Consider the following 56,372-nt stretch of genomic DNA (forward strand, 5'->3'; position numbering starts at 1 on the left):
CGCCCACCCCGCCCCCGGTGGAACCGCAGGTCTTCACGCCGCCGCCCGCACCGCCGTACCGACCGCCCGTCAACGTGTTGGCGACGCTGTCGCTGGTGTTCGCGTTCGTGTTCGCGCCCGTCGGGGCGATCCTGGGACACGCCGGGCTGGCGCAGATCCGCCGCACCGGCGAGCTCGGCCGGGACCGGGCCCGGGCCGGGCTGGCGCTGTCGTATGTGTTCATCGCCGTCGCCGTCGTCGCCGTGGTCGCGTGGTCCACCCTGGGCGCCGCCCCATCCACCCAGACCGCGGAGCCCGCCACCACCTCCACCAGCGCGGCGCCCCCGGCACCGCCGGGCCCGGTCGCGCCGGACGCCCTGGCGGCGCTGCTGCCGGGGGCCGACGCCCTGAAGAACATCACCGCCGACCAGAATCTCGCGGCGGGCCAGACGTGGGACAACCCGGGCCGCTCCAGCGCGGAAGGAGCCATCGACCGGCCGGAATGCTGGGGCAGCATCGCCCCCGGGACGCCGGACGCCTACACCGGCGGCGGCGTCACCGGATACCACGCGGCGGAGTTCCGCGACTCGCACAGCTTCCTCAAGTCGACCCAGGTGATCCAGGCGGTCGTGGCCTTCCGCGACCCGGCGGCGGCCCAGGCACAGCTGGCGGCGTTGCTGTCGGGCTGGCGCCAATGCGGCGGCTCGACCGTGACCCTGACACCGCCCAACGGGGAGGCGCTCCCGTTCTCGGTGAGCGCGCCCGCCGACGCCGGCAACGGCATCACCACGCTGGACTTGACGCCCAAAGGACTCCAGATCCGCTCGGCGCGGGCGATCGCGGCCAAGGCCAACGTCATTGTCGATCTGATGGTCTCCTGCAGCGGCACGACGGACAGCGGCCCACCGCGGCTGGCCGGGGTGGGCATCGCTGCCTACGTGCTGGGCAAGATCCCTGGCTAGGGTGGGGCGCATGAAGTATCTCGACGTCGAGGGCGTGGGACGGGTCAGCCGGATCGGCTTGGGTACCTGGCAGTTCGGATCGCGTGAGTGGGGCTACGGGGAGGGCTACGCCTCGGGCGCCGCGGGTGACATCGTGCGCCGCGCCCGCGCCCTGGGCGTGACGCTGTTCGACACCGCCGAGGTGTACGGGCTGGGCAAGAGCGAGCGGATACTCGGCGAGGCGCTCGGCGACGAGCGCGCCGACGTCGCGGTGGCCAGCAAGATCATGCCGGTCGCGCCCTTCCCCGCCGTGATCAAGCAGCGCGAGCGCGCCAGTGCGCGGCGGCTGGGCCTGGACCGCATCCCGCTCTACCAGATCCACCAGTCCAATCCTCTGGTTCCCGACACGGTGATCATGCCGGGCATGCGCGACCTGCTCGACAGCGGCAAGATCGGCGCGGTCGGCGTCTCCAACTACTCGCTCGCGCGGTGGCAGAAGGCCGACGCCGCGCTCGGCCGCCCGGTCATCAGCAATCAGGTCCACTTCTCGCTGGCCCATGCCGGGGCGCTGGAAGACCTGGTGCCGTTCGCCGAACGGGAGAACCGCATCGTGATCGCCTACAGCCCGCTCGAGCAGGGCCTGTTGGGTGGCAAGTACGGCCTGGACAACCGTCCCGGTGGCGTTCGGGCGCTGAACTCGCTGTTCGGCACCGAGAACCTGCGCCGCGTCGAGCCGCTGTTGCAGACGCTGCGCGACGTCGCAACCGCCGTCGGCGCCAAGCCGGCTCAGGTGGCGCTGGCCTGGCTGATCAGCTATCCGGGTGTCGTCGCCATCCCCGGCGCGTCCAGCGTCGAGCAGCTCGAGTTCAACGTCGCCGCCGCCGACATCGAACTACCCCCGGACGCCCGTGAGGCGCTCACCGGGGCGGCCCGCGCCTTCCGACCCGTGTCGGCCGGGCGTTTCCTGACCGACCTGGTCCGCGAGAAGCTGGGCCGCGCTTAGAGCGATGGCGGCGACCCGCCTGCGCCCAGCTCCGCCGCGCTTGCGATCGCCGCTAGGACTGGGCGGAATCCGCGAACGCGGCGGGGCTGGCGGGCGCGCCCCTGGCCACCACCACCGGCATCGAGGTGGCGGCGTTCGTCCGCAGGATGGTGTGCACCACGTCGATGAGGTCCTCGACCGGCATCAGCTTGCCGGGCATGCAGCCGCGGGAGGCCCACAGCGGGACGGCCTTCATCGCGAGGTCCATGTCCCAACCGATGTTCATTCCCGTCGCCGCGTCGCCCTCGCCACCCGGGCATTCCCCGACGATGAGGGTGGTGAAGCCGATGTCCGGGTGTTCGGCCCGCCACGCGTCGACCATTCGCTCGAGGGCCGCCTTGCTGACGCCGTACGCGCCCAGCCCCGGCCATGGCGGCCCGAACGTGCCCGCGTCGGAGGACAGGTAGACGGCCTTGCCGGCCGAGACCGTCAGGTGCGGCACCGCCGCGGCCGTCACCAGCGCCGCGCCGATGACGTTCGTGTCGAAGATGCGCCGCCAAGTGGCGGCATCGGTGTCGACCATGCGGACGAGTGGCCCGACGGCGGGGGTGTAGACGATGTTGTCGATGCCGCCCAGGGCGTCGGCGGCAGCGGCGATCGCCGAGCGGCACGATGCCTCGTCGGTGACGTCGCATTCGATGGCGATCGCGCCCGGACCGGCGTCCTTGGCCGCCGCCTCGATGCGCTCGCGGCGCCGGGCCAACAACGCGACCTGGTCGCCGCGCTGGGCGAGACCGACACCGATGCAGCGACCGAGTCCGCTCGAGGCGCCCACCACCACTGTCCTTGACATATTTGCCCTCTCTTGTAACGAGCTGCCGTCGGCAAAAACCTACCGGATATCACCCGGCGCATGGCGATAGCTCGGCTGCTCAATTCCGGACGATGGTGTTCCGGTCCCCCAACTTGGCCTGGTACATGGCCGCGTCTGCCCGGGCCGTGATCGTGTCGACGGAGTCACCGGGAATTGCGAGCGTGGCGCCGATGCTCAAGGTCGCGGAGAACGTCTGGCCGGATACACCGATGGGTTCGGCCGCACGACAGCGGATCTTCTCGGCGATGTGGGTGAGCTCGTCGATGCTGCGGACGCCGGGCAACAGGACGAGAATTTCGTCGCCTCCCGTTCGGCCGACGGTGTCCCCTTGGCGAACGCCTTCTTGGATTCGTGCTGCCAGGGTTGCGAGTACGGAGTCGCCGACGCCGTGTCCCCACGTGTCGTTGATTTCCTTGAAATGGTCTACGTCGCAAAACAATACGCCGACGTACGTTCCGGCTGGTTGCGGTTGCTCCAGCGCGGAGGCGAGTCGGTCAAGGGCCTCGGCCCGGTTCACCAGCCCGGTTAGCATGTCGAACCGTGCCATCCGTTCCAGCCGCTGCTCCGCCTCCACCTGCTCGTCGATGATGCGCACCGCGGCGATCAGACCGTCGATGTTCCCCTCGGCGTCGATGTACGGTTTGCCGTGACCCTCGACCCAGTGGTAATTGCCGTCGGTGGAGCGCACCCGGAAGCGTTGCAGGACCGATTCGCCGGCGGCAACCCTCCCCAGCGCGGTGGTGACCGTCTCGAGGTCCGCCGGATGGATGTGGCGGTCGAAATCCGAGCCGGTCCAGTCTTGCGGTGGGCGGCCCAACGCGGCCTCCACGGACGGCGAAACCCACGCGACCTCGCCGCCGCGGAGGTGCACGATGATGTCGACCGCGTTGTCGGCGAGGATGCGATAGCGCGCCTCGGCATCGGCGCGTTCCTTGCTGACCAGCTCCTTCTCGATCAAAAGTTTCTGCTCACGCTGGATGAAGAAGAACGTGATCGCCCCGACGATGGCGGTGCCCAGCAGTATCGAGAAGGTCCATTCCGCGTGCTGGCCCAGGCCGAGCCGCAGGAAGAACGGCCTCGCCAGCGCAACGACGACCGGAAAGCCGGCGAGGATGCCCACCAACCGAATCAGTGACTTCCGGTCGGGTCGGGCGAGCAGCCAGGCGACCGGAGACCGGTCGGGGCGGGCCAGCGACGTCGCGGCGGCGAGCAGCAGCAGAGACACGGCCGTCATGAGCGCCTGGCCGGTCGAGGGCGAGAAGCCCACCAGTGACAAAGCGCCGAACAAGTACGCCCCGACCGTGACGAACGGGACGGCCCCGCCGGCCGCCATGCAGGCGGGCCAGACCACGCGGGCCCCACGATCCACGCGGATCAGAGCGGCGGCGGCCGCCAGCGGCACTACCGACGACGCCGTCTGCGCGCTGGGGCGGCCCGGCCACGTCTGTTGCGACGTGCGCACCGCGTCCCCGAACCACACCAGGTCCAGGCCGGACGATGGCCCACCGGCGGCGTACTCGAGGAGGGTGATGACGGCAAGGGAACCCACCACCAGGGCCGAGCCTCGCCCGGCCCACACCCGCCCCCGCGATGGGCGACCCGACTGGAACACGATCGCCGCACCCAGCGCTAGCAGCCACAACGCGGTCCACGGCATCATCTGCGGCCAGGCCGGATCGACCCGGGTCAACCGGTCGATGCCAGTCGCCCAGCCCACCCACGTCATGGCGGCAAGGGCAAACACCACCAGCAAGGCGATCCGTCTGCACCAGGCCACGTCGTTCAGGCACGCGTCGGGGTTCGGCCTCTCCATCGGCTGCCCCTTCCTCCCCCCGCGGCGGCGCAATCGACATTGTGCGCGGATAGGCAACCGATGTCTGGGGGCAAAAGGTAACCAATCTCGGGGCGAAAGGCCATTTTTGCGTTCGATCGGGCCGCCGCAAGCGAAGGTTGATCAACCGACCCGGCGTCGCCCGAGGATGATCCGGGCCGTCAGCCCCCGTCGGGGGCTTGCAACACCACGGCGGTGTGCGCGTCCACGGTGAGCGCGCCTCCCCCGGGCACCTCTTCCGCGGGCGTCTCCTCCTCGGGTCCGGTGAAGACCACGAGTTGCCAAGAGGCACCGAATTCCTTTGGTGGCAAGGTGAATTCGATCGCTTCGTAGTGGGCGTTGAAGCACAGCAGGAACGAGTCGTCGAGCACCCGCTGCCCCCGTGCATCCCGGTCGGGGATGCCGTGCCCGTTGAGGAACACCGCGACGGATTTCGCGAATCCCGCGCCCCAGTCCTCCTCGGTCATCTCGGTTCCCTCGGGAGTGAACCAGGCGATGTCGGGCAGCTGGTCCTGGCCGCGGCGGCCCAGCGGCTTACCGGAAAAGAACCGGCGCCTGCGAAAGACCGGATGGTTGGCGCGCAGCGCCGACACGACGCGGGTGAACTCCAGCAGGCCGTTGTCCGCTCTTGCCCAGTCGATCCAGGTGAGCTCGTTGTCCTGGCAGTAGCCGTTGTTGTTGCCGTTCTGCGTGCGGCCCAGCTCGTCGCCGTGACAGATCATCGGCACGCCCTGCGACAGCAGCAGCGTGGTGAGGAAGTTGCGCTGCTGGCGGGCGCGCAGCGCGTTCACGTCCGCGTCGTCGGTCGGCCCCTCCACACCGCAGTTCCACGACCGGTTGTGGCTCTCGCCGTCGTTGTTGTCCTCGCCGTTGGCCTCGTTGTGTTTCTCGTTGTAGGACACCAGGTCACGCAGCGTGAACCCGTCGTGCGCGATGACGAAGTTGATCGAGGCCACCGGCCGGCGCGCGGTGTGCTCGTAGAGGTCGGCGGACCCGGACAGGCGGTAGGCGAACTCGTCGAGCGTGGCTGGCTCACCGCGCCAGAAGTCCCGGACGGTATCGCGGTACTTGCCGTTCCATTCCGTCCATTGCGGCGGGAAGTTACCGACCTGGTAGCCGCCCGGCCCGACGTCCCACGGTTCGGCGATCAGCTTGACCTGGCTGACAGTCGGATCCTGTTGCACGAGTTCGAAAAACGCCGCCAGACGGTCGACGTCGTAGAACTCGCGGGCCAGCGTCGCTGCCAGATCGAACCGGAAGCCGTCGACGTGCATCTCGAGCACCCAGTAGCGCAGCGAGTCCATGATCAGCTGCAGCGCGTGCGGGTGCCCGACGTTGAGGCTGTTGCCCGTGCCGGTGTAGTCCATGTAGTAGCGCTTGTCGTCGTCGACCAGCCGGTAGTAGGCGGCGTTGTCGATACCCCGCATCGACAGCGTCGGGCCCATGTGGTTGCCCTCGGCGGTGTGGTTGTAGACGACGTCGAGGATCACCTCGATTCCAGCCTCGTGCAGCGTCCGCACCATCGCCTTGAACTCCTGCACCTGCCCGCCCGGGGACGTGGCGCTGGAGTACTTGAAGTCGGGCGCGAAGAACCCGATCGTGTTGTAGCCCCAGTAATTCGAGAGGCCCTTGTCCACCAGGGTGGAGTCGTTGGCGAAGTGGTGCACCGGCATCAGCTCGATGGCGGTGACGCCGAGGTTCTTGAGGTGCTCGATGATCACCGGGTGCCCAACGGCCGCGTACGTGCCGCGCAGCTGCTCGGGGATGTCCGGGTGAGTTTGCGTGAGGCCCTTGACGTGCGCCTCGTAGATGACCGTGTCGGCGTACTGGTGGTCCGGCGGCCGGTCGTTGCCCCAGTCGAAGTAGGGGTTGATCACCACCGACTTGGGCATGAAGGCGGCGGAATCGTCGTCGTTGCGGCTATCCAGGTCACCGAAGTTGTAACTGAACAGGGCCTGGTTCCACTCGAACGAGCCGTCGATGGCCTTCGAATACGGATCCACCAGCAGCTTGTTCGGATTGCACCGCAATCCGTTCTGCGGGTCGAACGGGCCGTGGACGCGGTAGCCGAAGCGTTGACCGGGTTCGATGCTCGGAATGTAGGCGTGCCAGACGAATCCGTCGACCTCGGGCAGCGTGACCCGGCTCTCGGTTCCGTCGGCGTCAAACAGGCACAGCTCCACCCGCTCGGCCACTTCGCTGTACACGGCGAAATTGGTGCCCGCACCGTCGTAGGTCGCGCCCAAGGGATAGGCCCGGCCCGGCCACACCTCTCCGGTGGGCGTGGGAGCGGAAGCTTCTGCGGATGTCATGGCGCTTTCAATACCCTACCGGGGCCGCCCTCAAACGGTGCTCCGGAAGACCTTGCGGCATAGCGGTTTTCAAGGTCTTAACATGACCTTCACCGCCCCGTCCTGCTTCTTCTGGAAAATCTCGTAGGCGTGCGGGGCCTGGTCGAGGGGCAGCACGTGGGAGGCGAAGGTGTCGACGCCCAGGGGGTCGTCGTCGGTCAACAGCGGCAAGATGTCGTCCACCCATCTCTTGACGTTCGCCTGGCCCATCCGCAGGGTCACCCGCTTGTCGCTGCCTCAGACACCCTCGTCGCCGTGCTCGGTGGCCGCCGCCGTGAACTTCGGGGCTTTGGCGGCCTTCCGCAGGGTCCGGTTGGTGGAGCGTAGGTCGGTGTTGGCCGCCGACAGCGTCGCGTTGTGGTCCTCGAGGTCGAGGATGCGGGCGACCCCGGCCAGGTTGATGCCCGCATCGACCAGCTCGCTGATCCGCTTGAGCCGGGCCAGGTCGTGGGCGCTGTAGCGCCGGGTGCCGCCATCGCTTCGCGCCGGCGTGAGCAGTCCATATCGCTCGTACAGGCGCAGCGATTGCACCGGGATGCCGGAGAGTTCGGCAGCCACCGAGATGCCGTACACGCCGTGATCGGGCGCCGGGGCGCCGGACTCGCCGCGTTGATCGGTCATCACGCGTCTCCTCGAAGCTAGCGGGCTCAGAAAATCTATTTATCACACTTGCGTGATTGTGTCGACAGTGCTATATCGAATCTATGTCATTTGACATAGATAATAGCCAGACCACAGCCTAGATTGGAGTGAGAGGTGACCACCATGCTGATGCGTACCGACCCGTTCCGCGACATCGACCGTTTCGCCCAGCAGGTGTTCGGTACAGCCGCCCGGCCGGCAGTCATGCCGATGGACGCCTGGCGCCAGGGCGAGGAATTCGTCGTCGAATTCGACCTGCCCGGCATCGACGTTGACTCGCTCGATATAGACATCGAGCGCAACGTGGTGACCGTGCGCGCCGAGCGGCCCGCCGTCGACCCCGACCGCGAAATGCTGGCCACCGAGCGGCCGCGCGGAGTGTTCAGCCGGCAGCTGGTGCTGGGCGACAACCTCGATACCGAAAAGATCGAGGCGTCCTACCGCGAAGGCGTTCTGCGCCTGCGCATTCCGGTGGCCGAACGGGCCAAGCCGCGCAAGATCACCGTCGGGCGCGGCGACGCGCACTCGGCCATCGACGAGAAAGCCTCGCAGCGCGAGGTCATCAACGCCTGATCGCCCGGGCGGGGCGGCGGCTCGGGCCGTGCCAAGCACACGGGCCGCCTCCCTACTCCGGCGCAATGGCGCCGAAGGAAACCAGGTGAGAGATGCAGTGGGAACTCGACGGTCAAACGGCTAACGTCGAACAAGCGTTAGCCGGCGGCGCCGCGCAACCGGCCGGCTGGTTTCGCTTCTACTTCACCGACGAGCGCTGGGAGTGGTCGGAACAGGTGCAGCGGATGCACGGGTACGAGCCCGGCAGCGTCACGCCCACCACCGAACTGGTGCTCGCGCACAAACATCCGGACGACCGCGGGCATGTGGCCGCCACCATCGATCAGATCGTGAATACCCGTCAGGCGTTCAGCACCCGCCATCGGATCGTCGACACCGGCGGGAACGTGCGTGAGGTCGTCGTCGTGGGTGATCGGTTCTTCGATGACGATGGTGACGTGGTCGGCACGCACGGGTTCTACATCGACGTCTCGCCGGGGCAGGCGGACGAGGACATCGTGAGCGCGAAGCTGGCCGAGATCAGCGAGAACCGGGCCGGCATCGAACAAGCCAAAGGCATGCTGATGCTGGTCTACGGCATCAGCGACAGCGCGGCCTTCGAGTTGCTCAAATGGCTTTCGCAGGAAGCGAATATCAAGCTAAGGCCGCTCGCCGAACAAGTCGCCGAGGACTTCCGCAGCGCCGGCTTGCGTCACGACGCCCAAACGAAATTCGACCATTTACTGTTGACCGCGCATCAGCGCGCCACCCAAGCCGATGCGTCATGACGACTTGCGACGCCGGGTACGGGCGGCCGCGACCAGTTGCGCGATCCCCCTTTCGATGCCGGCGGCGAGCGCGTCGATGTCGGGAGCGGTGTCGTAATCGGCGGTGATGCCGAAGACGAAACTATCGGCGTAGCTGAGCATCGCGATGCCGGTCCGCACCTGAAGGGCGATCGGCGGGACCGGCAGCAGCTCCAGCACCCGGCGGCCCATCAGCCGCTGCCGGCTCCGCGGACCCGGAACGTTGGTCGCCAACGCCACCACCGCTCGTTGGGGCAAGCGCGAAAGCAAGCGAATCGTCCACGCGGACAGAGCAAACGGCGTGCGTCTGGCCGCCACCACCACCGCGCTGGCACCCTCGCTCTGACCGCTCGCTTTGGCGTGGGTGAGCCGATCGTGCACCAACTTCAGCTGCTGCACCGGGTCCGCCTCGTCAACAGGCAGCAACGGCAGCATCGCCGAGACCCGGTTGCCGGCGACATTGAAGTGGTCCACCGCGCGCACCGAGACAGGGACGAGCGTGCGTAGCGAATCTCGGCCCGGGCGTTCCCCGCGCGCCAGCAAGACGGCGCGATAACTGTCGGTAATCGCCGCCAGTGCAACGTCATTCAGCGTGACCCCGAATGCCCGGGCGACCTTGTGCATGTCCGTCAACCGGGCGCGGGCCGCGCTGTACCGCCGCATCGTGGTAACCGGCCCGTTCAGCGATGATTCGGGGGCGGGGCGCAGCAGGCCGGCCGCGAGCTCGGCCGCACCGATCGCTGCGTGTTCGGCCGCGGTCACCGCACCGAACGCGCTTCGACCGATTGCGCTCGCCCAGCTCAAGGGGTTGAGGGTCAGACCCACCCGCGCCCGGACCGGCTTCTTGGCGGCGCCGACGTCGGCGGCAAACGTGTCACCGTCACCGTCGTCGCTGAACTTCGCCAGCAGCTGCGCCGTGGCGATGCCGTCGGCGATGCAGTGGTGAACCTTGGTCAGCACCGCCCACCGGTTTTCGCTGAGCCCCTCGACGATCCAGCACTCCCACAGCGGGCGCTCCCGATCGAGCCGACGCTCCATCAACGTGGCGATCATCTCGAACAGCTCCGCGTCGCCGCCGGGGTGCGGCAGCGCGATGCGGTGCAGGTGGCGCGCGAGGTCGAAGTGCGGGTCGTCCGCCCATTCCGGCGGCCGCAGGTCGAGCGGATGGGTCCGCAGGACCTGCCGGCAGCGCGGGATCGTCTCAACCCGTTCGGCGAACGAGGTGACGAACTCCTCGTACGTCGGGGCCGGACCCTCCACGATCGAGACCCCGCCCACCGCCAGGCTCACGTGCGGATCCGAGTCCTCGACCTCCAGGAAGCCGGCATCCAGGGCGGTCAATTGCTCCATGGTCGCCCCTCCTTTCCAGACGTGGGTGGCGGACGGTACAGCGCCGCGCCCGCGGTGACACCCGCCCCGGCGGCCACGAGCAAGACCCGCGCGCCGGCGGGAAGCCGCTGAACCTGCGGTTCGAAGGCCGCGGCCAGCGCGGCGGTGTGCATCCGCTCGTCGTCGGCGATAATGACTTGCTCCGCAGGCACTTTGAGGCGGCAGCTCAGTTCTGCCCGGAATCCGGGCCGGGCGGGAGCGGCGATGATCATGTCGACGGCCGAGAGCGCCACCCCGTGCGCGTCCAGGCAAGTCCGCGCCGCCTCCGCGGCGGCCACGGCCATTCGCTCGTCCAGGTCGGTCGACTCGGTGATGCGCAGGACATTGCGCGAGTCGGCGAAACCCACTGTCGCGGTGAGCGCTTCGAGGTCTTCTCCGTCGCTGTTCACCCACGACACGCGGCTCAGGCCGTAGTCGTCATCGGACCATCCGCACAACACGGCCGCGCCGGCCGCGGCGAACGGGAAGTGCTCGCTCAGCCCATGGCCCGGATCGGCGTCGCTGGCCACGATGAGCGCGCGGTTGATGCTGTGTGCCCGCAGGAAACCGTCGACGATCTGCAGCGCGGTCAGCACGCCGCAGGTGCCGTTGGCGATGTCGAAGGAGAAGGTGCCGTGAGCGCCGGGGTGCGGATCCTCGGGATTGGCGTCGATGTCATCCTGGATCAACGCCGCCAGCGCCGGCTCCCCCATGTTGCGGTCACGGTAGATCCCCGCATTGACAATCAGATCCAACTCGGCCGCGTCGCACCCGGCGCGCTGCAGGCAGGTCTTGGCCGCGTTGACGGCGAGGTGCAACGCGCTGTGCTTGTGACGCCACCGCGGCGCCGCGATGTCCACTCGATCAATCACGGTGCCCATAGCGCCCCACCAAATCCTCGTCCAAGGTCAGTAAGACCACGCCGATTTCCAACCCTGAGGCCAGCGCGATCAAGGCGACGGTCTCTCCCGGCGCGATGTGGCCGGCCTCCAGCTCCTCGACAAGCGCCACCGTGTGGGTCGTCGACGCCGTGTTGCCGTACCGGTCCACGGTGATCACCGCGTCGTGGCGGGGCACGTCGCCGAACGACTCCGACATGCGGGCCATTCCCTTGCGGATGGCGCGGGCGGAAGTCTGATGGGTGATCACGTGATCGATGTCGTGGATCGAAATCCCCGCGGCCTCAAGGACTTCGTGCAGCAGCAGCGGGGTGTCGGTGATCGCGGCCCGTTGGATGCCGCGGGAGTCGGTGAACATCCGCGCCCCCGGATCGTGGCCCTGCGGATAGGCCAGGCAGAGCCTGCTGTAGTCGGCCACCGTGGTGAAGCCGGCGATGCTGATGCCCGCGGACCCGGCCGGGGCCCGCTCCAGCAGAAGCGCGGCGCCCGCGTCGCCGAGGGTCAGCGAGGCCAGTTCCTTGCTCATGATGCTGCGGATGTGGCGGGCGGCGTTGTGGCCGAGCTGCGATATGTATTCACCGCTGACGACCAGCCCACGCTCGATGGCGCCCTGGCGGATCCAGTTGTTCACGATGGTCACTCCGGTGAGCATCCCGGCGCACGCGTTGGACACGTCGAAGGTCATCGCGTTTTGTGCCCCGATTGCCCGGGCCACCGCGCCGCTCATCGTCGGTTCGAGCCATTGGGTGAGGCCGCCGCGGAATTTCGTGATGCTGCAACTGATTACCACGTCCAGCGAGGCCGCGTCCCGCCGCGCGGTGCCCAGCGCGTTCAGCGCGGCCGACGTGGCCAGGGAGTAGGAATCCTCGTCGCCGACCGAGACGCGGCGCTCGCGGATGCCGGTCAGCCGTTCCAGATCGATGTGGGTGCGGTGGCGCGTTGTCGCCATCAATTCCTCTGTGGTGAGGTGGGTTGCGGGCAGATGCCGGCCGGCGCCCGCCACCCGCGTGACAAACGGGGCCGAAGTTCCGTCCCCGGCGGTCTCCATCACCAGCCAATGTCGAACCATCGCCGCAACCTCCTCTCGCTCAGTCGCGGAACTCGAGGACTTCGGTGACCAGGCGCCGAGACGTGAATTCGACGTGTTGGCCACTCGTCGGTGAAGTACCGACCCGGATCAAGAGCTGGGGTGCTCCGGACGTTCCGACGATGCCCCTGATGATGCTGCGGCTCTGTGCAATCTCGGTCATGTGGGTCAACGTGCAGGTGGCCGCGCCGGCCATGGTGCACTCGAGTAGCACCGCCGACAGCGCCTCGCCGCAGCGCAACACCTCTAGCGGTGCGTCATCACGCCGGGTGGACAGCACCACGATCTTGGAGCGGTCATGGTCGATCGTCGTCCGGCGGTGGCCACCGCCCGCCGGGGGAAATTGGCGGGCGATGTCGACGCGGGCGGCTTCCGAGGAGGACACCAGGGAGGTTTCCGGTGCTTGCGTCTCGTCCGACTCGAATGGGGATGTCCACCAGCGCAGCTCGGACATATACGAGGTGTCGTAACGACGCAGCGACTCGACGAGCGCAGACTCTTCCGCCAAACGTGGACGGTCGTCATCGAGCACCACATCGAGAAGCACGTCATGGGGAAGCACCACGCGACACAGCGCCGAGTGCAAGGCCGGCCAGCCGGCCGGCGCGCCGAATGGTAGCCGGTCGGTGCGGCGGCGGCGGATCGCGTCCGCACGCCGCCAATCCTCCTGGGACACCGGGTCCATGGCGTGGAACCGAAGTGTCGCCAGGTGTTTCGGGTGACACGGAGCGGGACGGCGCTCGGTGGTGCACCCCCATCCGGCGGCGGCCATGGCGACCCGAAGGTGATCGAGAACCGCACCGCAACTCAACGTGAGCTCCCGGCCGGCGTGATCGGTGGCGGGCATCAACCGGCAAGGATCCGCCCACAGCTGCAGGGTCGCGCCTTCGACGACCCACCGCCAGGGCTGGCTGTTGTGCAGCGAGGGCGCCCGACTCGCCAACATCACCGCGTCACGGATGACTTCGGAATCCGGTGCCCGCACAGACATGTCAATTACCTCGCTCAGCGATCCCGGTCGTGCGTCCGGCATGCGCCGATTCGAGCAACAGCCGGCGCTCGGCGGAGGCGATCACCCGCCGGGCGGCGGGCGCCGCGTCCGGGTTGACCGATACGGAGGTGATGCCCATGCGGACCAGATGCTCGGCGAAACTCGGATTGGTCGAAGGGGCCTGACCACACAGCGACGAGGTGATGCCGTGTTTGCGCGCGGTCGCGACGACGCGGCCGATGGCGTCCAGCACCGCGCCGTCGGATTCGTCGAACAACTCGGCGCAGATGTCCGAGTCGCGGTCGACCCCGAGAACGAGCTGAGTCAGGTCGTTGCTGCCGATGGAAACCCCGTCGACGCCCATGCCGATGTACTCGGGAAGCCAATACGTCACCGACGGCACCTCGGCCATCACCCAGCGATGCAGGCCGCGCTGAGCGCCGAGCGGACTCGCGTCGACCAACGACAGGCACGCTTCGAGCTCCCATCGGGTTCGTACGAAGGGAATCATCAGGTGCACGTTGGGGTTACGCTCGCGTACCCGGGCCAACGCCTCGAGTTCGAGGGCGAACAGATCGGGGTCCTTGATGTATCGGTAGCACCCGCGGTAGCCGATCATCGGGTTGTGTTCGACCGGTTCATAGGCGTCGCCGCCGCGTAAGCCGCGGAATTCGTTGCTGCGGAAATCGGTGGCGCGGTAGATGACCGGCCGGGTCCCGAAGGCCGAGGCGATGCGGCCGATGGACGCGACCATGGCGTCGACCAGGCCGGCCTGTTCGCCGCGCGCGATGAGGTCGCGCGGGTGCCGTCCCGAAAGGGCCTGGGTCAACAGGAATTCGGCGCGGAGCAGACCCACGCCGTCGACGTCCGAAGCGGCGACCGTTTCGGCCGTGTCGGGGATGGCCAGGTTGACATAGATCTTGGTGCCGGTCGTTTCCCCGCCCACGGCAGTGGTCGGGGGTCGTTCGACGGTCGCCGCCCGCACCTGCGGGGCACATTCGCCGGCGGTGACGGTGCCCCGCGCGCCGTCGACGGTCACCGTCTGCCCGTCGTGCAGGACGGTCGTCGCGTCCCGGGCGCCCACCACACAGGGCACGTTCAGCTCGCGCGCCACGATCGCCGCGTGGCAGGTCATGCCACCGGTCTCGGTCACCAGCGCGGCCGCGCGGCGGATGGCCGGAAGCCAGTCCGGATTGGTCATCGGGGCGACCAGAATCTCGTTGTCCTGCAACCGGTTGCCCTCTTCCGGGCTGTGCAGCACGCGCACTCGTCCGGAGGCGAAGCCGGGCGCCGCGGGCAGCCCGCGCACCAGCACTCCGGTCGCCTCGTCGGCCACGGCGGGGTGCAACGTGGTGATGGGCCGGGCCTGCACCAGCCACGCCTTGCCGGCGGCGATCGCCCATTCGACGTCCTGCGGGCAGCCATGGTGGTTTTCCACCGCGATCGCCAGTTCGGCGATCCGGCGCAGCGCGGCGTCGTCGAGCACGCGCGCCTGTGCCAGTTCGGGTTCCAGGTCCACGACGACGTCGCGGCCCTCGGGACCGCGCACGATCTTGAATGCCTGGTAGCCCACCTTGACGTCGAGCACGTTGAGCGTCTTCTTGTCCACGACATAGGTGTCCGGCTGAACCTTGCCGGACACCACGACCTCGCCCAGGCCGAGTGCGGCTTCGATGACGATGTGCCCCGGGTCCCCCGTGCTGGGATCGGTGGTGAACGCGACCCCGGACTGCTCGGAAGCGATCATCTGCTGGACGACCACCGCCATGGCCGGGTCGGCGGTGAAGCCCCGGCTGGCTCGATAGGTGACGACGCGGGGGCTGAAGAGCGAGGCCCAGCACTGCGTGACGGAGTCGACGAGGGCGTCCTCGCCGGTCACGTTCGTCAGGGTCTGGTTCATTCCCGCGAACGACGCGTCGCGACCGTCCTCGCCCGTCGCCGATGATCGGACGGCCACAACGCAATTCGATCCAAGCCTGCGGTAGGAAGCGAGAAGCTGATCCCGCACGTCCTCGCTCACGCCGGCCTCGGTCACCAAATGACGCATGCGTTCGCAGAGTTCGGACAGCCGGGCACTGTTGTCGACCTTCGTCAGGGCCTCGCGGTGCATCGCGGCCAGCTCGGCGTCGACCCCACCCGCCCGCATCGCGGACAGGTAGCTGCCGCGCAGCAGCACGAACCCCGGCGGAACGGGGAGGCCGGCGGCCACCAACTCCCCCATGTTCGCCCCCTTACCGCCGGCCTCCTCGGAGTCACCGAGGCGTAACGCCGATATGTCACTGACATACGCGTTGACGATGGTTTCCGTTGACACGCCTTACTCCTTCTTAGCCAAGCGTCGAGTGTTGCCAGACATCGTGGGCCTCTCGCACCGCGTTCTCGGGCCGCGCCGAGGTGTCGATGAGGTGCGCGCTGTCCCAGCCGGCGCGCTGCGCCGCTAACACGGCGGCGATCTCCGGGGTCACCTCCGAGCTGCCCGGACGCCTGGTCGCGATTCGGCCGGCGGCCGTATCGATCGTCGCGGAGCACATGAGTTCGACCATCACCGAATGGGTTTCCGCGGCAAGGCGGCGGGCTTGCGCGCGCCAGTCCGGGTCCCGCCAGGTGCCGTCCAGGATCACCGATTGCCCGCCGCTCAACAGCGGGCGCGTCCGGTGCAGGACCGAGTCGTAGACCGCCGCCACGTTGTCGGCGCTGTACAGTCCGGCATCGAGAACGCCGGGATCCCCGCCGATGGCACCCGCGTCGCGCAGCTCACGGCGCACATCATCGGTCGAGATAACCTGCGCGGCAACGCGTTCGGCGAGCCCGCGCGCGACGGTCGACTTGCCGGTGCCCGGGTTTCCGCCGACGAGCACCAAGCGGACCGCGCCGCTTTCCAGGTGTCCGGTCGCCAGCGCGAGGTGGCGAGCCGCGTCGTTGGCCGCGGCGGGTTTGCCCTGCGACCAGCGAACGCAGTCCACCTTCGCCCGTACCACGGCGCGATAGGCGATGTAGAACTCGCGCAGCGACGACGGCGCCGCGTCCCCCGAATGTTCGGCATAACGCCCGAGGAAGTAGTCGGCGAGGTCCTTGCGTCCCAGGAACTCGAGATCCATTGCGAGGAAGGCCGCGTCGTCGATGCAATCCACGTAGCGAAGTTCGTCGTCGAACTCCAAGCAATCCAGCAGCGCCGGTTTCCCGTCCACCCAGAAGATGTCGTCGGCGAGCAGATCGCCGTGGCCGTCGACGATGCACCCTTCCTCGACGCGGCTTTTGAGCAGGGGCGCGCGGCCCGCGATGAATTCGGCGACCAGGCGCTCGATGCGCGAGACGGCTTCGGGAGCAACTCCCGGCGTCGATGCGTCCGCGTAGCGCCGCAATTCCGACAGGTTGTCGTGCCAGCGGCGCTCGATCGCCTCGGCCTCGCCCTGGGCGCTGATCGCCCGGCCCCGCTGGGCGTGGCGGTGAAAGCGGGTCAACACGGCGGCGACGGAATCCAGCGCGCCCCGAACGGACTCGTCGGGGCCGCGGAATGCCATGTACGCCAACCGGTCTTCGTCGCGGTAGCGCCGCATGACGATGACCGGTTCGGGTGGCCCGCCGGCCGGATCGCTGAGGTGCGCGACCCCGAGGTAACTGTCGGGCGACAGCCGGCTGTTCAGTTCAACCTCCCGACGGCACGCGTGTTCCCGCTGCTCCGGCGCGCGAAAGTCGAGGAAGTCGGTCCGCACGGCCTTCTTCGCCTTGTATGCCCGGTCGCCGGCCAATACGACGACACCGGTGTGGGTTTCGTGCATGTCGAGGTAGGGCACGGCGGTCTTCGTCGCTGGTGCGGTAGCTGACGCTGCGGGCATGGCGCGGCGCGGCTCTAGGACGGCCGCGCCACGATGACGGGCATGCGGACCGAGTGGACGACCGCGTTGCTGACCGAACCCAGCAGCACGCCGGACAGGCCGCCCCGGCCGTGGCTGCCCACGACGACGAGTTGGGCGGATTCCGACTGTTCGATGAGCTGCCGGGCCGGGCGGTCAGAGACGACGACTCGGTGCACGGTGACGTCGGGATAGCGTTCCTGCCAGCCGGCCAGCTGTTCGGCAAGGCTCCGCTCCGCTTCCCCCTTCACCGCCGACCAATCCACCCCGGGCAGTTCGAACACGTCGACGTCACTCCATGCGTGCAGCGCCGTCAGCTCGACACCACGACGCGACGCTTCGTCGAACGCAACGGCGACCGCGACCTCCGAGGCGGGTGAGCCGTCGATGCCCACGAGCACCGGGGCTTGCTGGGGATGCTCCATCAGCGGATCTTCGTCGCGGATGACCGCGACGGGGCAGTGCGCGCTGCGGACCACGCTGCTGCTCACCGAACCCAGCACCAACCTGCCCAGCGCCCCCCGCCCGTTGCTGCCGACGACGACCATCTCGGCCTCTTTGGACATCTCGACCAGGGTGGGCACCGGGGGCGCACACCTCAGCTCGCTTCGGACATCGATCTTGCGGTCCGTGGTGACGGCGTCTTCGGCGATCTTGGCCGCCTGCTCGAGGACCTCCCGGCCTTGCTCTTCCTGCCACACCGCCACGCCGGTCGACAGCGGAAGGGCCGGATACATCGGCACCATCGCGTTCACCATGTGGACGACGGTCAGCGGGACGTGTCGCATCGCCGCATCACGGGCAGCCCAACAGACGGCGGCGTTCGAGGCCGGCGATCCGTCGATCCCGACGACGATGCCATGGCGGTTTGCGAGTGCGGACATGATGTTCTCCCTCTCCTCCCCCAAAACGCTATGGCGCGAACGACCGTCGATCATGAGGCTTTGGTCACCAACCGCATGGCCATGAGGCCCCCGTGCGCCGGTGGGCCTTGACGGGCACCGGCGCTGTGGCATCGTCACAGAGGTGACTGAGTGGCCTGTCATTCTCGGGCTCGACTGTGTAATCGCACAGACGGCACCGGGCGTGGTGGAGGCCCGCGATTCGACCGCCGCATTTCTGCAGCGGCTGCGCGACACCTGCGTCGCCACCGCCATCTATTCGTCTACCCGCGACTGCGCGCCCCTCTTGCGCGCAGCGGGAATCGAGGAACTCGTCGGCGTTCCAAGTCGCCTGAAGCCCTGATGACCAAAGCCCGGGAACGGGGGTCGAAGGGCCCTGCTGAACCAAGCCGTGGCCGCCATAACGTGGCCAGTGCCGGATCCTGGGTGTCCCGGTAGCCAGTCATACAGGAGGATTCGATGAACAATCCGCAGTCGCAGCGGATCGTGGTAGGTATCGACGGCTCGGACGCCGCGATCAATGCGGCCAAATGGGCGGCCGCCGAGGCCGTCAGTCGCAACGTCCCGCTACGGCTGATCCACGCCATCCCCCAACGGCATGCGGACGCATCGGGTGACGAGAGCCTGGATATCGAATACGCCCAAACGTCGTTGCGGGCCGCCGATGCGGCGCTTCAGGCCATGGGTACGCCGGTCAAAGTTGAATGCGACATCGTACGCGGTTCCTCGGAGAGCGCGTTGATCGACGAATCACGACACGCCGCAATGGTTTGCGTGGGTTCGGTTGGGACGGGCTGGGTGGCCCGCAAGGTCCTCGGCTCGACCGCCGGCACCGTGGCGCAGAAGGCGCACTGCCCGGTCGCCGTCATCCGCAGCGGCCGCGACGTCGCCGAGCCGGATGGCGGGTATGTTGCCGTTGCCGTCCAGGAATCGGAGACCAACGACGCGGTACTCGAGCATGGCTTCCGCGAGGCGCGCCTTCGTGAGGCACCTATCTTGGCAATGGGAGTCTGGCGATGGGGCCTCGGTGAGATTCCCTACCGCCAGCTGGATCATCGACTCGGTCCCTGGGTATCGCGGCATCGCGAGGTGCACGTCCAACCCGCCGCAGCAAGGCGCGGGGCCGCCGAATTCCTCACGCACACACAGGAACCCGTTCAGCTCGCGGTGGTGGGCAGCGAGGACGCCGACAAGGTCGCCCGCATGGTCGGGCCGATCACCCCACATCCGGGCGGCCACACCGGATGTTCGGTGCTTGTCGTACGTGACTAACGGCGGACTACCCGGCTGCCCATTCCTTGGCGCGGTCGAGTTCGTCGAGCCCGAACACGGCAATCTCGCCGGGGACCATCCACGCCAGAGCGTGCAGGACAGGAGCGACCCAGTCCTTGTCGGAGACCACCGCGATCCGCTTGAACGCCGAATGGTGCGGCAGGACGGTGCCGAAGCCCAGCTTGAGATCCTCGAGGAACCCACCGGGCCCGAATCCCTCGTAGTCGGATGTGATGACCTCGACGATTCTGACCTCGCCCGTCTGTAGCACCTGGTCGATTTGGGGCTTGAAGTCGCGCAGCTCGTCACCGCGCAGCCGGCCCGACACGCGGATGCCGATCACTTTCTCCGGCATGTCCGGCAGCAGTTCGATCATCTACAGGCCTCCTTTGCAATCATGGATTCTCATCGTCAACGGACGACCAGCACAGGCACTCGGGCCGACTGCGCCACCGCGGAACTGACCGAGCCGAGCAACATCCCGGGGAATCCGCCACGGCCGCGGCTACCCACCACCACCAGTTGAGCGTGTTCGGATTCCTTAAGCAGCCACTCGGACGGCTTGTCGCAGAACAGTTTCCGTTCGACATGCACGTCGGGATAGCGTTCTTGCCAGCCGGCCAGGCGTTCGGCGAGGACTTCTTGCGCTTCCTTCTCGCGGTCATGCCAGTCCATGCCGAGGATGGGGAACACTCCCACGTCGCTCCATACATGCAGCGCCACCAGTCCGACCCCCCGGCGCGAGGCTTCGTCGAAGGCCAGGGCGGTCGCCGCTTCCGACGCGGGGGATCCGTCGATGCCCAGCACCACGGGTGCGCTGGAATCCGGGGTTGCCCCTTCATCGGAGTGGATGACCGCGACCGGGCAGTGTGCGTAGTGCACGAGTCCCGTGGTTACCGAGCCCAGCAGCAGGCGGCCCACCGCACCAAGCCCCTGGCTTCCGGCAACGACGACCCAAGCATTCTTGGAGGCCTCGATCAATGCCGGGACAATGGCCGAATACACCGTCTCGGTGTGTATTTCGGGCGGTCGGGACTCGCCCAGGCTGGTGCTTAGCGTCTTGCGGGCCTGGTCGATGACATGCTGAGCGCTGTCGTGCTGCCACTCGGGCATGTCCGCATACAGTTGGCCCACCGGCCAGCCGACCACGACGGGCGGAACGGCGTGCATCAGCGTGATGGGCAAATCGCGCATGATGGCCTCACGTGTCCCCCAGGCGACGGCGGCGTCGGATACAGCCGACCCGTCGACACACACCAGCACCCCATACTTTTTCGCGTTTTCCGCCATTTTCCGCTCCTCTACGCCGACGCCTCGTCGAATTGGGGTAGCTCGATCTCGAGATGGCGGATCGATCCGTAATCGATTGGCCTGCAGGACCAGCCGAGATCGAAGAAGACCGTGAGCATGAGGTGGTTCTCGCCGAGGACGTCCGCGATGAACCGCCCAATCCCGCGAGATCGAGCGATGGGAGCCAGGTGCTTGAGCAAGGCCGTGCCCACGCCCACCGAATGATCTTCGTGGGCAACCACGACCGCGACCTCGGCGACCTTCGGGTCGTCGACGACGACGTAGTGGGCCACGCCGATCAGCCGATCGGCGTCGAAGGCGCCGAGAGCATATAACCCGTCTTCGGGCTCGGTGAGCTTGGCGACGAGCTCGTACAGCGGCGACAGCTGCAGCGTGAAGAAGCGAAAGTATCGGTCATGGTCGGACAGGTGTTGATGAAGCGCCAGAACGGCCTCGGCGTCGGTGACGGTGAGAGGGCGCAACGACACCAAGCGTCCGTCAAGCAGCCGAGCCGTAGCGGCGACGTCCACCGAGCGATCACTCACGATGTCGACGTTATTCCGGGCCGTCGCGATTGGGCAGGGCCGTTAGACCCCATGGCCGCTCCTATTGGTCCCGTTGCGGACGTTCGCTACTGATCGATGAGCGGAGCGACCCAGTGAACCCGGGTACCGCCCTCCAATGGGCCGCTGATCTCGCACGCGCCGCCCAGTTGTTCGGCGCGGCGCTTCATGTTGGCCAGACCGCTGTGACGCGTGTTGCCGTCGGGTATGCCGGAGCCGTTGTCGACGATATCGAGGACGAACATGTCGGCGACGCTGATCTCGACGGTCAGCCGCGACGCGCCTGAATGACGCAGGGCGTTGCTGATCGCCTCCGCGGTCACCGCTTCGGCGTTGTCGGCAAGCTCACCGCCGACGGCGGTCATCGGTCCATGCGTGCGCAGGGTGGTCACGATGTCGCGGTCCTCGGTCAGATCGGCGACCACTTTTTGGATGCGATGCCGAAAGTCGCCGTTCTTACCCAACGGGGATTTCAGCTGGAAGATCGTCGTGCGAATTTCCTCGATGATGGTTTGAAGATCGTCCAGCGTGCGGTTGAGCCGCTCGGACACCTCCGGGGAGCGCGCCCGTGCGAGCGTTCCCTGCAAATCCATGCCGGCGGCGAAAAGCCGCTGGATGACGTGGTCGTGCAAGTCGTGCGCGATGCGTTCGCGCTCGGCCAGGATGGTCACCTGGCGCGCGTCGTCACGAGCCGACGCGAGCACGAGCGCCATTGCGGCGTGAGTGGCGAAATCGCTGACCAGATCCAGGTAGCTTTCGTCGAACGGTGGCTGGTCGAAGCCACGGGCGATGGCGATTACGCCGACGACTTCGTCCCGGGCACGTAGGGGCATGAGGATGGCCGGCCGCTGCCCGACATCGGTGAATGCCTGAATCGGGTACCGCAAGGTCTCGGTGATCAGCGGTTCGCCGGAGCGGAAAACGGCGCCGCTGGTGGAAACGTCCACCGGGACTCGCTGGCCGACCACCTCGGCGGCGTGCACTCCGACCGCCGCCGAGACCACCAGCGTGTCGACCTCGTCATCGGGCAGGTCGGGATCGGCGGGCACCAGGACGATCGCCTGCTCGGCGTCGGTCAGGGCACGGGCGCTTTCGGCGATCAGCTGCAGCGGACGCCGGTGCGGCGCGGCGCTGGATAGCAGCGCGGTCGTGATTTCGCGGCTGGCCTCCATCCACTTCGCGGAGGTCCGCTCGCGTTCGAACAGCTGTGCGTTGTCGATGGCGACCGCGGCGGCGAACGCCAGCGCCCGAGCGGCAACCTCGTCGGACTCGGAGAACACCCGCTTCGGATCGACGTGGGTGAGGTAGAGGTTGCCGAACACGATGCCACGTATGGTGATCGGCACCGCGAGGAAGGCGCGCATCGGGGGGTGGTGCTCGGGGAACCCGACAGCGGCCGGGTGGGCGGTCAGGTCGTCCATCCGCAAGGCCGGCGTGTCCAGCAGCGACAGGCTCAGCAGCCCCTTGCCGAACGGCAGGTGGCCGATCCGGGACACCGTGTCGGCGTCCATTCCCTCGTGGACAAAGGACAACAAGTTGCCGTCGGGATCACGGACGGCCAGGGCGCCGTAGGGGGCGGACGCCAATTTTCTGGCCGCCGAGATGATCCGGTGCAGCGTTGCGTCGAGATCGAGCCCCGCGCCGATCTCGACGATGACCCGGAGCAATTGCTCCATTTGGTCGCGGGCCGCCAGCAACTCGTCGAGTTGTTCATGCATCCTGCCGACCAACCCACGCTGGCCAAGTCCGGCGAATGCCGAGCCGCTCTCGTCGCTCTTCACCCGATAGACCCTCCGGACAGTTCAGTCACCGCGCGATGCAGATAGCAAAATTAGCCTAATCGCAAATTGTCAAGCGCCCAAGCGAAACGTACTAGTCGAGGGCGTTACATCTTGCGCACGCCGGCTAGTCGGTTGGCGCATCCATCGGGGCGGTCGAGTGGTGGGACTGTTGATCCAACTTCGACGCAAATACCGCCGCCTGGGTGCGGCGCTCCATACCGAGTTTGGCGAGCAACCGCGACACGTAATTCTTCACCGTCTTCTCGGCGAGGAACATCCGCGCGGCGATCTGCCTGTTGGTCAGGCCCTCACTGAGCAGGCCCAGGAGTGTTCGCTCCTGTTCGGTCAGTCCGGACAGCGGGTCTTCGCGCTCCGCCGCGCCGCGGAGCTTCGCCATCAGCACGGCTGCCGCCCGGTTATCCAGCAGTGATTTGCCGGCGCCCACCTCCTTGATGGCGTGTGCCAGCTCCATACCCTTGATGTCCTTGACCACGTAGCCGCTGGCGCCGGCCAGAATCGCCTCGAGCATTGCTTCGTCGGAGGTGAACGACGTCAGCATCAGGCAGCGCAGGTCGGGATGATCGGACACCAGGTCGCGGCACAGCTCGATGCCGTTGCCGTCCGGAAGCCGCACGTCAAGCACGGCGACGTCGGGTTGCAGCGCCGGAATCCGTGCTTTGGCCTCGGAGACGGAGCCCGCCTCGCCGACGATTTCCAGCTCGGGGTCCGATGCCAGGAGGTCGGCGAGACCGCGCCGGACGACTTCATGGTCATCGACCAGGAAAACCTTAACCATTACGAGCCCTTCCGCTGGTCATATGACCTCAATATCACACACCCATCATCCCCCAAGCTCACAAATGTTGCCGATTCACGATCAACAGCGAACAGTTGGCGTCCTGCATCACCGAACTGCCGACCGGTCCCACCAGTTCGGCCACATGCTGACGATCGTGGGCACCGACGATCACCAAGCCCACCGGCCCGTGCGGGCCGGCCAGGTATTCCAGCAGGCGGACGTGTACCGCAACCGATTCGACCCGCAGCTGCGGATGGCGTCGCGTCCACCGGGCCAGCTGGCGATCCAGGTCGGCGAGCGCCCGGCGATCGGCCTCGGTATCACCGTGCTCGGCCGGCCCGGTTCGCCGCGAGATGACCGCCTGGAGGACCGCGCCACGCAGCAGGGCCTCGTCGATCGCGGCGCCCAGCAGTACTGGGTCAGGGGATCCGGCTATCTCGACGACCGTTTTTTCTCCGGGCTGCCGGCGGTGACCGTCGCGGCCACGGATGATCGCCACCGGGCAGCGCGCCGATATGGCCACGGCCGAGGCGGTGGACCCAACCCGACCCGGTTGAAAGTGGCGTAGCCCCACGGCTCCCACGCAGACCATGGCCGCCGATGCCGACGAGCGAATCAGCGACCCGACCGCGGGTCCGGCAACGATCACCGTCTCGACCTGCACCGGCTTGCCCGCTGCCCGGATCGCCGTCACCGCCTGGCGAACCGCTATTTCCGCGGCTTCTTGGCTGTCCCCGCGCTCGGTCGCGTGCAGGAGACGCAGCGGAACGTCACGGCTCATCGCCTCGTCGACCGCCCACAGGGCCGCGCGTATCGCCGCCTTGGAACCATCGATACCTGCGACGATCGACTTGGTTCTGGCCGGCTGTGTCATCGGTCTCAGTGACGGACCACAAGCACCGAGCAGTCGGGGTAGCCGACGATCGGATGGCAGTTCGGGGTAGCCAGCCCAGCCATCTCGTCGGCATCGGCACTGCCCACCACCGCCAGTTCGATTGTGCCGCCGGGCTTTCCGCTGGGCTTCGCGCCGGTCCCCGCGGCGACGGTCTGAACGTGGACATCGGGATAGCGGCGAACCCAGCTGTTCAGTCGCCGGTCGATCTGCCGCACGGTGACGTGGCGGCGCCGCCCTTCCTCCATGGCGTGGTGCACCACCTCGTCGTTGTCCGGCTCATCGTTGAGCACCACGGCGATCACACCAAGCTCCGTCGGCGATCCGTCGGGATTGGTGCGGATGATCGCGACCGGACAGTGCGCGTGCGCCACCAGGCCCGCCGCGGTCGGGCCCAACAGGCCGTCGGCGGCCCATCCCCGCCTGGCGGTGCCGACGCATACCAGGGCCGCGTCCTGCGATTGGCCGACGAGCACCTGCGCAGGATCTCCCGAGAGGATGGCCGTCTCCACTTCGACCGGCTTCTCTGCCCTCTGCACGGCGCATTCCGCTTGCGACAGAGCCATTTCGGCGCGCTCCAGCTTCCACTCGGACCCGCCTCGCGCCCCTCGGCCGATGATGACATAGACGAGGCGAAGGGGCAGCTGCCGACTCACCGCTTCGTCGACCGCCCATTTGGCGGCGTTCACCGCGGCTTGCGAGCCGTTGATACCCGCGACCACCGACTTCGCGTCCAGCTCCGTCATGTCGGCTCCTGACTGATTTTCATCGCTGCCTGTCAGGTTATTGCGCCCATTCCGTTGGCGGAGGGGTCGTTAGGCCTTAGCCGGGATGCCGTTTGTCCTAAGGTCACACGTCCAAGGGTTCGGCGACAAGATCGAACAATCTCTCCACATCCGCGCGCTCGCAGACGGCCGTGCCGGGTGTCATCAGCTTCGCCGAGCCGGCGGCGATTCCCAAACGCACGGACTTCGCCAGCGGCCATCCGCGGCTGAGAGCGACCGTGATTGCGGCAACCATCGCGTCGCCCGCCCCGACGCCGCTCCCGCTTCGCATCGGTACCGCCGAGAACCGCTGGCTGGTATGGCGTGTCGCCAGCAGCGCACCGTAAGGACCCAAGGACGCCACCACAACTTGTGCGCGACCACGATCGATCAGCTCGTGGGCAGCGGCGAATTGCTCGGGCTCCGTGGCGAGACGGCGGCCGACGCATTCTCTTAGTTCCCGCACGCTCGCCTTGAGGAGGAAGACACCCGAGGAGATGTGCTGCAAGCCGCCGCCGGACGTATCCAGAATGAGCGGCACGCCCAGCTGTTGGCAGATGTCGGCAACCCGCTGGTAGTAGTCGGCCGGGACACCCGGTGGCAGGCTGCCGCTCGCCACAACGAATCCGGCCGTTTCCGCCGCGACCCGCAGTTGGTCGAGGCATTGCTCCTGCTCTGGGACGGTCAGCTGCGGGCCCGGCAGAACGAACCGGTATTGCTGGCCGGTACTGGTCTCGTTGACCGTGAAGCTCTCACGCGTTTGCGCTTCGATCGGAATCCGCACGAACGGCACTTCCGCGTCGCTGAGCAGGCTCGTGACGAGACCGCCGTGTGAGCCGCCCGCAGGAAACACCGCCAGCACCGAGGCGCCCAGTACCCGCGCGATCCGGGCGACGTTGATGCCTCCTCCGCCCGGGTCGTAACGAGTCGCGGAGCAGCGCAATTTGTCGGTTGGCCGTACGACACCGACACTTGTCGTGATGTCGAGCGCCGGGTTCATGGTCAACGTCACAATCTGCGCTCGGCCCGTCGCGGCTGGCGTCTCCATCTTTCCGTCGACTCCGTATCGGTTAAAGGCCGCTCGGGTACGTTTCCGGCGTTTCGCCCGCGATCCACAGGCTGGTGACCTCGAGGGGTTCGAGCGCCCGGGTCCTGTCGATGTGGATCATCGCGTCGAACTGGTCGGCCGGCCGGACGTGGAAGTAGTGACTCTGCCGTTCGGTCTCTGGCCGGTAGATCACGCCGATGGCACGCCCCAACCGGACCGCGCTGAGCGGCTCGGCGGCCCCCGAGCCGATGTGCGGCGACACCAAAAACTCGCTCCTGCCCGTCTCATGCAGGAGTTCTTCGATGCTTCCGTTGAGCGCCGGGCGGACGACCTTCCGTTCGGCGATGCCACCCCAGTCGCTGGCGGCGGTGACAGTGCCCGTGTACGTGCTGAAGCCGATCAGACGTGATTCATCGCCGTGTCGCTGCCGGACCAGTTGACCGAGCGTGAGTTGTCCATCGGCCCACACCTCGGTGGCGCGCGCGTCGCCGACGTGGGAGTTGTGGGCCCACACGACAATTCGCGCCGAAGGGACATCGTGGTGGCGGTCCAGGTGCTTCAGCAGTGCCTCGAGCGTCTGCGCCATGTGCTTGTCCCGCAGGTTCCACGAGGTGACTCGCCCGCTGAACATTGCCCGGTAGTAAACCTCCGCGTTGTGCACCGTCTGGGCGTTCTGGTGGGCGTAGAACAATTCGTCCTCGGCGAGCAGCCCATCCCTTCGCGCATAGGCCAGTTCGTTGCGCTGCATGTCGATAAGTTGATCGATCGCTTCCTTTTCGCACGATGGCCCGGCGCCGAAGGCCGCCGAGAAGCCGTACGCCTGACCGTCGTCCGCCGAGGTGTGGTCGAAGCAGGCATAACGTTCCCGCGCCCGCGCCGCCGCCTTCGGGTCCATTTTATCGAGGTAGCTGATCACTTCGTGCATCGACCGATGCAGGCTGTACAGGTCCAGGCCGTAGAAGCCGGCCTGCCGCTGGCCGTTGTTCTCGTGCAGCCGGTTTCGGATGCGCAGCCAGTCGACGAAGTCACGAACGACGGTGTTGCGCCACATCCAGGCGGGAAAACGCTCGAATCCGCTCAACGCCTCGTCGGCGCTCGTGTCCTCGCCGATGCCGCGAACGTAGCGATTCACCCGGTAGGCGTCGGGCCAATCCGCCTCCGCCGCGACGGCACAGAAACCCTTCTCCTCGATCAGCCACTTCGTGATTTCGGACCGGGCCTCGTAGAACTCGTGTGTGCCATGCGAGCTTTCGCCGATCAGCACGATGCGCGCGTCACCGATCAGCTCCTCCAGCGTCTCACGCGGCGGGACACCCGCCGGTGCGTCGATGGCCACCTCTCTGATCAGCTCGGCCGGCGTCCGCGCCGCGGCCCTCCGCGGCGCCTCGGTCGTCGGCGTGGCGAGCAGCCGGCGAACCTCTTCGTCGGTGACTTGCCGGAAATCCCAGAACGACTCCCCGACCGCGAGAAACGGGGTGGGCATGCTCGCGCACACGACATCGTCGACCTGCCCGGCGAATTCCCGGCACGTGGACTCGGGGGCCGCCGGCACGGCGATGACGATGTGTGCGGGCTCGGCTTCCTGTAGCGCCTGCACCGCCGCGAACATGCTTGCGCCGGTGGCTAATCCGTCGTCAACAAGGATGACCGTCTTGCCGGCCACATCCACGGGTGGACGCCCGTCGCGATAGGCGGCCTCGCGCCGAATCAGTTCCCGGCCTTCCCGCTCGGCGACGGCGCGCAATTCCTGCGGGGTGATCCGCAGACCCCGCACGACGTCGTCGTTGACCACGACGCGGCCCCCACTCGCCAATGCTCCAACGGCGAACTCCTCGTGGCCGGGGGCGCCGAGCTTGCGCACGACGAAGGCATCCAACGGGGCATGCAGCGCCGCCGCGACCTCCCACGCCACGGGTATGCCGCCCCGCGCCAGGCCCAGCACGATGACGTCGTGCCTGTCGCGGTAGGCGCCGAGGAGGTTCGCCAGCACCCGGCCTGCCTCGGCGCGGTCGCGGAACACGCGCCGCGGCGAGCGGCGGGTAGCGTCAGCTGCTCTGGTCATCACACACCACGGTCACTTTCCGTTCGACTGCACCTGGACGTGCCGCTCGGCCGGCTTCGCCTCCGAAACCGCCACCGACACGGTGAGGATGCCTTTGTCGTAATTAGCTTCGATGTTTTCTTCGTCGGCGCCCGCCGGCAACGCCACGGTCCGAATGAACGAGCCGTAGGAGAATTCGGAGCGCCCGTCGAAGTCTTTCTTCTCGCTGCGCTCGGCCTTGATGGTGAGCTGTCCGTCGCGCACGGTGACGTCGAGGTTCTTTGCGGGGTCGACGCCGGGGATTTCCGCGCGCACCACGTAGCGGCCCTCCTTCATCTCGTCTTCGAGCCGCATCATGCGGGTATCGAAAACGGGCCGAAGTCCGGTCAGGGCGGGGAAGCCGGCGAACAGGTCGGAGAACTCGGGAAAGAGCGACCTCGGCCGCCGAACGGGAAGGATAGTCATGGCAATCTCCTTAGCCTCAGACTTACCTCTAGGAGTTCATCCGACCACCCCGGCGAAATCGGCGGTAGGGACCGAAGTCCCAGGCTTGCGGGTCGTTCGTCGGCTCAGCGCCTCCGACGCAACTCGCCGATATAAGCCATGACCCGGTTGAGGATCAGGCCGTAGGCGTCGCCGTCTTCGGTAAGACGGACCAATCCGCGGTGGCGGAGAAAGCCATCGAGGCGCTGGTCCAGGCGCCAGTCGACATAGGTGTCGCCGGCATAGGGCGAGTGCAGGAACTCGAACGCGAGCTCATCGACGTCGGCGTCCGTCAATGATGGGCATCCGTCGGTGGTAGAAGGCATCTTCTGGTTACCCGCCTCGGACGTGGTCCCGTATGGCGGCTTGCATCGCGGCAAATCGCGACCGTGCTCGCTCGTCGGCGGCCTTCTGTTCCGCGGCGGTGACGACTATCGCGTCGGGGCCGGGGAACACGGTCGCCTCCTCCCCGGTGGCCAGCCACCGAACCCGGTAGGGCGGTTCACCATCCGGCGAACGCACCGAGGTGATCAACCCGCGCAGATCCGGACGCCCGATCGTGGCGCTCTTGATGACGAGCCAGTCCCCTGCATGGGCATTCACTATCGTCTCCCTTCGAAGATATTGAGGCGCAACCGGACTCGCACTACCGGCGCATCTCCAAGACCTCGCGTATGGGCCGCCGCGGCGTCGGTTCGGGAGCGCCCTTGCCCGCGGATGCGGTGCCCACCCGGATCAAGACCTGGGGTACCGCCTCGGCATCGGATATGAGCTCCCGAATCATGTCGCGACTGGCTTGCAGCTCCGTCACGTGCGTCACGGTGCAGGTCGCCATGCCGGCCATGGTGCACTCCAGCAGAATCGCCGAAAGCGCCTGGCCGCAACGAAATGCGTCCGCGCGGGTGTCCCCCGGCGTGGACAGGACAAGGACCTTTGCTTGATCGTGGAGACCCGCGGAACTCGGCCGGGTGTGCCCCTCGGCGGGAAATCGGCGGTTCACGTCGACGGCGCCGGGCTGCGTCTCGTTCACCAGCGCGGCTTCGGGTATGCCGTCGTCGTGCCGGCCCGGCGCTGTCCACCAACGTAATTCGTGCTGGTAGAGGTCGTCGTAGCGGCGTAAGGCCTCATTGAGGCGAGCGGCCTCCACCAGCAATGGCAGCGCGTTGTCGGCGAGCACGTCGAGGGTGGCCACGTCACCGTTGAAGGCACTCCGCAGCACCGGCTCGAAGGACGCCCAATCCCTCGGTGCACCGAACGGGCGCCGGTCGGTCCTGCGACGCAGGATCGCCGCGGCGCGGTCTCGTCGGGCGACGGCGACGTAGTGGGCGGAAACGAAGTCGATCGAGGCCAGGTGGTCGAGGTTGTTGGGGTTGGGAAACTCGTCGACGTTGCTCTCCCACCCGTCGGCGGCCATCGCGACCCGGAAGTGATCGAGCACCGCGCCGCAGCTGATGATCGACTCGCGGCCCGAGCTGTCGGCCGAGGGCACCATGCGGTGCGGGTCGGCGAAGAGATCGACTGTCGGGCCGCCGGCGACCCATCGCCATGGCTGGCTGTTGTGCAGCGAGGGTGCCCGGCAGGCGAGCTCCACCGCCTTGGTGAGCACTTTGGTGTCGACCATCGTTGGGGTCATTGCTCGTCGCCTCTCCTGTCTCACTCGGACCCTCAGGCATGCGGGCATCGCGCGCCAGGGTCCTTGGTCCCCAGGCTCAGGTCATTGGGCCCGCCGCGCGGCCGGGGCGACTGATGACCTTTGTCTCTATTGCGGCGTCGCCGCGCGACAAACGATGAAGACGACCACGCCAACCTAGGAAACCCTGATGGATGTCATCCACAAAACAGCCGCTGACTCTCGTGTTCAGCCCAACCTGACGGACTACGAGCGCGAGCGCGCCCGGTTCCGCTGGTCCGACATACCGGATTTGTGCGAAGGTATGGGGCCCGGCCTGTGCAACATCGCCTACGCCGCAGTTGATCGCCACAGGGAGGGTCCCGCCGCGAAGCGCACGGCCTTGCGGTTCGTCACCGATAGGCCCGTGGACGGCGTGATCACCACCCACGACCTCAGTTATGCGGAGCTAGGCCGGCTGTCCAGGCGGTTCTCCGGCGCGCTGCGTTCGTTGGGCATCAATAAGGGCGATCGCGTGTTCACGCTCATGAGCCGCACCTCTGAGCTCTACATCGCGATGCTGGGCGCGCTGCGCAACGGCAGCGTCGTCTCGCCCTTGTTCTCGGCCTTCGGGCCCGAGCCGATTGCCACGCGAGTCAACATCGGGCAAGCCGACGTACTGGTGACCACCAGGGCGATCTATCAGCGCAAGATCGCCAAGATCCGCGATCGACTGCCGTCGGTGCGGCACATCTTCGTCGTCGATGACGGCCAGGCCGACGGCGCGCCGCCGGGAACGCTCGACTTCTGGCAGTGGGTGGACGCGGCCGACGAGAACCCGCCGATCGAGCCCACCACCGCCGATGACCCGGCCTTACTGCACTTCACCAGCGGGACCACCGGTACGCCCAAAGGCGCCATCCACGTGCACGGCGCCGTCGCGATGCACTACGTCACCGGCTTGTACGCGCTGGACCTGCACGCCGACGACACCTATTGGTGCACAGCCGATCCGGGCTGGGTGACGGGCACGTCCTACGGCATCATCAGCCCCCTGCTGCACGGGGTTACCTCCATCGTCGACGAAGCGGACTTCGACGCCGAACGCTGGTACCGCATCCTGCAGGACCAGGGCGTCTCGGTGTGGTACACCGCACCGACCGCCATCCGGATGCTCATCAAGGCGGGACCGGAACTACCCGCGCAATACCACTTTCCGCGGCTGCGCTTCATCGCCAGCGTCGGCGAACCGCTCAACCCGGAAGCGGTCTGGTGGGGAAAGCGGGTGCTGGGCTTGCCGATTCACGACAACTGGTGGCAGACCGAGACGGGCGGCATCATGATCGCCAACACACCCGCGTTCGACATCAAGCCCGGCTCGATGGGCCGCCCGCTGCCCGGGGTGGACGCATTCATCGTGCACCACAACGACGATGGCACCCCTGAGGTGATCGACGAACCCGGCGTCGAGGGCGAGCTCGCGCTCAAGCCCGGCTGGCCGTCGATGTTCCGCGGCTATCTGAACGCCGAAGAGCGATACCGAAACTCCTTCGCGGACGGCCTGTACCTGAGTGGCGATCTCGCGAAAAAGGATGCCGACGGCTACTTCTGGTTCGTCGGGCGCAAGGACGACGTGATCAAGTCCGCGGGGCATCTGATCGGGCCGTTCGAAGTCGAAAGCGCGCTGACCGATCACCCGGCGGTCGCCGAGGCGGCCGTCATCGGCATACCCGATCCGACGGTCGGCGAGATGGTCAAAGCCTTTGTCACGCTGAAGAACGGTGTCGTGGCCGACGAAGACCTGCGGCTGGAACTGCTGGGCCACGCCCGCAAGCGGCTGGGGGCCACCGTGGCGCCCAAGGAGATCGAGTTCGTCGACTCGCTGCCCCACACGAGCAGCGGCAAAATCATGCGGCGCCTGCTGAAGGCCCGCGAACTCGGCTTGCCCGAAGGGGATACCTCCACCATCGAGCAGCAGCAAGCGATTCATCACGCCGAAGGGGTGCCGTCATGACCGATACGAAGCTGGCCCATGAACTGTTGTCCGACATGGTCCGCGTTCGGCGGATGGAGGAAAAATGCGCGGAACTGTACAGCGCGGCCAAGATTCGCGGATTCCTGCACCTCTACGTCGGTGAGGAGGCTGTGGCCGCCGGGTCGCTGCGCGCGCTGGCCGACGACGACGCGGTGGTCGCGACCTATCGCGAGCACGCGCACGCGCTGCTGCGCGGCATCCCGATGCCCTCGATCATGGCCGAGATGTTCGGCAAGCAGGAGGGCTGCTCGCGCGGCCGCGGCGGTTCGATGCACCTGTTCGACGCGGTCAAGCGGTTCTATGGGGGTAACGCGATCGTGGCCGGCGGGCTGCCGCTCGCGGTGGGCATCGCGCTGGCCGACGCCATGCTGCAGCAGAAGCGGGTGACCGCCTGCTACTTCGGCGACGGCGCGGTGGCCGAAGGCGCGTTTCACGAGTCGTTGAACATGGCCGCGCTGTGGAACCTGCCGGTGTTGTTCTGTTGCGAGAACAACCTTTACGCGATGGGCACCGCACTGGACCGGGCCCAGTCGCAGACCGACCTCACCGTCAAGGCGGCCGCCTATCGCGTTCCCACGCTGGCCGTCGACGGGATGGATGTCGAGGCGTGCCACGCGGCCGCACAGCAGGGTGTCGATCACGTCCGCGACACCGGCGGCCCGTTCTTCATCGAGTTCCGCACCTACCGGTTCCGGGCACATTCGATGTTCGACCCGGAACTGTACCGGGACAAGGCCGAGGTCGAGCGGTGGCGCGAGCGTGACCCGATCCAGGCATTCACCGAGAAGTGCTTGGGCGACGGCACGCTGTCCGACGCCGACGTGCATGAGATCGAAGCTGCGGCGGCCACCGAGATCGAGGAGGCGGTGGCGTTCGCCGAGGCCGGAACGTGGGAGGACGTTGCGGATCTCGAACGCGACGTGCTGACTCCGGAGGCGGCGCGATGAAGACCAGCTACCGGACCGCCGTGCACGATGCGCTGCGCGACGCCCTGCGCGACGACCCGCGGGTGGTGCTGATGGGTGAGGATGTCGGACGGTATGGGGGAACGTACGCCGCCTCCAAGGGCCTGTTGGACGACTTCGGGCCGGACCGCGTGCGGGATACGCCGCTGTCGGAATTGGGCTTCGTCGGCATCGGGATCGGCGCGGCGCTCAACGGCCTGCGCCCGATCGTGGAAGTCATGACGGTCAACTTCAGCCTGCTGGCACTCGACCAGATCGTCAATACCGCTGCGGCCCTTCGTCATATGTCGGGTGGGCAATTCTCGGTGCCGATCGTCGTCCGCATGGCCACGGGTGCCGGGCGCCAGCTCGCCGCGCAGCATTCGCACAGCCTCGAGCCCTGGTATGCCCACATCCCGGGCATCAAGGTGGTGGCTCCGGCCACCGTCGAGGACGCGTACGGCATGCTGGCACCGGCCCTGGCGGACCCGGACCCGGTGGTGATCTTCGAGCACGTTCAGCTCTACAACACCTCAACGGATGTCGATGTTCTCGCCCCGACGGACATCTCGCGGGCGGCGGTCCGCCGCAGCGGCAGCGACGTCACCTTGATCACCTACGGCGGTAGCCTGCCGAAGACGCTCGACGCCGCCAACGAGCTGTCGCTGGCCGGAATCGACTGCGAGGTAGTCGATTTGCGGGTGTTGCGGCCACTTGACGACGAGACCATCCTCGACTCCGTCCGCAAGACACATCGAGCGGTGGTGGTCGACGAGGCGTGGCGCACCGGGAGCCTGGCCGCGGAAATCACCGCACGCGTGATGGAGGGCGCCTTCTACGACCTCGACGCGCCGGTGGCCCGGGTGTGCAGCACCGAGGTGCCCATGCCTTACGCCAAGCACCTGGAAGAGGCCGCCCTACCTCAAACCGCCAAGATCGTCACCGCCGTGCAGAGCCTTTTCGGGAACCCGTCGTGATCGAATTCAAGATGCCCTCGCTCGGCTCGGACATGGATGAAGGCACCCTGAACGAGTGGCTGGTCAAGCCCGGGGACACGGTGACTCGCGGCCAGGTCGTGGCGATCGTCGAGACCACCAAGGCCGCCGTCGAAGTCGAATGCTGGCAGGAAGGCACCGTCAACGAGCTCGTCGTGCCCGTCGGTGAAACCGTCCAGGTGGGAACGACGTTGGCCACGCTGACGGCACCCGGCGAGCAGGCGGAGAAGCGCCCGACGCCACGGCCGTCGACCAAGGCGGCCACCAAGCCGGCGACGGCGCCGCCGCCGCCGACGCCGACTGCACCGTCGGCGCCCACCGCTCCCCCGACCGCCCCCGGGCGGCGCCGCTGGGTGTCTCCGGCCGCACGGCGGTTGGCCCAGTCGCTGGGCGTCGACATCGAGTCGGTGAGCGGCACCGGACCGCAGGGCGCCGTCACCATCAACGACGTCGAGCACGCGGCCGCGGCCAAGCCGGTCGCGGTCGCGCAACCGGTCGCGCAACCGGCGGCCAAGCCGACGGCGGCCGACCGCGCCACACAGATGCGAAAGTCGATCGCCGCCGCGATGAGCCGGTCGAAGCGGGAGATCCCGCACTACTACCTCGCCGAAGAAATCATGCTGGAAAAGTCGCTGTCCTGGCTGACGACGAGAAATGCGCAGCGATCCATCGACGAACGGGTCCTGCCGGCCGTCTTGCTCTTGAAGGCCGTCGGCGTCGCCGCGCAGCGGTTCGGTGAGTTCAACGGATTCTGGCGGGAAGACGGGTTCGAGCCCGCGGCGGGGGTTCATGTCGGTGTCGGGATATCGCTGCGCGGGGGCGGCCTGGTCGCGCCGGCCATTCACGACGTGCCGGAGAAGAAGCTGGACGAACTCATGGACGACCTCACCGATCTGGTGGGGCGGGCGCGTACCTTCTCGATGCGGAGTTCGGAGATGTCGGACCCGACCATCACGGTCACCAACCTCGGCGACCAGGGCGTCGATGCGGTCTTCGGCGTCATCTATCCGCCGCAGGTCGCGATCGTCGGTTTTGGCCAGCCGGCCGAGCGGGTCTGCGTCATCGACGGCGGGATCCGGGTCGTCACAACGGTCCAGGCAACGCTCGCCGCCGACCACCGCGCCAGCGACGGACACCGGGGCGCGCTATTCCTCGCCGCGATCAACGAGCTGCTCCAGCAGCCCGACCTACTAGAAAAGTGATGCGCAATGACCAATGAAGACACTCGCGCCGTCGTCTTGTCGGTGCTGACGACCATCGCCCCCGAGATCGAACCCGACGAGATTCGCGACGACGTCCTGCTGCGCGACCAGGTCGATCTGGATTCCATGGACTGGCTGAGCTTTCTGCGTGGGATTCACAAGCGGCTGCATGTCGATATCCCGGAGTCGGATTACGCATCGCTGCGGACACTGGCCGACGTGGTCGGTTACGTGGAGAAGAACGCGTCCAAAGTCTGAGCCGCGAAGCGCACAGGGGGTCGGCATGATGGCTGAGAGGCCGGACATCGACGTGATCCAACGGGCGGTGCTGCTCGCCTGCCGCGCTCCCTCGGTGCACAACAGCCAGCCGTGGCGCTGGGTGACCGAGGCCGGCGCCCTGCGCCTGTTCGTCGACCGTCACCGGGCGATACCGGCCACCGATTATTCCGGCCGAGAAGTGATCCTGTCCTGTGGCGCCGTTCTGAACCACCTTTGCGTCGCCATGACCGCGGCGGGCTGGGAACCGAAAGTGGAGCGGTTTCCCGACTCCAATGACCCCGGCCAGCTGGCCTCGGTCACCTTCAGCCCGCTAGAGCACGTGACCGAAGCCCAGCACCGCCGCGCCGAGGCCATCCTGCAGCGCCGCGCCGACCGGCTTCCGTTGGGACGCCCCACGTATTGGGACATGTTCGAACCCACACTGCGTGGCACCTTCGACGACACCCAGGTCACCCTGGACGTTCTGCCCGACGAGGTGCGACCGCTCCTGGTGGAGGCGTCGCAACTCACCGAGGAGCTCCGCCGCGACGACTTGTACTATCACGCCGAACTCGACTGGTGGACTTCCTCCTTCGTGTTGGCCGAGGGGATGCCGCCAAGCGCGCTGGCCTCCGACAAGGAGAGCTGGCGGGTCGACGTGGCCCGCAGCTTCCCGATCAGGAGCCACGCGGACCGGCGCGGTGAGGTCAAAGCGGATTGGGCGAAAATCCTTGTGCTGTCGACCCCCGAGGACACCAGGTCCGACGTGTTGCTGTGCGGCGAAGTGTTGTCGACGGTGTTGCTGGAGTGCACGATGGCGGGCATGGCGACCTGTCCGCTCACCCATCTGATCGAACTCGACGAGAGCCGTGACATCGTGCGGGAACTCGTCGGCCGGCGCGGCGAGCCGCAAGTGTTGATCCGCGTGGGGATCGCGCCGCCGATGGAGCAACTTCCGCCGGCAACTCCGCGGCGTCGGTTGGGCGATGTGCTGCAGATCCGCTAGACGTTGCGCGGCGGTATGGCGAAGTGGGTAACACCTTTGGTCACCGTCCCGCGGGACTTTCGGCCGACGCCCCTGGCCGGCCTGCGCAATACCATCGAGTGTGTAGTGCTGCTGACGAAGGGGACGACTGATGTCACTGATCGATGATGGGGTTTCCATCCTGCCGGTGAACCAATGCTGGGATCTCCTGGCGGGCGTGACACTGGGGCGCCTGGTCACCAGCGTTGGTGGTCAGCCCGAGATCTTCCCGGTCAACTACGTCGTGCAGCGCCACACTGTGCTGTTTCGCACCGCGGAGGGCACCAAGCTGGTCAGCACCGCGATAAACAACCGGGTGCTGTTCGAGGTGGACGACCACAATGTCGCCGAGGGGTGGAGCGTGATCATCAAGGGTACCGCGCGCTCTCTTCGCTCCAACGAGGAAATCGAGGAAGCCGAGCGCGCCCAGGTACTGCCCTGGACCACGTCGGAGAAGTCGCACTACGTGCGGATCATCCCCGAGGTTGTCACCGGCCGCCGGTTCCGTTTCGGTGGGCCGGTGGAGTGACCCTGCGGCTACCCTGACCTCATCCGGCGCGGGCGCGGTACGAACTCCAGCGACAGCAACACCATCAGCGCAGCCGGAATATGGTGGGCGCACAACACCACGTAGCGTCGCTCGGACAGCGCGTGGAACTTGCGGAGGTAGCGATACAAGGACTCCAGCCGGATCAGTGGGTCCAGCAAGTGGATCAGCCAAAGCGCGATCCGCTGCAGCGGGCCCGGTCGAGCGGCTTCGAAGATTTCCGGAAACGCCGCGAAGGCGAGCGAAAGGCGCTGTCCGCCAGTGCTTTGCGTATGAGCGATCATGTCGACGCTGAGCCGCTCGTCGACGCCGTTGGGCGCGTCCGGGCGGCGGAACGGCACGTCGAGGCTGACTTCCGTTCCCCCGCCGGCGGTTAAGTATCGGTGGAACGCGACCGCCCGCCCGCACCCGTCCCGGGCGATGGCCAACGCGACACCGGGGAAGCGGCCCTGCAGCGCACCGTCGAGGTTCATGCAAAACCCGCGGTCGGTGCGTGCCGCGCGGTGAGCGGCGTACAACACCTCGGTCAGCTCGGCCAGCATCGCGCCGCTGAGTTGTTGTTCGTCGACGATCTCGGTCGTGACACCGCCGTTGTGTGTGCGCTGCACCGCTTGGCGCAGGTTGCGAAAGCGGCGCCCCCGCAGGGTGAAATGGCGGATATCCACGACGACATCGCGGCCGATCGGCACCGACAGCATCGGCTGCCCCACCGTGTCCCTGCACCACAACCGAAGGTGGCGTTCGCCGGCGGCCAATACGATGACCTGCCATCCGCGGCTGCGGCACATGCGGACGAAATCGGCCACCAGATCGTCGAATTGCGTCACGTCGCCGATCGGGTCGCCGCTGACGACGGCGAACCCGAGCCGCGTGCGGAAAGCGATCGCCGCGGTCCCTTCGGTGTTGAAGTGATAGCTCTTGCTCGAGTGCATGGCGAAGGGTGCCAAGGGATCCCTCCGCGTGGCGTTGACCAGCGCCCACACCTGGTCCAGCAGCTCCGGCTGCGGCCGGGCCGTGGTGGGTGACATCAACGCGAGCCCACTGCCGGCAATCAGAACATTGCCCAGCACCGCCCAGGACAGGAAGTGCGCGCCCAGCCCGGCACCCACCGCGGCAGCCGCGTATATCGCATGCGCGGTGGTCACCGGACGGCCGAGAAAAATGCCGCGCGCGATCAAGGCGGCCGCGCCCAGCAGCGCCACCGACCAGCCGAACCGGCCCGGGGCAACACGTTCGTAGCCGAGATATTCGCGTGCGACCAGCACCACCAACCAAACCAGAAGGCACAGCAGCATCAACACGCTGACCGCACGCGCCGCCGGGACATCGGCACCGACCAAAACCCGTTCCCTGCCGCGCGCCGTGTTGGTCCCGCGGCTTCTGGGACTGATCTTCACGATGCCCTCTAGCGGCCCTCTAGCGGCCCTCTAGCGCACCACGAGCACGGAGCATTCGGGGTGGCGGAAGAGCGGATGCCCTTGCGGCCCGACCAACTGCGCCAGCTGACCAGCCTCATCGCCGCCGATCACCGCGAGCTGAACCCTTTCGTCGTTCGCGCTCAGGTAGCTGGCGATGGCGTGCTTCGTGGTGATCCGATAAACGCGCACCTCGGGATAGTGCTGCCGCCATTCTGCTACCCGGCGTTCGAATTCGCCGTCGGCGTGCTCGGTGAGTTCCTCGGGCCGGCCACCGAGGACAAGCATCGGAGCCCTGCGCAACTTCGCCTCCGCTGCAGCGTAATTCACGACAATGTCGTTGCCGGGCGCGTCCGTCATCCGGACCACGATCCAATTGATGTCCGGTGGCGGCCGGTCGGATTCGGTCCGCAGGACCGCGACCGGGCAGCGCGCCTCCTCGGCGAGCTCCGTCGCCGTCGACCCCACGATCGAGCGCGCGTAGCGTCCGATGCCGACGCAACCGACGCAGATCATCTCGGCATCCGAGGATGCCTCCAACAGCACGGACCCGGCGGGACCCCGCGGCACGTCGGTTTCGATCGTGACGGCCTTGCCCAAGGCCTCGACGGCCAACCGTGCTTGCAGGAGCGACTTTTGGGCGTGTGCGATGTCGCGCTCGTAGTCTTCCGGGGATTCATGCGTCGGCTTGACGACGGAGATCAGACGCAGCGGCACCCCGCGGGTGATCGCCTCGTCGATACCCCACAGCGCGGCCGCGACCGCCGCCGACGAACCGTCGATTCCTACCAGGATTGGTTTCATCGTCCGAGCCGCCCAACCCAGCTAGCTGGCGATGGCCGATGGCGCGCAAATCGCCTTGACGAACTGCACGATGGCGTGTTCGGGCAGGTGCCGGGCGATGTCAGCCTCGGTGACGATGCCGACCAGGCGATGCCCTTCGATGACGGGGAGGCGACGGACCTGATGCTCTTCCATCGTGTTGAGCATGTCCGGGATGCTCGCGTCCACGTCCACGAAGTAAACGCTGTTCCGGGCCAGCTCCCCGGCCGTGGCGGTGTTCGGGTCCAGGCCTTCGGCCAGGCCTTTGACCACGATGTCACGGTCGGTGAGCATCCCGTGCAGCTTGTCGTCGTCCCCGCAGATCGGCAATGCACCGATGTTGTGCTCCCGCATGTGTTGGGCGGCGGCGGTTAGGGTCTCGTGCTCGCCGACACAGGTCACACCGGCATTCATGATGTCTCGTGCGGTGGTCATCGTGTCCTCCTGGAGTTGCGGATTGCGTCTACTGTCGAAAGTAGGCAGCCGCCACAGCCGGCGCTAGGGTCGTTCGGCCTTCTCGTCGCGGACTAATGGGCAGGTCAACTCGTTTTGACAGACGAGCGGATCGGCTCCGTCACGGTGAGGCGCTCCGCCCGGCGCTTGACCGCAAGCAGCAACGCGCGTGTCCCGAGCGCTATCAACGGCCTGGCCAGTTCCATGACGAAGACTTCGCCCGGGTAGCGCAGGGCGATTCGGGCGCGTGCGAGCAGGCGGACGCGGTCCTCCCAGTGTGGCTGGAGGTGAAATGACAAGACCGCATTCCAGTGTGGCGCCAACCGCATGGCATCGAGCACGATGTATTTTCCGGGCACGATCTCATCGACGCGCAGGGTCAGCCCGTCGGGTAACCCCATCCAGCCTTCGGGAGCCAGGCGGATCCCATCCCCCACCCGCAGCTCCCCGTTATCATGCTGCTCCACAGGGCTTCTCAGCCCCTCGGTGTCGTAGCGTTCACCCCGATCCTGGCCCATCTGCAGTAGCCGGGACCAGACCGCGGACGCAGTCGCGTCGATGTCGACCGCCTCGGTCGTCTGGACCGCCGGATCGCTCACCAAGGCGTCACCCGGAAAACGCATCTGCGACTCCGCCTTGGTTGCGCCCCAGTTGCGGTAATACCTGCGCGCGCAGTAGAGAGCGGTGAACAGCGCGGCGATCTGGGCGATCCGCTTTGTCGTGTTGGCCATGGCGCCAGTCTGCGCGGTGCGCCCCGATGCCTACGAGGGTCCTTGGTCCTTGGTGAGCGCGCCGATATGCCCTGCGCACCGCTTAGAGGCGCCCTAGCCGGCCGGGGTGATCAAGCCGTAATGCCCGTCGTAGCGGTGGTATAACACGCTGGCGCAGCCGTAGTCGGCGTGGATGAAGAACAGGAACGGCAGGCCGAGTACGGCCAGCCGGTTGGCGGCTCCCTCTTCGGTGAGGCACGGCAGCGATTGTTGGCTCACGGTCACGGGTAGCGTGTGCTGACTCACCTGGTCGGCCAGGGCCGGTGCTGCCAACGCAAGGCGGTAGCCCGTTGGCCCTGCGCGATACAGCACACCGGCAATGCCCGTGCCTTTCTCCGTGAACAGGTGGAAGTCGTAGTCGAGCAGCTCCATTTCGCGGGCGGCATCGTCGATGGTGCAGGGCGCCATGGTGAACGATTTACGGCGGATGACGCGGCGCTGGTCTGCCGGACGAGCGAAGTAGTTCGGCCGGCGCGCCGGCTCGGACTCATGCCGCCATTCGGCGGCACCCGCCGGTAGCTCGCCGCGGCGCGCCTCCCAGTGTTCGGCGGCGCGTTCCAGGCGGCGGCGCAACCGCGCCGCGAGAAGGTCGACCGCTTCCCGCGCCGTGTCGGCCTGGACCTGGGCGCGGACGGGCCGGCCATCGACATCGAGATTGGCCTGCGCGACGACGGGCCGCTGCACCGCCGGATCGCGATGCCTGGTCAGTCGGACGCTTGCGTGCAGCACCGGCCGGCTTGCGTACCGTGTGAGCTCACTGATCTTGCTGCGCGCGTATTCGGCCGCCGCTGGAAGCTCGTCGCGCGTGGTGACCTGAACATCGATGTCCTGTGGCGTTTTCGTTCTGTGGCGCATAGGTAAAGTGCTACGTCACAGAACCGGTTGCGGGACAGAGTCAAAGGTCACCAGACCCCACACGGCGTTCACACGTGATGGGGCAATTTGGCCGCCTTGAGCCGCAGTGCCGGTTTCTCGATGGCGAACCAGCTTGCCGCAGCGAACGGCAATGTGGCCGTGGTCGCCACCACCGCAAAGATAAGCGGGTCAAAGTGTCTGAGCCCGCCGATGACGAGGAGCTGCTGGGTCGGCCATGCGTAGATGTACACGCCGTACGACAGATCGTTGTGTAGATGGAACCTATGCAGCATGATGCCGGACGCGATGATCCCGTAGGCCAGGGGTAATGCGCCAATGATCCGATAGTCGGGCAACAGCAGGCCGCAGACCGCGACGATCGCGAAACTTGCTGCGACCCAAGACCATCGAGCCGGTATCACGTCCCGAAGCTGATAGAGCACCGCGCCGGCGGCGAACATAATCGTAAAGCGTGCAAGACATTGCGGGATGGTCCACGACCACGGGTCAGCCATGGGCGGCAACAGCAGCGCCACGATCACACCGGCGGCCAACATAGCCGAAGATGTCCACCGATACCGTGCCAGACCGACAACGCCGATGGCGAGCACCGCGAGGTAGCAGATCACCTCGAACACCAAGGTCCACAGCGACGCGTTCCACGTGCGGGGGTGTGGGACGCCTTGCGGTGTGCCACCCACGTCGAGTTTGAGGTGAGCGATAGCGCTGTTGAACAGAACGAACTTCAGCGGTCCACTAGAGCGCAAAAGGCCTAGCGCAGACCCACCTTGCAGCGCGAGACCGATCGGCGCGAAAACAAAAGCGGTGACGATCAAACACGTGTAGAAGCCCGGCAGGATGCGCAGTGCTCGAGCCTGCAGATACGCTCTTGGTTGCGGGTTGTTCAGCCAGCTCGCGGTAACCAAGAAGCCTGACACCGCGAAAAAGCCGTCCACGCCTAGAGAAAACAAAAGCCGCTGCGCGACCGGTGACGAAACACTATGGCCGGTCACCGCAAACGAATGCCACAGGATCACCTCGATGGCCAGGATCAGCCGCCACAGGTTGAGGGCATTGCTGCGCCGGTCGAAAACCTGGCCGATCACAAAAAGCCTCCCTCCCAGCGTCGCTCGGCTTTCTCCAGCCCGCATAGAGTCGGGCAGCGTTCAGTGCAGTGCAGCTGCCCGCACCAGCTTCTCCTCGGATTGGCCGGTGCTCTTGGACGCATCGGTCTCACGCGCCAAAAAGGCGGTGAGTTCTCCGATCGCGGTCATCAGCGGGGCGGGAAAAACGATGGTGGTGTTCTTCTCCACCCCCAGTTCGAGCAACGTCTGCAGGTTGCGCAGCTGCAACGCCAGCGGGTGTCTCATCATGGTGTCGGAGGCGTCGCCGAGCGCCGCGGCCGCGCGGGCCTCCCCCTCGGCCGCAATGATTTTGGCCCGCTTCTCCCGCTCCGCCTCGGCCTCGCGCGCCATGGCGCGTTTCATGCTGTCCGGGAGCTGAATGTCCTTGAGCTCCACCAAGGTGACCTCCACGCCCCAATCCACGGTGGTGGCGTCAAGGATCTGGCGAATACTGCCGTTGATCTTCTCGGTTTGGGCAAGCACTTCGTCGAGGGAATGTTGCCCAACGACATTGCGAAGGGTGGTCTGTGCGATTTGGTCGATGGCGGCGTTGACGTTTTCGATGACGACGACGGCCTTGCGGGCGTCGATGACCCGGAAGTAGGCGACCGCGGCGATGTCGACACTGACGTTGTCGCGGGTGATGATGCCCTGGGACTGGATGGGCATCGTCACGATGCGCATCGAAATCCGCCATAGGCGGTCGATGATCGGAATGATGATCCGCAGCCCGGGTTCGCGAACGCCGATCACGCGGCCGAGGCGGAAATGCACACCGCGCTGGTACTGCTGCACCACCCTGATCGACGCCAGGGCCAGCAACACCGCGACGACAACCCCTGAGACAACCAGAAATGTGGCAACTTGGGTCATGACGACCACCTCAATCCACCAACGCCGCTATCGGCGATGCGGCTGTTACTGACGGTAGAGCCGCGATGGCTCATCAGTCAGTGGCCAAAAGTCCCGACCCATCCGACCGAAGGACCCTTGTCCGCGTCCTCGATGAGACCGGCCGCCCTCCGTTACGACGCCGCCTGCGAGCCGGCGGCCCGTTTGCGGACCCGAGCGGCGAACGCCGCGGCCCGATCGAGGTCGTGGTCGTTGGGCCGATCCCTGTTGATTCCACCGATGAATCCGAACGGCCCAACAGTGTCGAACCCTCGGCAGGAGAACGAGCCGATCACCTCGAAGCCCTTTTGCTCGAGCTTCTCCCGGATCGGTCTGTGGTAGCCCAACAGCGGAATCTCGCGTGCGCCGCTGGTGAAGAACGTGAACGCGGCGGTGTGGTGGTCGGCGGCCGGGAGTAGACGGATCAATTTCCGCAGCCTCGCATCCGCCATCATGTAGTAGATGCCCGAACCGAACCCGACGAGGTCGTAGTCGCCAACGGTGTCGGGGTCCACCGACTCGGGTGTGACCACCTCGGCATCCAGCACCTCGGCCATCCGGTCGGCCACCAGGCGGGTGTTGCCGTGCGATCTCGAAGCGCACACGATAAGCGACCTCATCGCCAACTCCTTTGCGAACGTGGCTCAGACAGCTCCATGCTGCGCGTGGGCTCGCGATCGAGTAAGGGCGCAAAGGCACAGCGGCTCGGGGCGTTGGTCACTTTCGTGAATCACCCCCGGTGAACGCCGAAAACCACAGACGAACGGAGGTCCTTCACGGTCGGGACTTCGGTCCCTATCGACTCGTCCGGTAAACCGCTCAAATAAGGGTTGTGACTGTGACAGCTCCCGCAACGGAGCGAAATACCGCGACATCCGTTGTCGGCGCGGAAGTAATCGTCCTCGAGCTGCATCCGGCTTGGATTTCGGCGCAACGAGAGGCAGCCGAGCTCGCTGCGGCGATGCACCGTCATCCGTCATCGATGGTCCGCCCCGCCCACTGGGCTCAAGCCCAGATCCGGCGGCCCCGGTCGTGACGCCAATAGCGGCGCGTACGCCGGCCCGAAGGATGGTGGCGTTGTCGGCGGTCGCCCTCATGCTCTGGGCCGGTGCGCCGGGCATGGCAGCCGCCGATAGCGGGCGTCCGCAAGCCAAGCCCGAGGAACGGGCGGCGGCTCTGATTCGGCCGTCCATCATGTATCTCGCCGGTGAAGGCTACGGCTTGGTCCGGCTGCCCAATGGTGAGGTCCTGTCTCAATTCGGCCGAGGTTCCAGCATGCCTTTCCTGGCCACCTGGAACTGCACGGCTTTCGTCGTCAACCCCGACGGCTGGGTGGCGACGGCGGGTCACTGCGTCGACCCGGCGAGCGCCACGCTACTCATACTCAAGCGGGCCGCCATGGAATATCAAAACGAGTTTCCGGATGCGCCCGAGTCGAGCGACCCGGCAACCACGTTGGAGTGGCTGCAGAAGAACGCGCGGGTGGAAGGCGACACGCCCGGCCAAGGCCCTCACGTGGGCATCGCGCTGATGTCCGGTACCGGAACGAAACTCACCGATAAGGTGACCGCGAACGTCGTCGATTTCCGGCCCCTCGGGAAGGGCGACGCCGCTCTTCTCAAGGTAGCCAAACGCAACCTTCCGTCGTCCGAACTCGCTACCGACGCCGACGTCGCCATTGGGACGCCCATTCTCGCGGTCGGCTTCCCCGAGAGCACCCAAAACGTCACCGGCCCTTCGCTCGACCCCACCTACAAGAGCGGCAAGGTCAGCAAGAAGTCCGTCGCGGGATCGAACCCCGCGTACGAGATCGACGCCGCAATGACGGAAGGCATGAGCGGTGGCCCGACAATCGGGCTGAACGGCAAGGTGGTTGGCCTGAACAGCTTCGCCCCCGCCGGCGAGTCACAACCGTTCAACTTCATCGCGCCGGCCGACGGCATAGCCGCGATATTGGCCAGCAAGGGCGTCAAGCCGATGCTCGGACCCGCTGACAGGTTCTATCGCAAGGGACTCACCGACTTCTATGGGGGCCACTACACCGATGCCATCAACGAGTTCGACCAGACGCTGGCCATGTCGCCCGGCTATCCCGGCCTGGATGATCTGAAGACCAACGCGGCCAATCTGCGCCAGCAGTACGGGGATGCGTCGTTGCTGAGCGGCATGAATCTGTTGTGGTACATCGTCATCAGCGTTGTGTCGGTGATCGGCCTCGGTGCCGGCCTGACCTTCTTGGGGCTCAAGGTGCGACGTCCCCTTCAGCCGGCACCCGACGTGCAACCGCTTCGTCTGATGCCCAAGCAGGAATCGGGAGCCGACGAACCGCACTTCTGCGCACATTGCGGAGCTGAGCACCATCCGACCGAACGGTTCTGCCCGAACTGCGGTAAGCACATAGATCTTCCAGCCCCGGTGCGGGGAACCGGGCTGATATCTTGACCGATGGCGCATCGCGATGAGTGCGGAACTGGCAACAAGGTTGGTGACCCGGTTCGATGATGCGGTGACCCGCACTCGAGCAGCCCTGGCACAGCACGGATTCGGTGTAGTGACCGAAATCGACATCAGAGCGAAACTGCAGGCGCAGCTCGGCGTGGAGATGGAGGATTACCTGATCCTCGGTGCATGCAATCCGGCTCTGGCGCATCGAGCCATCAATGTGGATCGAGAGATCGGGCTGCTGCTGCCGTGCAACATGTTGGTGCGCGCCGACCCGGGTGACCCGGGCACTGTGATCGTTGAGGCGATGGATCCCGGACTCCTGGTCGAGGTGATCGGCGAGCCGGCGCTCGTCATCATCGCCGACGAGGTCACCGAGAACCTGCGTGCTGCGATCGCTTCCCTGACCGAAAGCGATTGATCTCGGCGGCCACCATGCCGACCACCACCGGCACGGCCCGGGCGACCCGCGGTGTCAGCCCGTCGCCAGAGCCGGTGTCCGCCGCCTCGACGGCGAACACCATCGCCTCGTCGGGCGTCCGCCCAAGCGCTCGAGCCAGCGCATGGGTGCGGCCGAGATCGATGCTGTGCGAGCTCAATCCCTCGGCTTGGGTGGGCACCTCATCTAGCTGATAACGATGGATGCGGCCCGGAGTCGCCGGGGTGACGATCGCCGCGTCGATGATCACGGCCAGTGCGGCACCCGTCCACGCCTCGAGAACACCCATTGGTTCCGCAATACCTGTTGTCACCACAACGTTCGGCCACGCGAGATCGTCCATTGCGATCGCAGCGGCGACACCGACACCGTCGTCGCGCCGGTAACGGTTGCCGAGCCCGATAACGGCCACCCGGCCGGCGCTCGGTCCGTCATCCTCGGTCATCGTCGCTGCACCGTCAGCGTCAGGAAATGCGCCGAACATGAAATGCACGGGTCGTAGCTGCGGATCAGCTGTTCGCACAGTTCGGTCAACGCGGCATCGTCGAGCGCAAGGTTGTCGGAAACCAGGCGGGCCAGATCGGCTTCGATGGCCCCCTGATTCTGCGAAGTCGGCGGGATGATCGTTGCGGCCGAGACCAGCCCCTCCTCGTCGATCCGGTATCGGTGATACAGCAGGCCGCGGGGCGCCTCGCTGACCCCGTGACCAACGGCGGCACGAGCCGGGACGGGGACGAACGGGCGTGACGGACGCTGATATTCGTCGATGATGCGCAGTGCTTCTTCGATCGCATAGACCACTTCAACCGCACGGACGATGATGCTGCGGAACGGGTTTCGGCATTCGCCTGACAGTCCGGCCCGGGCCGCCACTTGAGCGGCGATCGGCGACAGCGCCGGCGCGTTCAGCGAGTACCGGGCCAGCGGACCGGTCAGGTGGCGACCGCCGTCGAGTGTCGCGTGCAGGGCGGTGGAGTACGGCAGCTGTGATTCGGCGACGTGCTCGGTGAAGTCGGCCACTCCGAAGGCCGGACCGGCGCTGCGCGCGATGTCGCCGTTCTCGATCGGGTAGGAGCCCGGCGCCGTGAGCGCCAAGAACTCGTGGTCGAGCTCGAGGTCGGGGAACTCGAACCCGGACACCCACTCGGCCGTCGCCACCGCGTCGTCCAGCGCGCGACGCAACTGCTCTTCGATCGGCCCGAAGTCCGACCGTGTTGGGACGGAATAGAATCCGCCCAGTCGCACATTGACGGGATGGATCGCCCGGCCGCCGACGAATTCCATCAGCCGGTTGCCCGCCTTCTTCAGCGACAGTCCCCGTTCGACGGTCTCGCGGTGGTCGCGTGCCATGCCGACGATGTCGGGGTAGCCGAGAAAGTCCGGCGCATGCAACAGGTAGATGTGCAGCGCATGGCTGTTGATCCATTCGCCGCAGTACAGCAACCGCCGCAACGCGACGAGCTCCTCATCCACCCGAACCCCGCAGGCGTCCTCGATCGCATTGCAGGCGCTGACCTGATAGGCGACCGGGCAGATGCCGCAGATTCGGGCCGTCAGGTCCGGCGGCTCGGTGTGGGCGCGCCCGCGCAAGAACGCCTCGAAGAACCGGGGCGGCTCATAGATGTTGAGCTGCACGCTGTCCAGCGCACCATCCTGCAGTGTGACGTGAAGTGCGCCTTCGCCTTCCACCCGGGTCAAGGCGCCGACGCTGAGTGTGCGGTCGGACGAATTCACGGCTCGCTCCGTTCGGCGGCGAACGTGGCGACGTTGAACGTCGAGAACACCCGGTCGACGTCAGCGTCGGACATCCCGTCGCGGCGCAGCAGCGGGATCAACGTCGCGGTGCGCGGCACCGCGGACGGGCCGAAACAGCCATAGCAACCGCGATGATGGCTGGGGCACAACGCCCCGCAGCCAGCGTGGGTGACCGGACCCAGGCACGGAATCCCCTCGGCGACAACAACACACGTCACCCCGCGGAGTTTGCACTCGGTGCACACCGTCTTGGCCGGCAGACGCGGCTTGCGTCCGATCAGCAGGGCCGCCAGAGTGTCGAGCAGCTGGCCCCGGTCGATCGGGCAGCCCGGCAACTGGTAATCCACCTTGACGTGCGCCGATGCCGGCGTCGACGTCGCCAGCGTGTCAATGTATTCCGGCTTGGCATACACGACGGAGGCGAACTCGGTGACGTCGGCGAAGTTGCGCAACGCCTGCACTCCCCCGGCCGTGGCGCACGCCCCGATGGTGACCAACACCTTCGATTGCTGCCGAATCTCTTGAATGCGCTGCTCGTCGCGCCGAGTGGTGATCGAACCCTCGACCAGCGAGACGTCGTACGGGCCGGCGACGATCGCGCTGGACGCCTCGGCGAAGTGGGCGATCTGCACTTGGTCGGCGAGGGTGAGCAGCTCGTCCTCGCAGTCCAACAGGGTCAGTTGACAACCGTCGCACGAGGCGAACTTCCACACGGCCAGGGTCGGTCGGCTCATCAAAGCTCCTTCACCCGTAGCAGCGGCCCGGCGACGTCGTAGCCAACCACGGGGCCGTCGCGGCACAACAGCAGCGGCCCCAGCTGACAGTGACCGCACAATGCCGCACCGCACTGCATGTTGCGCTCCAAAGAGACTCGGATATTCTCGGCCGCAACGCCTTTGGCAAGCAGGGCCTCCGCGCCGAACCGCAGCATCGGCTCGGGTCCGCACAGGAATGCGGTCGTCCGATCGGGATCCAGGACGAGCCGCCTCAGCGGCTCGGTGACCAGGCCGACGTCGCCGTCCCAGCCCGGCGTCTTGGCGTCGACGATCAAATGCAAGTCGATCTGCGGGTCCTGCGACCACTTTTCGAGCTGAGCGGCGAAGACGAAGTCGGCCTGCGACCGGGCGCCCACGATGAGCATCACCTTGCCGTAGCGTGACCGCTCCGCCAGCACCCCGAGTATCGCCGGGCGCAATGGGCACAGGCCGACGCCGCCGGCGACCATGACCAAATCCCGCCCGATGGCTTCCGTCAACCCCCACGTGGTGCCGAACGGGCCCCGGACCCCGATGATGGTTCCCGGCTGCGCGTCGTGCAGGGCGCGGCTCACCGCGCCGACCGCGCGGATCGTATGCGTGATCGAACCGTCGGTGACCGTCGGATCACCGCTGATCGAAATCGCGGCCTCGCCGACGCCGAATGCGTAGAGCATCATGAACTCTCCGGGTTGCGGTGCGCGCAACACCTCGCCGAGCGGTTCCAGGCACAGGGTCGCGGAGTCGGGGCTTTCGACGACGCGACTGCGCACCCGGTAGGGGTTCGGCGCCATCACCGGCGGCGGTGCCACGGCGCACGCCGCGTCAGTCATCGCGGGCCATCTTGTTCATTTCCTCGGTGATGTCGATGCCGGTGGGACACCAGGCAATGCACCGCCCGCAGCCGACACACCCCGACATGTCGAACTGGTCGTGCCAGGTGCCGAGTTTATGGGTCAGCCAATGCCGGTACCGCGAGGAGCCGGACTGGCGGACGCTGCCGCCGCCGTGGATGTAGGTGAAATCGGGCTCAAAACACGACGCCCAGTGCTGCCAGCGCTCCGCATGCTCGCCCGTCAGATCGCTGACGTCTTCGGTGCTGGTGCAGAAGCAGGTTGGGCACACCATCGTGCAGTTGCCACACGTCAGGCAACGACTGGCGACCTCGTCCCACTGCGGCGACTCGCGCGAACGAACCAGCAAGTCGCGCAGATCCATATCCGGCATCTGGCGACCCATCCGATGCGACGCTTCCTGGACTGCGGCGCGCGCGGAACCGACCTCCGTGTCGTCGGCAACCCGATGCGGAACGGCCGCGAGCACCTCGGCACCCTCTTGGGTGCCCACCTCGACCACATAGGTCGCGCCATCACCGTCGAGTCGCTCGGTCAAGGCCAAGTCATATCCCGGTCCGGCGGCGGGGCCGGTGCCCATCGAGGCGCAGAAGCACAGCCCGCCCGGCTCTGTGCAATTGACTGCCACCACAAAGATCTGCCGATGCCGACGGACAAAGGAGTTGTCGGGGGACTGGCCACGGCCAAGGACCCGGTCAAGCGTCGCGATCGCGGCCAGGTCACACCCACGCACTCCGAGGAAGGCGTACCGCGGAACCTCCTCGTCCGACTCGGCACTGCTGAAACCATCCCGGGTGCCGGTCCACAGCCGGCGCCGTGGTGGGTGCAAGAACTGCTTCCATGACTGCGGCCCGGACGAGTGCCCGAACGCCGCGTCGTCATCGCGCCGGCGCACCCGATAGTGCCCGGGAGCCACGTCGACGCCCCACCCCCGCGGCAGGTCCGCGGCGGACTGCAGTTGATCGAGGACGATCGCGTTGTCCCGCAAGGTTGGACCGATGACGCGGTATCCGCGCTCGATCAGGACCTCGACAAGGCGGTGCAGCCCGGCGGTGTCGAACGATGCGGCACCGGAATTCTCGCCGTTTCCGCTCATCGACACATCATCCGCCGGTTCGATTGTGCTGTATAGGGGTTTGGCCGCGGGGTCACTGGCTACGAGGCCTCCGCGAGGAACTTGATGTCGCGCTCCCATAGGGCGTCACGGGCCCGATCCAGCCGCGACTGGACGACGGCTACAAGTGCCGCCATCACCAGGGTCACCGCCAGCGCTGTCACCACCGCCACCCCGACCGCCTCGCCCGCGGCGAGCCAGGTCGGGGTGGGTGGAACCACCGGATTGCCGTCCCCGTCCACCCAGATTTCGATGGTCCCGCCCGCCTTGGCATGCTCCATGAGTTCCAGTGTTCCTCGGCGCTCCCCATTCGGTCCCGGCCACTTCGCCTGCACGACAGTCACACCCAAATCCTCGACTCGGGCGTCGGCAACCGTTGCCATCACGCGGTGCCGTTGGTGCGCCTCTTGTGTGTACACGCGATCCCGCGCACCGTAGGTCACCGCGCCGACCACGCCCGCGACGGGAACTGCGACCAGGGACACGACAAGCGCGACCAGGATGACCAAGGCCTCGATGCGGTCCGTGCGCCGGAGCAACGGATTGCGGCCGAGAACGCGAGCGACACGCCAGCAGCGTGGGTCCAACGTGAACGTCTCCATCATGTCCTCTGCGCCGCAACCGTTTCGGTGGATTCGTCGTTTCAGTGGACGACCTGGTGCTCGTGATGGGTCATCCACTCGACGAAGTCCGAGAGCTCGCGCCGCGGTGTCGCCGGCAAGGGATCCGCGTTGATGGGTGCCCAGCCCACCCGGAGCAGCATCTGGGGATAGCTGCTGTCGCCGAAGATGTCGGACTGGACCGCCGCGCGCGTTTCGGGCGTCTCCAACGGTTCGGTGACCGGGCAGCTGGCCAGCCCGAGTGACGTCGCGGTGAGGAGCACGACGCTGGTTGCCTCCCCGGCGCGCAGCTGGGCCAGGCGGTCGTCGTTGCGGGTCCCCAGTGCAAGGACGACGGCGCTGTCGTCGGCCGATGACGTATCCGGCGGCATCGGCAGCACCGGGCCCGCGAAGAGCCGACCCGGAATCTTCGCCGTCGGATCCGGTGCGGGCGTGTTGCGCGCGGGAACGCCGGCAACCGACGCGTAGCGGCCACTCCACTCCGTGAGCTCGGCGAGGTAATCCTGGTTCAAGTGATCTTGAACGGATTGAGCAACGATCTTCCGCAGGTTGTCGAGGTCTTCGACTTGGCACAGCGTTACGCCGTTTCGGGCCGCCCGCGCCGCCATCAGGCCGACATCGCCCACGGGCACCGGCCAGGAGCTGTAGTAGCGCCGGTCGGTTCGCCGCCGCGGTATCGCGGCGGCCAGCGCTATGTCGACGGAGTCGGCACGGTGCCGTGAAAGTTCGATTGCCGCAAGGTGGCTGGGGTCGGCGGGATTCGGGAGCCGGGTCACCTTGGAAAGCCACCCGACCGCCGCGAGCGCGACGACGCAGTGATGCAGGGCCGCACCGCAACTCAATATGAGGTCCCGCCCATCCGGGTCGGTGTTGGGCAGTTGCCGGCTCGCGTCGGAGTAAAGATGCAGACTCGCCGCGTCCACCCGCCACCGCCAGGGTTGGGTGTTGTGTACCGAAGGTGCCCGAGATGCCAAACTCAGAACCGTCCGAACCGTGCCGGCATCCGGTAAACGGGTGTTCATGGCGGTCGTTCCCTTCGGTATTGCGTCGTCTTGTCTACGATTGCGGATTCCTACCGGCCCCGCGAGAGCCTGACGGCTCTAGCCCAAAGGACTTTGGGCCAATTGCGCAGCTACGCGGCCACCGCGATGGCCACATCGACGGACAGCTGATCGCCGATGACATAGGCGGCCGACCAGTCGCCGACGCACGCTGCCCGTGCCAGCTCGGCGGGCAGGGGGCTGTGGACGCCCAGCTCCGCCAGCCATGTCGACACGATGGGCGCGATCTCATGACCGGGCACCCGGACGGTACGTCCGCCGTGTAGTCGATCGGTAACGCGGTACATCGTCGCGGCCGGCACGTCTCGCAGGTGGTGGCGTAGGAACATCACAGCCTCCTCGGTCGAGCTTGGAATTCATCCGACCACGTCCCCGCTCCGGCCCACAGGGCCGAATGCAACCGGACGGTGAGTGCTTCAGTCGTGCTTTGCAGGGTGCGGAGGTCCCGCGGCGGAAGGGCCGTTGGTCACCTGGTTCCGCGACGCGAACGCGCCCGCGATCGAGGTGGCGCCGATGGTCAGCAAGGCGCCGAACATCAACGCGGACGCTTCGCCGGCGACCAGGAGGTGTTCCTGGGTGCCGATGGTGGCCGCGGCCACCGGCACACCGAGCTGGGCGGCCGAGAGCACCGCCAGGGTCAGCGGTTGGCCGAGCAGCCTGCCGGCGCAGTGCGCCAGCACGGCGCCGAGCCCCAGCCCCACGCCGAGCAGGATGAGTTTCGGGTGCGAAATCAGCTCGCGTACCTGTAGTGAAGCGCCCAGCCAGACGAAGAACAGCGGGCTGAAGAACCCTTCCGTGATCCCGAATAGCTGGCGTGCCAGCCGTCGCGGTTGACCGACCAGGCCGACCACCAGGCCCACCGCGAAGCCCGCCAGCATGACGGAGACGTGCGTGCTCATGGCGAGCGCCGCCAGGGCGAACAGCACGATGAGGTTGGTGCGCAATTCCAGCGCGAACCGGCGGTTCTCGGAGTAGACGTGCATGCGGCGGCGCCAGCCCTTGGCGTCGGATTGGCGCAGCAGCACGTAGAACACCGCCGCGCAGCTCGCCACCGCCAGCGCGCCCAGCGCGGCGGTGGGCGCGTGTTGCAGGTCAATCACCAACGGCAGCAGGATAATACAGGCGGCGTCGGCGACCGCGATCTGCGCGGTGACGGCAATCACCTGCGGCCCCTTCAACCGCAGGGAATCGATCACCGGCAGCGCCAACGCCGCCGACGACGAGGCCATGAGCACCGCGTACATCGCCGCGTGGCCGGTTCCGAAGGCCGCCGCCAGCCCGGCGCCGAGCGCCACCGCGACGGCGCCGGCCAGCGCCGCCCGCGCCAGCGCCTGCAGTAGCGACGAGCGCAACGCGCCGGCACCGACCGGGACGTGGGTGCCCACGACGAACATGACCAACGCGAAACCGATGTTGGCGAGCACCTGCAACGTCGGGTTGGTGACATCGACGACGCCGAACCCGGTCCGGCCGACGACGAGGCCCGCGATCAGTTCACCGATGATCACCGGTATCCGAAGGCGCGGCAGCGCGGCCAACAGCGGACCGGCCAAGCCGATGGCGGTCAGTAGCGCCAGGGTGTGGAAGCCAAACCCCGGCACGTCAGCGGTCCCTCCACGCCAGCACGAAGACATTCTGCATTCTTCGCGGCGCAGTTCTAGGGATTGATCGTGTTATCGCCGACCTGGCGGCCCCAGACGTACTCGATCGCATACGGCGATCCGGTGTCCAGGTGGTTGTACGGCGCGATGCTGTTTCCGGTGTCCATCACCAATTCGGGTGCGGGCCACAGGTGACGGGTGATGGGCTGCCAGCAACCCGGGGCACCGCCCGGGCCGCCGCGCGCGTTCACCCGCGGCAGGTTCTCCGGGTAGGTGTACGGGTTCGGCGCGCCGCCGACCACCCCGGCCAAGCCGCCGACCAAGCTGGCAAGGGTGGCCACCGCCGACACGGGGTTGGCCAACAGCCCCAACCCTGACAGCGCCTCGGTGTTCATGTTCAACGAATAGCCGTTGAAACCGCCTTCGGACGCACCGGTCAGAGGCACCACGTCGTGGTAGTTCTTCAGCGTGCAATAGATCGCCGGGCTGTAGGTGTCCAGGAGCTGGGCCGAGGGCACCAGGTCCTGGGCGCCGCGCGCCAAATACGGGCCACCGCGTTCGAAGATGTCGGCGCCGGTGTTGCCGAACCCGGCTGCTGCCAGCAGCGCCTGGTCCAGATCCTTCTGCTGCGCGTTGATGGTCCGCGAGGTCGTCACCGCGTTGTTCAGGAAATCGAACAAATCGGGTGCCGCGTTGGCGTAGGTGTCGCCCAGCCCCGCCAGCTGCTGAATGTCGTGACGCGCCTGCGGCATCTGCGGATTGACGTCATCGAGGACCGTGTTGGCGTTCACCACCGACTGCCCGAATTTGTCGCCCAACCCGGTCAGCGCCTGGGCGGCCGCGCTCAGCGTCAGGTTGAGCTTGACCGGATCCACCTTCTCGTTGATGGACACAATCGTCTGGAACAGCGTGTTGATCTCCGTGGTCACCGACCGCGCGTCGATCACCGTGTGCGGGTTGATCTTTTGCGGCGACGGGTTTTGTGGCGCAGTCAAGGACACGTACTTGCCGCCGAACACGGTGGTCGCCTTGATGTCGGCGTTGACATTGGAAGGAATCAGCGACAGATACCGCGGATACACCTCCAGCGTGAATTTGGCGGCGGGCTTGCCGTCGCGCACGATCTCCGAGATGTTGCCGACCCGACCGATTTCCACCCCGTTGTAGGTCACTTTCGAGCCCGGATCCATCACCAGCCCGGCCCGCGACGCCAGCATCGTCAACTTGGTCTTGGGAGTGAAACCGCCGCGGAATTGCACGTACACCAGCGTGAAGACGATGGCCAAGATCACCAGCACGGCGACAGCGATCCACCGGTATGGCGGGAGACGCTGGGAATTGACCTGCACCGGGGAAGACGATGTCACCCGCGCCCCTCACCTCTGCGCCGCATCCCGGTGCCGCGGCGAATCCTTCCCCGTACCAGGGGCTCTGCACACACATGCAATAACGAAGTCCACAGGAATGTACCGCGGCCGCCGTCGTCATGCGAACCGCCGTTCGCACAATCAGCGGCGAGAACTTGCGTTAGCGTCGTCGGGGTGACCCTCAAAGACATCGCCCTGACCACCCTCGACGGCCAGCCGACCACGCTGGCCGAATTATCCGACGGCGCAACGCTGGTCGTGAACGTAGCCTCCAAGTGCGGACTGACGCCGCAATACACGGCACTGGAGAAGCTGGCCAAGGACTATGGTGACCGCGGCCTGACGGTCGTCGGCGTCCCCTGCAACCAGTTCATGGGCCAGGAACCGGGCACGGCCGAGGAGATCGCAGAGTTCTGCTCGACCACCTA

General features: G+C 66.8%; 58 protein-coding genes and 1 pseudogene (1 of these 59 running past the window's edge). 16 read left to right on the forward strand and 43 right to left on the reverse strand.

From position 1 onward, the window contains the following. Together AWC17_RS05210 and AWC17_RS05215 are read left to right on the forward strand one after the other, a co-directional pair. Positions 1–941, forward strand: a 941-nt coding sequence (locus AWC17_RS05210; protein WP_141224509.1) for a sensor domain-containing protein, incomplete at its 5' end; no start/stop codon positions are given. A gap of 10 nt (positions 942–951) precedes the next feature. Further along, positions 952–1,923 (forward strand): aldo/keto reductase, encoded by a 972-nt coding sequence (locus AWC17_RS05215; RefSeq protein WP_046185887.1) that lies wholly within the window; start codon positions 952–954, stop codon positions 1,921–1,923. Between the two features lie 52 nt (positions 1,924–1,975). Here the strand turns inward: AWC17_RS05215 and AWC17_RS05220 are convergent, their stop codons facing one another. The 5 genes and pseudogenes from AWC17_RS05220 to AWC17_RS05240 all read right to left on the reverse strand — a co-directional run bounded on the left by AWC17_RS05220 (position 1,976) and on the right by AWC17_RS05240 (position 7,579). Beyond that, positions 1,976–2,743 (reverse strand): SDR family oxidoreductase, encoded by a 768-nt coding sequence (locus AWC17_RS05220; RefSeq protein ID WP_082123148.1) that lies wholly within the window; start codon positions 2,741–2,743, stop codon positions 1,976–1,978. Positions 2,744–2,834: 91 nt separating this feature from the next. Further along, positions 2,835–4,589: a diguanylate cyclase domain-containing protein gene (locus AWC17_RS05225; protein ID WP_046185884.1), complete on the reverse strand. Its 1,755-nt coding sequence runs from the start codon at positions 4,587–4,589 to the stop codon at positions 2,835–2,837. A 179-nt stretch (positions 4,590–4,768) separates the two neighbouring features. Then, positions 4,769–6,919, reverse strand: coding sequence for a glycogen debranching protein GlgX (glgX, locus tag AWC17_RS05230; RefSeq protein WP_046185883.1), 2,151 nt, complete (start codon positions 6,917–6,919; stop codon positions 4,769–4,771). A gap of 69 nt (positions 6,920–6,988) precedes the next feature. After that, positions 6,989–7,189: pseudogene (locus AWC17_RS05235) on the reverse strand (glutathione-dependent formaldehyde dehydrogenase); the annotation flags it as partial. Between the two features lie 6 nt (positions 7,190–7,195). Continuing rightward, positions 7,196–7,579 (reverse strand): MerR family transcriptional regulator, encoded by a 384-nt coding sequence (locus tag AWC17_RS05240; RefSeq protein WP_047323350.1) that lies wholly within the window; start codon positions 7,577–7,579, stop codon positions 7,196–7,198. A gap of 144 nt (positions 7,580–7,723) precedes the next feature. Between AWC17_RS05240 and AWC17_RS05245 the strand changes: the two genes are divergently transcribed. Beyond that, positions 7,724–8,173 carry an Hsp20/alpha crystallin family protein gene (locus AWC17_RS05245; RefSeq protein WP_046186036.1) on the forward strand — a complete coding sequence of 150 codons (450 nt, stop codon included), beginning with the start codon at positions 7,724–7,726 and terminating at the stop codon, positions 8,171–8,173. Positions 8,174–8,265: 92 nt separating this feature from the next. Continuing rightward, a complete protein-coding gene (locus AWC17_RS05250) occupies positions 8,266–8,940 on the forward strand; it encodes a PAS and ANTAR domain-containing protein (protein WP_046186031.1) in 675 nt (224 codons plus the stop codon). Here AWC17_RS05250 and AWC17_RS05255 read toward each other — a convergent pair. The 7 genes from AWC17_RS05255 to AWC17_RS05285 are packed head-to-tail and all read right to left on the reverse strand — an operon-like array spanning position 8,935 to position 18,041. Then, positions 8,935–10,308, reverse strand: coding sequence for a WS/DGAT/MGAT family O-acyltransferase (locus AWC17_RS05255; RefSeq protein WP_046186032.1), 1,374 nt, complete (start codon positions 10,306–10,308; stop codon positions 8,935–8,937). The two genes, AWC17_RS05250 and AWC17_RS05255, sit on opposite strands and share 6 nt — an antisense overlap. Next, positions 10,296–11,207, reverse strand: coding sequence for a beta-ketoacyl-[acyl-carrier-protein] synthase family protein (locus AWC17_RS05260; RefSeq protein WP_046186033.1), 912 nt, complete (start codon positions 11,205–11,207; stop codon positions 10,296–10,298). The genes AWC17_RS05255 and AWC17_RS05260 overlap by 13 nt, the downstream gene beginning before the upstream one ends. Continuing rightward, on the reverse strand, positions 11,191–12,294 hold the full coding sequence (locus AWC17_RS05265) for a 3-oxoacyl-ACP synthase III family protein (protein ID WP_046186034.1): 1,104 nt from the start codon (positions 12,292–12,294) through the stop codon (positions 11,191–11,193). Before AWC17_RS05265 ends, AWC17_RS05260 begins: the two co-directional genes overlap by 17 nt. A gap of 19 nt (positions 12,295–12,313) precedes the next feature. Then, on the reverse strand, positions 12,314–13,303 hold the full coding sequence (locus AWC17_RS05270) for an Acg family FMN-binding oxidoreductase (RefSeq protein ID WP_046186035.1): 990 nt from the start codon (positions 13,301–13,303) through the stop codon (positions 12,314–12,316). A gap of 1 nt (position 13,304) precedes the next feature. Next, positions 13,305–15,617, reverse strand: coding sequence for a phosphoenolpyruvate synthase (ppsA, locus tag AWC17_RS05275; RefSeq protein ID WP_244193477.1), 2,313 nt, complete (start codon positions 15,615–15,617; stop codon positions 13,305–13,307). A gap of 13 nt (positions 15,618–15,630) precedes the next feature. Beyond that, positions 15,631–17,139, reverse strand: coding sequence for a bifunctional aminoglycoside phosphotransferase/ATP-binding protein (locus tag AWC17_RS05280; protein WP_231588602.1), 1,509 nt, complete (start codon positions 17,137–17,139; stop codon positions 15,631–15,633). Positions 17,140–17,153: 14 nt separating this feature from the next. Continuing rightward, a complete protein-coding gene (locus AWC17_RS05285) occupies positions 17,154–18,041 on the reverse strand; it encodes a universal stress protein (RefSeq protein ID WP_046184703.1) in 888 nt (295 codons plus the stop codon). A 142-nt stretch (positions 18,042–18,183) separates the two neighbouring features. Between AWC17_RS05285 and AWC17_RS05290 the strand changes: the two genes are divergently transcribed. Both AWC17_RS05290 and AWC17_RS05295 read left to right on the forward strand, forming a co-directional pair. Beyond that, positions 18,184–18,402 carry a hypothetical protein gene (locus tag AWC17_RS05290; RefSeq protein ID WP_085164388.1) on the forward strand — a complete coding sequence of 73 codons (219 nt, stop codon included), beginning with the start codon at positions 18,184–18,186 and terminating at the stop codon, positions 18,400–18,402. A gap of 116 nt (positions 18,403–18,518) precedes the next feature. Then, positions 18,519–19,331, forward strand: coding sequence for a universal stress protein (locus AWC17_RS05295; RefSeq protein ID WP_046184702.1), 813 nt, complete (start codon positions 18,519–18,521; stop codon positions 19,329–19,331). A 7-nt stretch (positions 19,332–19,338) separates the two neighbouring features. On the opposite strand, the gene AWC17_RS05300 is transcribed toward AWC17_RS05295, so the two are convergent. The 13 genes from AWC17_RS05300 to AWC17_RS05360 all read right to left on the reverse strand — a co-directional run bounded on the left by AWC17_RS05300 (position 19,339) and on the right by AWC17_RS05360 (position 30,625). After that, the gene (locus tag AWC17_RS05300; protein WP_046184701.1) at positions 19,339–19,707 is read right to left on the reverse strand and encodes a SpoIIAA family protein; all 369 of its coding nucleotides are present in this window, start codon (positions 19,705–19,707) and stop codon (positions 19,339–19,341) included. A 35-nt stretch (positions 19,708–19,742) separates the two neighbouring features. Next, complete coding sequence (locus AWC17_RS05305; RefSeq protein WP_046184700.1) at positions 19,743–20,621, reverse strand: universal stress protein; 879 nt, start codon at positions 20,619–20,621, stop codon at positions 19,743–19,745. Between the two features lie 11 nt (positions 20,622–20,632). Next, a complete protein-coding gene (locus AWC17_RS05310) occupies positions 20,633–21,166 on the reverse strand; it encodes a GNAT family N-acetyltransferase (RefSeq protein WP_167385547.1) in 534 nt (177 codons plus the stop codon). 86 nt (positions 21,167–21,252) lie between these two features. Continuing rightward, positions 21,253–22,902, reverse strand: coding sequence for a sensor histidine kinase (locus tag AWC17_RS05315; protein WP_197083442.1), 1,650 nt, complete (start codon positions 22,900–22,902; stop codon positions 21,253–21,255). A gap of 187 nt (positions 22,903–23,089) precedes the next feature. After that, positions 23,090–23,761 carry a response regulator gene (locus tag AWC17_RS05320; protein WP_046184697.1) on the reverse strand — a complete coding sequence of 224 codons (672 nt, stop codon included), beginning with the start codon at positions 23,759–23,761 and terminating at the stop codon, positions 23,090–23,092. A gap of 58 nt (positions 23,762–23,819) precedes the next feature. Further along, positions 23,820–24,638, reverse strand: a complete 819-nt coding sequence (locus tag AWC17_RS05325; protein ID WP_046184696.1) for a universal stress protein — start codon at positions 24,636–24,638, stop codon at positions 23,820–23,822. A gap of 5 nt (positions 24,639–24,643) precedes the next feature. Then, positions 24,644–25,402 (reverse strand): universal stress protein, encoded by a 759-nt coding sequence (locus tag AWC17_RS05330; protein ID WP_046184695.1) that lies wholly within the window; start codon positions 25,400–25,402, stop codon positions 24,644–24,646. Between the two features lie 103 nt (positions 25,403–25,505). Then, the gene (locus AWC17_RS05335; RefSeq protein WP_046184694.1) at positions 25,506–26,468 is read right to left on the reverse strand and encodes a 1-phosphofructokinase family hexose kinase; all 963 of its coding nucleotides are present in this window, start codon (positions 26,466–26,468) and stop codon (positions 25,506–25,508) included. Between the two features lie 22 nt (positions 26,469–26,490). After that, the gene (locus AWC17_RS05340) at positions 26,491–28,530 is read right to left on the reverse strand and encodes an erythromycin esterase family protein (protein ID WP_141224510.1); all 2,040 of its coding nucleotides are present in this window, start codon (positions 28,528–28,530) and stop codon (positions 26,491–26,493) included. A gap of 12 nt (positions 28,531–28,542) precedes the next feature. Beyond that, positions 28,543–28,974, reverse strand: a complete 432-nt coding sequence (locus AWC17_RS05345) for an Hsp20/alpha crystallin family protein (protein ID WP_046186014.1) — start codon at positions 28,972–28,974, stop codon at positions 28,543–28,545. A 104-nt stretch (positions 28,975–29,078) separates the two neighbouring features. Then, positions 29,079–29,288: a hypothetical protein gene (locus tag AWC17_RS05350; protein WP_372517431.1), complete on the reverse strand. Its 210-nt coding sequence runs from the start codon at positions 29,286–29,288 to the stop codon at positions 29,079–29,081. A gap of 37 nt (positions 29,289–29,325) precedes the next feature. After that, positions 29,326–29,595: a DUF1918 domain-containing protein gene (locus AWC17_RS05355; RefSeq protein ID WP_046186012.1), complete on the reverse strand. Its 270-nt coding sequence runs from the start codon at positions 29,593–29,595 to the stop codon at positions 29,326–29,328. Between the two features lie 43 nt (positions 29,596–29,638). Beyond that, positions 29,639–30,625 carry an Acg family FMN-binding oxidoreductase gene (locus AWC17_RS05360; protein WP_046186011.1) on the reverse strand — a complete coding sequence of 329 codons (987 nt, stop codon included), beginning with the start codon at positions 30,623–30,625 and terminating at the stop codon, positions 29,639–29,641. A gap of 187 nt (positions 30,626–30,812) precedes the next feature. Between AWC17_RS05360 and acsA the strand changes: the two genes are divergently transcribed. The 7 genes from acsA to AWC17_RS05395 all read left to right on the forward strand — a co-directional run bounded on the left by acsA (position 30,813) and on the right by AWC17_RS05395 (position 37,588). Next, positions 30,813–32,615, forward strand: coding sequence for an acetate--CoA ligase (gene acsA / locus AWC17_RS05365; protein WP_046186010.1), 1,803 nt, complete (start codon positions 30,813–30,815; stop codon positions 32,613–32,615). Next, entirely contained in the window at positions 32,612–33,583 is a 972-nt protein-coding gene (gene pdhA, locus AWC17_RS05370; RefSeq protein WP_046186009.1) for a pyruvate dehydrogenase (acetyl-transferring) E1 component subunit alpha, read from the forward strand. Before acsA ends, pdhA begins: the two co-directional genes overlap by 4 nt. After that, complete coding sequence (locus AWC17_RS05375) at positions 33,580–34,557, forward strand: alpha-ketoacid dehydrogenase subunit beta (RefSeq protein WP_046186008.1); 978 nt, start codon at positions 33,580–33,582, stop codon at positions 34,555–34,557. Before pdhA ends, AWC17_RS05375 begins: the two co-directional genes overlap by 4 nt. Continuing rightward, a complete protein-coding gene (locus tag AWC17_RS05380; RefSeq protein ID WP_047323344.1) occupies positions 34,554–35,777 on the forward strand; it encodes a dihydrolipoamide acetyltransferase family protein in 1,224 nt (407 codons plus the stop codon). The genes AWC17_RS05375 and AWC17_RS05380 overlap by 4 nt, the downstream gene beginning before the upstream one ends. A 6-nt stretch (positions 35,778–35,783) precedes the next feature. Further along, the gene (locus AWC17_RS05385) at positions 35,784–36,035 is read left to right on the forward strand and encodes an acyl carrier protein (RefSeq protein ID WP_046183856.1); all 252 of its coding nucleotides are present in this window, start codon (positions 35,784–35,786) and stop codon (positions 36,033–36,035) included. 25 nt (positions 36,036–36,060) lie between these two features. Next, entirely contained in the window at positions 36,061–37,041 is a 981-nt protein-coding gene (locus AWC17_RS05390) for an Acg family FMN-binding oxidoreductase (protein ID WP_046183857.1), read from the forward strand. A 130-nt stretch (positions 37,042–37,171) separates the two neighbouring features. Next, complete coding sequence (locus AWC17_RS05395) at positions 37,172–37,588, forward strand: pyridoxamine 5'-phosphate oxidase family protein (protein ID WP_046183858.1); 417 nt, start codon at positions 37,172–37,174, stop codon at positions 37,586–37,588. An 8-nt stretch (positions 37,589–37,596) separates the two neighbouring features. Here the strand turns inward: AWC17_RS05395 and AWC17_RS05400 are convergent, their stop codons facing one another. The 8 genes from AWC17_RS05400 to AWC17_RS05435 all read right to left on the reverse strand — a co-directional run bounded on the left by AWC17_RS05400 (position 37,597) and on the right by AWC17_RS05435 (position 44,556). Next, the gene (locus tag AWC17_RS05400) at positions 37,597–39,003 is read right to left on the reverse strand and encodes a bifunctional lysylphosphatidylglycerol flippase/synthetase MprF (protein ID WP_231588567.1); all 1,407 of its coding nucleotides are present in this window, start codon (positions 39,001–39,003) and stop codon (positions 37,597–37,599) included. Between the two features lie 30 nt (positions 39,004–39,033). Next, on the reverse strand, positions 39,034–39,825 hold the full coding sequence (locus AWC17_RS05405; RefSeq protein ID WP_085164390.1) for a universal stress protein: 792 nt from the start codon (positions 39,823–39,825) through the stop codon (positions 39,034–39,036). A 21-nt stretch (positions 39,826–39,846) separates the two neighbouring features. Beyond that, positions 39,847–40,278: a CBS domain-containing protein gene (locus AWC17_RS05410; protein WP_046183861.1), complete on the reverse strand. Its 432-nt coding sequence runs from the start codon at positions 40,276–40,278 to the stop codon at positions 39,847–39,849. A gap of 104 nt (positions 40,279–40,382) precedes the next feature. Beyond that, the gene (locus AWC17_RS05415; RefSeq protein WP_046183862.1) at positions 40,383–41,027 is read right to left on the reverse strand and encodes an SRPBCC family protein; all 645 of its coding nucleotides are present in this window, start codon (positions 41,025–41,027) and stop codon (positions 40,383–40,385) included. A 93-nt stretch (positions 41,028–41,120) separates the two neighbouring features. Next, positions 41,121–41,921 carry a sigma 54 modulation/S30EA ribosomal C-terminal domain-containing protein gene (locus AWC17_RS05420; RefSeq protein WP_047323342.1) on the reverse strand — a complete coding sequence of 267 codons (801 nt, stop codon included), beginning with the start codon at positions 41,919–41,921 and terminating at the stop codon, positions 41,121–41,123. A gap of 68 nt (positions 41,922–41,989) precedes the next feature. Further along, positions 41,990–43,027 (reverse strand): acyltransferase family protein, encoded by a 1,038-nt coding sequence (locus tag AWC17_RS05425; protein WP_156181196.1) that lies wholly within the window; start codon positions 43,025–43,027, stop codon positions 41,990–41,992. A 60-nt stretch (positions 43,028–43,087) separates the two neighbouring features. After that, positions 43,088–43,918, reverse strand: coding sequence for a slipin family protein (locus AWC17_RS05430; protein ID WP_046183876.1), 831 nt, complete (start codon positions 43,916–43,918; stop codon positions 43,088–43,090). A 152-nt stretch (positions 43,919–44,070) separates the two neighbouring features. After that, positions 44,071–44,556, reverse strand: coding sequence for a flavodoxin family protein (locus AWC17_RS05435; protein ID WP_046183864.1), 486 nt, complete (start codon positions 44,554–44,556; stop codon positions 44,071–44,073). 448 nt (positions 44,557–45,004) lie between these two features. Between AWC17_RS05435 and AWC17_RS05440 the strand changes: the two genes are divergently transcribed. Continuing rightward, positions 45,005–46,378: a trypsin-like peptidase domain-containing protein gene (locus AWC17_RS05440; RefSeq protein ID WP_046183865.1), complete on the forward strand. Its 1,374-nt coding sequence runs from the start codon at positions 45,005–45,007 to the stop codon at positions 46,376–46,378. A 16-nt stretch (positions 46,379–46,394) separates the two neighbouring features. Further along, the gene (locus tag AWC17_RS05445) at positions 46,395–46,799 is read left to right on the forward strand and encodes a DUF302 domain-containing protein (RefSeq protein ID WP_046183866.1); all 405 of its coding nucleotides are present in this window, start codon (positions 46,395–46,397) and stop codon (positions 46,797–46,799) included. Here AWC17_RS05445 and AWC17_RS05450 read toward each other — a convergent pair. From AWC17_RS05450 to AWC17_RS05495, 10 genes are all read right to left on the reverse strand, one after another. Beyond that, positions 46,750–47,262, reverse strand: a complete 513-nt coding sequence (locus AWC17_RS05450) for a hydrogenase maturation protease (RefSeq protein ID WP_046183867.1) — start codon at positions 47,260–47,262, stop codon at positions 46,750–46,752. The two genes, AWC17_RS05445 and AWC17_RS05450, sit on opposite strands and share 50 nt — an antisense overlap. After that, on the reverse strand, positions 47,259–48,551 hold the full coding sequence (locus AWC17_RS05455; RefSeq protein ID WP_046183868.1) for a Ni/Fe hydrogenase subunit alpha: 1,293 nt from the start codon (positions 48,549–48,551) through the stop codon (positions 47,259–47,261). Before AWC17_RS05455 ends, AWC17_RS05450 begins: the two co-directional genes overlap by 4 nt. Continuing rightward, positions 48,548–49,306, reverse strand: a complete 759-nt coding sequence (locus tag AWC17_RS05460) for an NADH-quinone oxidoreductase subunit B family protein (protein ID WP_046183869.1) — start codon at positions 49,304–49,306, stop codon at positions 48,548–48,550. Before AWC17_RS05460 ends, AWC17_RS05455 begins: the two co-directional genes overlap by 4 nt. Beyond that, entirely contained in the window at positions 49,306–50,160 is an 855-nt protein-coding gene (locus tag AWC17_RS05465; RefSeq protein WP_046183870.1) for an FAD/NAD(P)-binding protein, read from the reverse strand. Before AWC17_RS05465 ends, AWC17_RS05460 begins: the two co-directional genes overlap by 1 nt. Beyond that, positions 50,153–51,277 (reverse strand): 4Fe-4S dicluster domain-containing protein, encoded by a 1,125-nt coding sequence (locus tag AWC17_RS05470; protein ID WP_046183871.1) that lies wholly within the window; start codon positions 51,275–51,277, stop codon positions 50,153–50,155. Before AWC17_RS05470 ends, AWC17_RS05465 begins: the two co-directional genes overlap by 8 nt. A gap of 59 nt (positions 51,278–51,336) precedes the next feature. Continuing rightward, positions 51,337–51,900: an Rv1733c family protein gene (locus AWC17_RS05475; RefSeq protein WP_231614220.1), complete on the reverse strand. Its 564-nt coding sequence runs from the start codon at positions 51,898–51,900 to the stop codon at positions 51,337–51,339. A gap of 38 nt (positions 51,901–51,938) precedes the next feature. Then, positions 51,939–52,937, reverse strand: coding sequence for an Acg family FMN-binding oxidoreductase (locus tag AWC17_RS05480; RefSeq protein WP_046183872.1), 999 nt, complete (start codon positions 52,935–52,937; stop codon positions 51,939–51,941). A 110-nt stretch (positions 52,938–53,047) separates the two neighbouring features. Continuing rightward, positions 53,048–53,305, reverse strand: a complete 258-nt coding sequence (locus AWC17_RS05485; RefSeq protein ID WP_046183873.1) for a hypothetical protein — start codon at positions 53,303–53,305, stop codon at positions 53,048–53,050. Positions 53,306–53,392: 87 nt separating this feature from the next. Next, positions 53,393–54,577: a cation:proton antiporter gene (locus tag AWC17_RS05490; protein ID WP_231614219.1), complete on the reverse strand. Its 1,185-nt coding sequence runs from the start codon at positions 54,575–54,577 to the stop codon at positions 53,393–53,395. Positions 54,578–54,633: 56 nt separating this feature from the next. Continuing rightward, the gene (locus AWC17_RS05495; protein ID WP_047323339.1) at positions 54,634–55,926 is read right to left on the reverse strand and encodes an MCE family protein; all 1,293 of its coding nucleotides are present in this window, start codon (positions 55,924–55,926) and stop codon (positions 54,634–54,636) included. Positions 55,927–56,118: 192 nt separating this feature from the next. Here AWC17_RS05495 and AWC17_RS05500 point away from each other — a divergent pair, with 192 nt between their 5' ends. Further along, positions 56,119–56,372, forward strand: partial view of a glutathione peroxidase gene (locus AWC17_RS05500; protein WP_047323338.1) — the 5' portion only. It continues 235 nt past the right edge of the window; the window shows 254 of its 489 coding nt (coding positions 1–254); the start codon lies at positions 56,119–56,121; its stop codon lies beyond the right edge, outside the window.

The organism is Mycobacterium nebraskense, from assembly GCF_002102255.1.
GTDB classification, from domain to species: domain Bacteria; phylum Actinomycetota; class Actinomycetes; order Mycobacteriales; family Mycobacteriaceae; genus Mycobacterium; species Mycobacterium nebraskense.

Bases quoted from the DNA above. Each gene is read 5' to 3' on its own strand.
- AWC17_RS05215 (WP_046185887.1), top strand. From the start codon at position 952: ATGAAGTATCTCGACGTCGAGGGCGTGGGACGGGTCAGCCGGATCGGC.
- AWC17_RS05225 (WP_046185884.1), bottom strand. From the start codon at position 4,589: ATGGAGAGGCCGAACCCCGACGCGTGCCTGAACGACGTGGCCTGGTGC.
- glgX (WP_046185883.1), bottom strand. From the start codon at position 6,919: ATGACATCCGCAGAAGCTTCCGCTCCCACGCCCACCGGAGAGGTGTGG.
- AWC17_RS05240 (WP_047323350.1), bottom strand. From the start codon at position 7,579: ATGACCGATCAACGCGGCGAGTCCGGCGCCCCGGCGCCCGATCACGGC.
- AWC17_RS05245 (WP_046186036.1), top strand. From the start codon at position 7,724: ATGCTGATGCGTACCGACCCGTTCCGCGACATCGACCGTTTCGCCCAG.
- AWC17_RS05250 (WP_046186031.1), top strand. From the start codon at position 8,266: ATGCAGTGGGAACTCGACGGTCAAACGGCTAACGTCGAACAAGCGTTA.
- AWC17_RS05255 (WP_046186032.1), bottom strand. From the start codon at position 10,308: ATGGAGCAATTGACCGCCCTGGATGCCGGCTTCCTGGAGGTCGAGGAC.
- AWC17_RS05260 (WP_046186033.1), bottom strand. From the start codon at position 11,207: ATGGGCACCGTGATTGATCGAGTGGACATCGCGGCGCCGCGGTGGCGT.
- AWC17_RS05265 (WP_046186034.1), bottom strand. From the start codon at position 12,294: ATGGTTCGACATTGGCTGGTGATGGAGACCGCCGGGGACGGAACTTCG.
- AWC17_RS05270 (WP_046186035.1), bottom strand. From the start codon at position 13,303: ATGTCTGTGCGGGCACCGGATTCCGAAGTCATCCGTGACGCGGTGATG.
- AWC17_RS05280 (WP_231588602.1), bottom strand. From the start codon at position 17,139: ATGCCCGCAGCGTCAGCTACCGCACCAGCGACGAAGACCGCCGTGCCC.
- AWC17_RS05285 (WP_046184703.1), bottom strand. From the start codon at position 18,041: ATGTCCGCACTCGCAAACCGCCATGGCATCGTCGTCGGGATCGACGGA.
- AWC17_RS05295 (WP_046184702.1), top strand. From the start codon at position 18,519: ATGAACAATCCGCAGTCGCAGCGGATCGTGGTAGGTATCGACGGCTCG.
- AWC17_RS05300 (WP_046184701.1), bottom strand. From the start codon at position 19,707: ATGATCGAACTGCTGCCGGACATGCCGGAGAAAGTGATCGGCATCCGC.
- AWC17_RS05305 (WP_046184700.1), bottom strand. From the start codon at position 20,621: ATGGCGGAAAACGCGAAAAAGTATGGGGTGCTGGTGTGTGTCGACGGG.
- AWC17_RS05315 (WP_197083442.1), bottom strand. From the start codon at position 22,902: ATGCATGAACAACTCGACGAGTTGCTGGCGGCCCGCGACCAAATGGAG.
- AWC17_RS05320 (WP_046184697.1), bottom strand. From the start codon at position 23,761: ATGGTTAAGGTTTTCCTGGTCGATGACCATGAAGTCGTCCGGCGCGGT.
- AWC17_RS05325 (WP_046184696.1), bottom strand. From the start codon at position 24,638: ATGACACAGCCGGCCAGAACCAAGTCGATCGTCGCAGGTATCGATGGT.
- AWC17_RS05330 (WP_046184695.1), bottom strand. From the start codon at position 25,402: ATGACGGAGCTGGACGCGAAGTCGGTGGTCGCGGGTATCAACGGCTCG.
- AWC17_RS05335 (WP_046184694.1), bottom strand. From the start codon at position 26,468: ATGGAGACGCCAGCCGCGACGGGCCGAGCGCAGATTGTGACGTTGACC.
- AWC17_RS05340 (WP_141224510.1), bottom strand. From the start codon at position 28,530: ATGACCAGAGCAGCTGACGCTACCCGCCGCTCGCCGCGGCGCGTGTTC.
- AWC17_RS05345 (WP_046186014.1), bottom strand. From the start codon at position 28,974: ATGACTATCCTTCCCGTTCGGCGGCCGAGGTCGCTCTTTCCCGAGTTC.
- AWC17_RS05360 (WP_046186011.1), bottom strand. From the start codon at position 30,625: ATGACCCCAACGATGGTCGACACCAAAGTGCTCACCAAGGCGGTGGAG.
- acsA (WP_046186010.1), top strand. From the start codon at position 30,813: ATGGATGTCATCCACAAAACAGCCGCTGACTCTCGTGTTCAGCCCAAC.
- pdhA (WP_046186009.1), top strand. From the start codon at position 32,612: ATGACCGATACGAAGCTGGCCCATGAACTGTTGTCCGACATGGTCCGC.
- AWC17_RS05375 (WP_046186008.1), top strand. From the start codon at position 33,580: ATGAAGACCAGCTACCGGACCGCCGTGCACGATGCGCTGCGCGACGCC.
- AWC17_RS05385 (WP_046183856.1), top strand. From the start codon at position 35,784: ATGACCAATGAAGACACTCGCGCCGTCGTCTTGTCGGTGCTGACGACC.
- AWC17_RS05390 (WP_046183857.1), top strand. From the start codon at position 36,061: ATGATGGCTGAGAGGCCGGACATCGACGTGATCCAACGGGCGGTGCTG.
- AWC17_RS05395 (WP_046183858.1), top strand. From the start codon at position 37,172: ATGTCACTGATCGATGATGGGGTTTCCATCCTGCCGGTGAACCAATGC.
- AWC17_RS05405 (WP_085164390.1), bottom strand. From the start codon at position 39,825: ATGAAACCAATCCTGGTAGGAATCGACGGTTCGTCGGCGGCGGTCGCG.
- AWC17_RS05410 (WP_046183861.1), bottom strand. From the start codon at position 40,278: ATGACCACCGCACGAGACATCATGAATGCCGGTGTGACCTGTGTCGGC.
- AWC17_RS05415 (WP_046183862.1), bottom strand. From the start codon at position 41,027: ATGGCCAACACGACAAAGCGGATCGCCCAGATCGCCGCGCTGTTCACC.
- AWC17_RS05420 (WP_047323342.1), bottom strand. From the start codon at position 41,921: ATGCGCCACAGAACGAAAACGCCACAGGACATCGATGTTCAGGTCACC.
- AWC17_RS05430 (WP_046183876.1), bottom strand. From the start codon at position 43,918: ATGACCCAAGTTGCCACATTTCTGGTTGTCTCAGGGGTTGTCGTCGCG.
- AWC17_RS05435 (WP_046183864.1), bottom strand. From the start codon at position 44,556: ATGAGGTCGCTTATCGTGTGCGCTTCGAGATCGCACGGCAACACCCGC.
- AWC17_RS05440 (WP_046183865.1), top strand. From the start codon at position 45,005: ATGGTGGCGTTGTCGGCGGTCGCCCTCATGCTCTGGGCCGGTGCGCCG.
- AWC17_RS05445 (WP_046183866.1), top strand. From the start codon at position 46,395: ATGAGTGCGGAACTGGCAACAAGGTTGGTGACCCGGTTCGATGATGCG.
- AWC17_RS05450 (WP_046183867.1), bottom strand. From the start codon at position 47,262: ATGACCGAGGATGACGGACCGAGCGCCGGCCGGGTGGCCGTTATCGGG.
- AWC17_RS05460 (WP_046183869.1), bottom strand. From the start codon at position 49,306: ATGAGCCGACCGACCCTGGCCGTGTGGAAGTTCGCCTCGTGCGACGGT.
- AWC17_RS05465 (WP_046183870.1), bottom strand. From the start codon at position 50,160: ATGACTGACGCGGCGTGCGCCGTGGCACCGCCGCCGGTGATGGCGCCG.
- AWC17_RS05470 (WP_046183871.1), bottom strand. From the start codon at position 51,277: ATGAGCGGAAACGGCGAGAATTCCGGTGCCGCATCGTTCGACACCGCC.
- AWC17_RS05475 (WP_231614220.1), bottom strand. From the start codon at position 51,900: ATGATGGAGACGTTCACGTTGGACCCACGCTGCTGGCGTGTCGCTCGC.
- AWC17_RS05480 (WP_046183872.1), bottom strand. From the start codon at position 52,937: ATGAACACCCGTTTACCGGATGCCGGCACGGTTCGGACGGTTCTGAGT.
- AWC17_RS05485 (WP_046183873.1), bottom strand. From the start codon at position 53,305: ATGTTCCTACGCCACCACCTGCGAGACGTGCCGGCCGCGACGATGTAC.